The sequence below is a fragment of the Intrasporangium calvum DSM 43043 genome, from assembly GCF_000184685.1.
Taxonomy (GTDB): domain Bacteria; phylum Actinomycetota; class Actinomycetes; order Actinomycetales; family Dermatophilaceae; genus Intrasporangium; species Intrasporangium calvum.
The window spans coordinates 3,365,241-3,422,911 of sequence record NC_014830.1; the positions used below are offsets into that span (position 1 = coordinate 3,365,241).

Genomic DNA, 57,671 nt, shown 5'->3' on the forward strand with positions numbered 1-57,671 from the left:
CGGCTGGTTGGGGCCCCCGCGGGGGGCGGGGGCGGGTGGTCATCGTTCGTCCGTCCGGCGCAGCCACCGCAGGTGCTCGTGCTCTCCGAGCAGCTCGATGCGGCGCCACATGACGCTTCCGGGCACCGCCTGGCTCGAGTGGCACGCGACCGCCTCGAGCTGCCGGGTGCGATCCACGGGGACGACGAGGTCGACCTGGGGTTCCGGGTAGCCGTCGAAGGGCGCGCCGTGCTCCTCGCGCAGCCGGAGCGCGACCTGCTCCGGGACGGTCCAGCCGAGGACCGGCAGGTCGAGCTGGTCGGCGGCGCGGACCGCGGCGGCCGTGGCCCGACCGTGGTCAGGGTGGCCGGTGACGCCGTTGAGGTCGAACCCGACGAGGCCGTCGGCCCGCACCCGCTGCGCGGCGCGGGACACGTGGTCGGCCAGCTGGTCGAGCTCGATGTCGGTGAGCCGCCCGTCGGGGAAGGTGAGCAGCTCGACGTCGTCGAGCCCGAGGACGTCGGCCGCGGCGGCGAGCTCCGCGGCGCGCAGCTCGAGCAGGTCACCGGCCACGCCGTGGAGCGTCGACGCCTCACCCCGCGTCAGGCAGAGGACCGACACCCGGGCCCCGCCCTCCGCGAAGGCGGCGAGCACGGCGCCGAGGGCGAACGACTCGTCGTCGGGATGCGCCACGACGGCGAGCACCGAGCCCCATCTCGGCAGCGCGCTCACCCTCGTCACAGGGCGACAGTATGGCAATCCATGGATAGATGGAATGTGATCCCCCTCGCACCGCTGGGAGGGAGGTGGGGCACCCGAGCGAGCCCAGCGGCATACGGCTGCCGTATGCCGCTCAGCTCGCTCCCGAGGACACCTGACCTCCAGTGGGCGGCGGGCGCCCACTGCAACGTCGATGCAACGTTGCCCGCCCTACGGTGACGCCACCCACCACGACAACGACGTCCAAGGAAGCACACCATGGGAACGATGCAAGCAGCCGTGGTCCACGCGTTCGGCGAGGACCTGTCCATCGACACCGTCACGATCCCGACACCCGGCCCGGGACAAGCCCTCGTGAAGCTGGTCACCAGCGGTGTCTGTCACACCGACCTCCATGCGGCACAGGGTGACTGGCCGGTCAAGCCGAACCCGCCGTTCATCCCCGGCCACGAGGGCGTCGGCGAGGTCGTAGCCCTCGGCGACGGCGTCACCAACCTGCACGTCGGCCAGCTCGTCGGCAACGCCTGGCTGTTCAGCGCGTGCGGCGAGTGCGAGTACTGCAACACCGGCTGGGAGACGCTCTGCGAGAAGCAGCAGAACGGCGGCTACAGCATCGACGGCTCCTTCGGGCAGTACATGCTCGTCGACGCCCGGTACGCCGCGATCATCCCCGAGGGCGCCGACCCCGTCGAGGTCGCACCGGTCCTCTGTGCCGGCGTCACCGTGTACAAGGGCCTCAAGATGACCGAGACGAAGCCCGGCCAGTGGGTCGTCATCTCCGGCATCGGCGGCCTTGGCCACGTCGCGGTCCAGTACGCGCGCGCGATGGGGATGCGCGTCGCGGCCGTCGACATCGCCGACGACAAGCTCGCGCTCGCCAAGCAGCACGGCGCGGAGGTCGTCGTCAACGCCCTCGAGGGCGACCCGGGCGAGGCGATCCTCGCCCAGACCGGCGGCGCGCACGGTGTCCTCGTCACCGCGGTCCACCCCTCGGCGTTCGGCCAGGCCATCCACATGACCCGGCGCGGCGGGACCATCGTCTTCAACGGCCTGCCGGCCGGTGACTTCCCCGCGTCGATCTTCGAGATCGTGCTCAAGGGGCTGACGGTGCGCGGCTCGATCGTCGGCACCCGGCAGGACATGACCGAGGCCCTCGACTTCTACGCCCGCGGCCTGATCCACCCGACCGTCGCGACGCGCGAGCTCGGCGACATCAACGCCGTCTTCGACGAGATGAAGCACGGCAAGATCGACGGTCGGGTCGTCATCCAGTACTGACTGGTCGACTCCTGACCGACCTGACGGCGGACGGGCCGGCCCGGTGGAAAACCGGGTCGGCCTGTCGGCGGTGGTCGGTAACGTGGCGCGTGCGCAGTTGACGCCACCATCGACAGGGGAAGCCGATGTCCATCCGCACACGCCTCACCAGCACCACCACCGTCCTCGCAGCGCTGCTGCTCCTCGGGAGCACCGCAGCCGGGGCGGTCCCGGACCGGCCGACCGGTCCGCAGCGCGAGATCGACGCCTACCTGCGGGGGCACCCGGGCGGCGTCCAGGTCAGCGACAATGCGGTCGCCTACCGCGACGGGGACGTCGTCGTCGTCTTCCCGGACCCGGGCGAGCCGCGCGCACCCGAGGGGCTGGGTGCCAACGTCCGCTCCGTGGCCCTGGCCACCGAGCTCGCGGACGACCTGCAGGCGGCGGCCGCCAGCTATGCGGGCTGCCCCTACGGCGCATCCGACCGGTGGTACTGCTTCTACACCGACTCCGGCTTCGGTGGGCGGCGGCTCCAGTTCCTCAACACGTGCAGCGACTACGCGTCCGACTGGGGGTTCAACAACGCGACCTCGTCGTGGGTCAACACCAACCCGGACAGTCGCATCGTCGCCTGGGACTACCGCGGTGGCACGGCGCTCTGGGTCGAGGACCAGGGGATCTCCTCGGACGGCTGGGTCGGCTCCGGGGACAACGACCGGATGTCCTACTGGTCGCGGAGCAACTGCTAGGCGCCGGCAGCGCGCCTGTGACCGTCAGCGGAAGACGACGTAGGAGATCACCGCCGGCACCTCGACGGCGAGGCGACCGGCCCGCTCGGTGAGGACCTGCTCCGACGCCAGCAGCCGGCCGGTCACCGGGTCGACGATGAGGACGTAGCGCGTCGGCAGACCGGTGAGGTCGGAGTCGACGGCGAACCCCTGGCCCACCCGACCGTCGCGGTCGGTCAACCGGCCGAGGGAGCGCACGTCGTCGGGCTCGCCCAGCAGGCGTAGCAGGGCCGCGCGGGACGCGGGGCCCGGCGTCTGCTCCTTGGCGAGATCCGTGACAGCGACGAAGAGCTCGGCCGTGCCCAGGCGGTCGATCGGGTGGGCGGCAGCGAGCTGGTCCCGGAGGCGGGCCGGGTCCTCGGCCAGCCCCTGGGGGAAGATCCGGGGTGCCCGACCCGCGGCGAAGGTCTCGTCGGACTCCACCTCTCCGGGCGCCGGCAGGTCGGCGGCGTGCAGGTCGCCGGCGACCGGGCGCCCGTAGACGGCGACTCGGTGCCACGAACCGTCGCCGGCGACGTCGAGGCTCACCTCGAGCGGCACGACCGCAGACCGGACCGGCTCCGCGCCGTGGACCCGAGTCGTCAGATCCCACGCCGCGTAGCGGCTCCCGACGCGCCCCCTCGTGGTCGAGCGCTCGGCCGCGGCGGCGAGCCGGTCGAGCTCCCCCGCCACCGCACGGCCGGAGACGCCCGAGGCGAGCTCACCGGCGAGCAGCGGCGGTGTGGTCGCGAAGGCCGGCGACGCGGTGCGCCAGGGCAGCCACGGCAGGCCGATGACGAGGAAGAGCGCGATGACGCTGGCCACCCCGATGACGGCCAGTCGGCGGCCATGCGCGTGGTGGGGCCGGGGCGCCGGCGGAGCCGACTCCCTCGACAGGGTGAGGATCCTCTCGAGGTCCGCTGCTGCCCTCGCCGGGTCCTGCGCCGCGAGCGGGTCCGGGACCGGGTTGAGGTCCCTCAGTGCCTGCTCGATCATGGTCGACCACCCCTTTCCCGACGGGCCCCGGGGAGCGTTCCCCGGCCCGTCGTCGACCGTTCCCTTCCCGGGCCCGAGCCCGGTGCGGTGCCCGAGCCCTGGCTCGGGGCACTGGTCGAACCCCCACGCGAGGCGCCGGCGCGGGCCACAGCTCGCCGAAGACGCTGGCGAGCGCGGTGTAGCCGCACCCCAGCAGCGGCCACACTGCACTCCAGCGCCTCGGCGAGCTGTGCGAGGGGCAAGCCCTCCCACGCCATCAGGAGAAGGAGCTCCTGGTCGGACTCGCTGAGTGTCGTCAGCGCTTCCGCCACCCGTTTGAGCTCAGCGCGGTCGATGGCTCGCGCGGAAGGGTCTGCCTCCCGTGCTGCCAACGCCTCCTCGATGATCTCGAGCGGATCCGGGACGGTGGCCCGGTTCGTCGCCATGACGACGTTCCGGGCCACCCCGAAGAGCCATCCCCCGATGGGACTCGGTATGTCATCGAGGCGCCGCCAGGCCACCGTGAAGACGTCTGCCGTCACGTCGTCTGCCAGACCTCGATCCCGCAGGCGACGAGCCACGTACGCATGGATCGGTGCGTAGTTGCTCTGGTAGATCAGCGCGAACCGTTGCTGGTCCGACGCGTCACCACCCGTCGCCATGTCCATCTGTGTCCGTTCACGCGAAGTCCTTACACCCCTGAGGACAAAAGATTCTGGCGTATGCCGCTGGGCTGGCTTCCCGGGGCCCGCGGGCTCCGAGCCGTCCCCCGCTCCCAGACGCAACACACCCGCTTACCGAGTGGTGGTGCCGCCTGCAACAGGGGCATGCACTCGGTAAGCGGGTGTGTTGCGGGGGATGTGGTGGGCCAGGCCCCCTCCACGAAGCCTGACCCACCAGTCTGTGTCCGCCGCCGCCCCCCGTGGGGCAGTCTCGGCGGAGGGTCGAACCTCAGCCGCGGAAGGCGTCCTTCACGTCCTCGCCGGCGTCCTTCAGCTGCTCGCCGCGCTGCTTCAGGTCTGCTTCGGCCTGGTCGCGCTGGCCCTCAGCCTCGAGACGCTCGTTGTCGGTGAGGTCACCGACGGCCTCCTTGGCCTTGCCGCCCATGTCCTCGGCCATGTTCTTGGCCTTGTCAGTCGCACCCATGGTCCGCTCCTTCTGTTGCGGGAACTCGGTCCCCCACCTCGTACCCACTGGCTCGCACCTGACGCACCTGCTCCGACCAGTGCCAGCTCCTCCGCTGACACGGCCGCGTGAGTGCCAGGCGCCTTTGGCAGACTGGTGCGGTGCCCCTCGAGACCCGGAACCTGAGCCGCTTTGCCTGGTTGTCCATCGCGGCAGCCATCGTGACGATCACGCTCAAGACGGTCGCGTGGCAGATCACCGGGTCGGTGGGTCTCCTGTCCGACGCGGCCGAGTCTGTCGTCAACCTCGTCGCCGCCGTCGCCGTCCTCATCGCCCTGCGGGTGGCGGCGATGCCGGCGGACAAGAACCACCACTTCGGGCACACCAAGGCCGAGTACTTCTCGGCTGCCCTCGAGGGCCTGATGATCTTCGTGGCCGCCATGATCATCCTCGCCACCTCGGTCGAGCGCTTCCTCAACCCGCGCCCGATCGAGAACGTCGGCATCGGCCTCGCCGTCTCCGCCGTCGCCTCGGTGGTCAACGGGGTCGTGGCCTTCATCCTCGTCCGGGCCGGCCGCCGCTACCGGTCACTGACGCTGACCGCGGACGGCAAGCACCTCTACACCGACGTCTGGACATCGGCCGGAGTCATTGTCGGGGTCGTCATCGTCGCGTTCACCGGCATCGAGCGGCTCGACCCCGTCGTCGCCTTCCTCGTCGGGCTCAACATCATCTGGACCGGCTGGAAGCTGCTCCGTGAGTCCACCGAGGGCCTGATGGACGTCGCCCTGAGCAAGGAGGACAACACGTCGATCGCCGACATCCTCGCCGGGTTCGTCACCAAGGAGGTCCACTTCCACGCCCTGCGGACCCGGGTGTCCGGGCACCACCGGTTCGCGGAGGTCCACGTCCTCGTCCCGGGCGGCTGGTCGGTGCAACAGGGTCACGACCTCGTGGAGGAGGTCGAGGCGGCGCTGCACGCGCAGTTCGCGGACCTGGCGATCACCTGCCACCTCGAGCCGTCGGAGGATCCTCGCGCCTACGGCGACTACACGACGGAGTTCCCCGTCCCGACCCACGAGGACCTGCTCCGTCGTGGACACCCGGCTGGGCCGTCCGGTCCATGAGCCCGCGGCACGTCGTCCTGCCGTCGCCGGTCGGCGTTCTCACCGTGGTGGCCGGCGGGGGGGCGATCACCCACCTGCTCATGGACGCCGCGAAGTACCGTCCCGCCGACCCGGAGGTGTTCGGACCGGAAGCATCCCCCGATGAGGCACCGTTCGCGGAGACCGCGAGCCAGCTCGAGGCCTACTTCGCCGGTGAGCTGCGCGAGTTCGACCTGCCGCTGGCCCCGCGCGGGGACGACTTCCACCAGCGCGTCTGGGCGCTGCTGCGGGCGATCCCGTACGGCGAGACCCGGACCTACGGGGACCTGGCCCGGGCCCTCGGCGACCGCAACCTGGCCCAGGCCGTGGGCACCGCCAACGGTCGCAACCCGATCGCCATCGTCGTGCCGTGCCACCGGGTCATCGGCAGTGACGGGTCGCTCGTCGGCTATGCCGGTGGTCTCGACCGCAAACGGTTCCTGCTCGCGCTCGAGGAGCCGCCCGCGGGCGACGTCGGACGGCTCTTCTGACGAGGGTCCGTATGCCGTTGGGCCTGCCGGCGCACGGACGTCACACTGGGTGCCACCTCACAGTCGTCTGATCCGGAGCGTCCACCTGACATGAAGGAACCGTTCGAGCGAGTCGTCAGCGAGCACGGGCCCACGGTGCTGCGGGTCTGCCGGGCTGCGCTCGGCGCGGTGGACGCCGACGACGCCTGGTCCGAGACCTTCCTCGCCGCGCTGCGCGCGTGGCCGGAGCTGCCCGAGGACGCGAACGTCCGCGCGTGGCTCATCACCATCGCGCACCGCAAGGCGATCGACGTCCACCGGGGGACGGCGCGACGACCGGTCCCCGTGGACGCTGTCCCCGAGCCGCGGGGCGCAGGGCCGCAGGGGCCCGAGGAGGCGCTCGCCGACGACGCGCTGTGGCGCTCGCTGGCCGCTCTCCCACCCAAGCAGCGCCAGTGCGTCGCCTACCACCATGTCGCGGGGCTCCCGTACGCGGAGGTCGCCGCCGTGGTCGGGGGCACCGAGGCGGCGGCCCGCCGCGCCGCCGCCGACGGCATCGCGGCCCTGCGCCGGACCTATCTCACCCGTGAGGACGTGATCTCGCATGTCTGACCTCGCCGACCTGCTCGCCACCAACCTGCTCGGCGCCGACCTGACCGGTTCCGACCTGACCGGTTCCGACCTGACCGGTTCCGACCTGACCGGTTCCGACCTGACCGGCTCCAGCGCCGAGGAGGTGCCCGCCCGCCTGCGCGAACGCCTGGTCGCCCGCGCCGGCGCCGAGCACGGCCTCGACGTCCTCTACCGCGTCGTGGACTCACCGCTCGGCCCACTGCTCCTCGCGGCGACCGAGGCCGGCCTCGTCCGGGTCGCCTATGCCGCCCAGGACCATGACGCCGTGCTCTCCGACCTGGCGGACCGGATCGGCTCGCGCATCCTGCGCACCGGCTCCGGACTCGACGAGGTCGCTCGCCAGCTCGACGCCTTCTTCACGGGGGCGCTGGTCTCGGTCGAGGTGCCGCTCGACCTGCGACTCGCCACCGGCTTCCGCCGCCAGGTCCTCGAGCACCTGCGCCACATCCCGGCGGGCCAGACGGAGACGTACGCCGAGGTCGCCCGTGGCGCCGGGAGCCCGCGGGCGGTCCGAGCGGTCGGCACCGCCTGTGCCACGAACCCCGTGCCGATCGTCGTGCCCTGTCACCGGGTCGTCCGGACCGACGGGTCGCTCGGCGGCTACCTCGGCGGCGCAGAGGCCAAGGCCTGGCTCCTGGCGCGCGAGGCCGCAGCCTGACTGCGGCACGAAGTGCACATTCGATGAGAAGTCGCGTCGAGCGTGCCCTCCGTGCCGGCTCCCAGGTCGAGTGTGCACTCCGTGCCGGCTCTCCCCCGGTCGAGTGTGCAACGGTTGGGCCGCCTCGCGGGTCTCATCCGATGTACGACACTTGACTCCAACCACCCATCGCACCCGGGAGCCGTATGAGACGCACGGACGAGGAGGCCTTCCGCTCGTTCGTCATGGAGCGCCAGACCGTGCTGCGGCGACGCGCCTTCCTGCTCTGCGGCAACTGGGCCGACGGCGACGAGCTCGTCCAGGAAGCCCTGGCCCGGGTCTACGTCGCCTGGCCGCGCATCTCACCCGGCGCCGAGACCGCCTACACGCGGCGCACGATGATGAACCTCTACCTCAACGACCAACGCAAACGTCGGCGTGAGGTGCTCACGGACGAGCCCCCCGAGCCGGCCCTGACCGAACACGACCGCGAGCTCGCCCTCACCCTGACCGGCCTGCTCAAGGACCTCCCCGACAAGCAACGCGCCGTCATCGTCCTCCGCTTCTGGGAGGACCTCACCGTCCCTCAGATCGCCGAGTGCACCGGCGTGGCCGAGGGGACCATCAAGAGCCAGATCTCCCGAGGCATCGCCGTCCTCCGGGAGCGGCTCGCCGAACCACCCCTGACCGGAGCAGGAGCTGTCCCATGACGCATCCGGACCAGAGTGAGCAGCAGCTCAGAAGGGCGCTGGGCACCATGAACGACCTCCAACCCCCCACCGACGAGCTCTTCGCCCAGCGCGCCGTGGTCCGGGGCCGCGCCCGCACGCACCGGCGGCGCAGCGCCTTCGTGGGCGCGGCCGCAGCGCTCGCCGTCGTGGCCGGGGGCGGCGGCACCTGGCTGCTCCAGAACGGTTTCCCCTCGACCTCCCTCCCGACCCCGGCGAGCCAGGCAGGGGCCGGCGCCGCGCCGGGCGAGGACGGCGTCGAGCGCGACGCGTCCGGCGGCGGCGTCAGCCCCGAAGCCCCGGGTGTGATGTCGGACCCGAACGGCATGCCGGCCGCGCGGGATGCCAGCGGCTGGTTCATCGGACCGATGACGCCGGAACGGGCGGCCTTCGAGGAGCTCGTCCCGCAGCTGACGACGACGTGGGCCGGCACCTTCTCCGGGGCCTACGCCACCGACCCGGCGAACACCTCCATCGTCGTCGCCGTGACCCGACCCGACCCGACGTTGGAGCAGCTGGTCCGCAGCGCCATGCCCGTCCCCGACGACGTGGAGTTCGTCGAGGCCGAGCACTCCTACGCCGACAAGACAGCCCTCGCCGACCAGATCCGCGCCGACACCGAGGCCCTGCGCGCGGACGGCATCACCGTCGCCACCGTCGCCCAGGACTACCGCGCCGACCGGGTCGTCGTCGCGGCCCACGGATCCGATGTCGCCCAGCGTCTCGCGAGCCGCTACGGCGCCGACTGGGTCACCGTCACCGTCCTGGCCGAGGCCCCGGCCACCACGCTCCCCGACGGGAGCACGGTGCCGACCCTCCAGCGCTGACCGACGCCGACCTCGGAACGCCCCCGCCCGGCCTCCCACCTCACCGGGCGGGGGCACCCGGCGAGCCCAACGGCATACGGCATCTGCACCTACGATCGGGCCATGGAGGCACCCACCCCGCCCGAGGCCCCGATGAGCCCGCAGGACGCCCTGCGCCGCGTCGGGTTCCTCCTCGAGCGGGCGCGCGAGAGCCCCTACCGGGTGGCGGCGTTCCGGCGGGCGGCGGAGGCGATCCGGCTCATCCCCGACGACGAGCTGCGCGAGCGCGCGGGAGCCGGCACCCTCAAGCAGATCAAGGGAATCGGCGACTCGAGCGCCGCGATCATCGGGCAGGCGCTGCGGGGGGTCGTGCCGGCATACCTCGCCACCCTCGAGCAGGAGCACGGCGCGCCGCTCAGCTGGGCGGGCGCGGAGCTCTACGCCGCCGTCGTCGGTGACCTCCACGTCCACTCCGACTGGAGCGACGGCGGCAGCCCCATCGAGGAGATGGTCCTGACGGCGGTCGAGCTCGGCCAGGAGTGGATGGCCCTGACCGACCACTCCCCCCGCCTGACGATCGCCAACGGACTGTCCCGCGAGCGCCTCACCCAGCAGCTCGCGCGGGTCGACGCCATCAACGCATCGCTCGGCGGGTCGTTCCGGCTGCTCAAGGGGATCGAGGTCGACATCAACCTCGACGGCTCCCTGGACCAGGACCCCGACATGCTCGAGCAGCTCGATGTGGTGACCGCGTCCGTGCACTCCAAGCTGCGGCAGCCGGCCTTCGAGATGACGCCGAGAATGCTTGCAGCCGTGCGAAACCCGCGGACCAACGTGCTCGGCCACTGCACCGGTCGGCTCGTCACCGGCGGGCGCGGCAAGCGGCCGGAGTCGCAGTTCGACGCGGAGCGCGTCTTCCGCGCGTGCCTCGAGAACGACGTCGCCGTGGAGATCAACTCCCGGCCCGAGCGTCAGGACCCGCCGGACGAGCTGATCGAGCTGGCACGGGATCTCGGCTGCCTCTTCGCCATCGACTCCGACGCGCACGCACCCGGCCAGCTGGACATGAAGCTTCTCGGCTGCGAGCGCGCGGAACGGCTCCGGATCCCCGCCGAGCGCATCGTCACGACGTGGCCGGTCGAGGACCTTCTCGCGTGGGCGAAGGGGTGACTGCTCGCCCGCCAGCCGATTTGGTGGCGCGCCGAAACTCCCCTATAGTTTCGACGTCCCAAGCGGAAAAGGTCGGGATGCGTCCCCATCGTCTAGCGGCCTAGGACTCCGCCCTTTCACGGCGGCAGCACGGGTTCGAATCCCGTTGGGGATACGTACGACAATTCCATAGCAAGGCCCCGTAGCGCAGTTGGTTAGCGCGCCGCCCTGTCACGGCGGAGGTCGCCGGTTCGAGCCCGGTCGGGGTCGCCCAGAAGGAGGGCGCCGTTCCAGAAGGAGCGGCGCCTTTCGCATGCCCTCGTGCCGTCCAGCCATCGTGGCGTATGCCGCTGAGCTGGCTCCCCCTCGCGCCGGCCGTCCCAGCCCTCCCGTGCGCTGCGGTCCCGCCGGATCGGGGCCCCCGGTCCGGATCTGCCGGGCGAGACAGGCGGTCCCTCAGCGGTAGCCGGCCCGGAGGACGAGCTCGAGCTCGAACCGGGCCTGGGGGTCGTCGAGCTCGCCGCCGAACAGCTCCTTGAGCTGACCGACCCGGTAGCCGACGGTCTGCTGGTGGACGAAGAGCTCCGCGGCGATCGGGGCCCGCTGCCCCTGGTGGCGTAGCCAGGCCAGGAGGGTCTCGGCGAGCCGGGCCCGGACCGCTGGTCGCAGCCCCTCGAGCGGCGCGAGCCGGCGGCGGGCGAGGTCGGCGGTGGCGAGCGGCTCGGCATGCACGACCAGCTCCGCGAGGTGGTCCTCGACCCACACGGGCCGGTCCCCCTCGGCCGTCGGGCCGCCGAGGCCGTGCGCGCCGGCGGAGACGGCGAGGTGCAACGACTCGGCTGCCTGCTGCCAGGGCCGCTCGGGGCCGATGATGGCGTGGCGGCCACGGAGGGCCCGGTTCAGCTCCTTGGTCCGGGCGGCGCGGTTGCCGAACGGCATGAGGACCGCCGCCTCCGTCCCTCGTTCGGCGACGAGCGCCTCGGGGCCGAGGGCGCCCCGGACCCCGTCGAGACGGCTGGAGGGCAGGGTGGCGACGACGAGCGCCTCGGGCAGCACCCAGCCGAGCGCAGTCGCCGCGCGGGTCACCCCGACCTCGGTCTCGCCGCGGAGGATCATCTCGAGCAGCTCGCCGCGGCGCCGCTGGTGCTCGCCGGCGCGTTCGGACTGCTCGAGCGCGTAGCCCTGGGCACTGGCCGCCGAGAGCTCGTCGATGTAGGCGAAGAGGGACTCCCCCAGCGCGAGGATGACGTCGGGGGCGAGCTGGGAGACGTCGACGGTGCGGGAGATGGCCCGGAGCGTCACCCTGGCGCCATATCGGTAGGCGGAGAGGAGCGACTCGAGGCTGCGGCCGGAGCGGACCTCGCCCCGGCCGAGGTTCTCGTACACCCACTTGCCGTCCTCGGACAGGGCCGGGAGGCGGGTGCCGGGCAGGTCGAGGAACCGGTGCAGGGCGATCGTGACACCCTGTCGGACGCCCTGGCCGAACCGTCCCTCCATCGGCATCGCATAGACCGGCACGTCCCGGGGTATCCCCTCGATGATCGCCTCGACGACCTCGGAGACGACAGGCCGGAGAACGTCACTGATTTCGGTCGGTAGAGACAACCAGGGTGGGTCAGAAGTGGCCTGTGGCATGTCCGGCTCCCAGTTTTTGTTGCCACCCGATAGTTTCTGGAACCAAAGAGTACCTCGCACCCCAAGACGTGGACCCCCTGTTCGACGGATAGTGGATCGTATGCCCCCGTTCCGTGCCCTGCGCCGCGCCGCCTCGGTGCTGACGACGCCGCTGGCCCCCGAGGACTTCCTCGGGCTGGTGAACCCGCTCGCGTCGACCCGGCAGCTGCGCGGAGTCGTCACCCGGGTCATCCCCGAGACGAGCGACTCGGCGACGATCCAGTTCCGGCCCGGCAGGGGCTGGAACCCGCACGAGGCCGGGCAGTGGGCCCGGATCGGCGTCGAGATCGACGGGGTCCGCCAGTGGCGCAGCTACTCCCTGTCCGCGCCCGCTGGGGCCGACCCGGCCATCACGGTGACAGCCATCGGCTTCGTCTCGACCGCTCTCGTCCGTGACACCAAGCCCGGCGACGTGCTCTTCCTCGACGTCCCGCAGGGCGACTTCGTCCTCCCCCAGCATCCGCGCCCGCTCCTCATGCTCACCGCAGGCAGCGGTCTCACCCCCGTGATGTCGATGATCCGCACCCTGGTGCCGCGCCGACCCGATGCCGACGTCGTGCTGGTCCACTCGGCCCGGACCCGCGCGGACGCCCTCTTCCACGACGAGCTGCTCGAGCTGTCGGACCAGTTCCCCGGCCTCACCGTCAGGCACTGGTTCACCCGGGAGCAGGACGGCCGCCGGATCGACCTCTCCGACTTCAGCGACCTCGAGTCCCTGTGCCCGGACTGGCGACGCCGCGCGGCCTACGCGTGCGGGCCCGCCGACTTCCTCGACGAGGCCACCGCCCTGTGGGAGTCACACGCCGGCGAGGCCGCAGCCGACCTGACCATCGAACGCTTCGCACCCGCCCTGCTCCCGGGCACCGGCGGGGAGGGCGGGCTCGTGACGTTCGAGAAGTCGGACAAGGAGATCGAGGCCGACGGCGACACGCCGCTCCTCGAGGCGGGCGAGCAGTGCGGCGTCGTCATGCCGAGCGGCTGCCGCATGGGCATCTGCCGCAGCTGCCTGACACCGCTCGTCGCCGGGCGGGTACGGGACCTGCGCACCGGTGAGGTGCACGGCGACGAGGGCGAGCTCATCCAGACGTGCATCAACGCGGCTGCCGGACCTGTCCACCTGGACATCTGAGAAGGGAAACACCCGACATGACCACCACGGTGAACACACCCCCGGACACCGACCGACGCGCCGACGACCTCGGCAGCGCCCCGACACCTGAGGCACAACCGTCGGGCCCGCGCCCACGCATGCCCATCACCGGCTCTCGAGGCGGCCCCACCGTCCGTCCGCCGGCAGCGGCCCACCTGAGCGACGCTGACGTCGAGCGCCTCGGGCAGGAGCTCGACGCCATCCGCGACCGGGTCCTCGCCTCGCGCGGTGCGAAGGACGCTGCCTACATCCGCCGCGTCATCAAGGTCCAGCGCACCCTCGAGCTCGCGGGCCGCGCCACCCTGCTCCTGTCGAAGCGCCGGAGCGCCTTCTTCGCCGGCACGGCCATGCTCTCGGTCGCCAAGATCCTCGAGAACATGGAGATCGGGCACAACGTCCTGCACGGCCAGTGGGACTGGATGCGCGACCCCGACATCCACTCGACGACGTGGGAGTGGGACTTCGTCACGCCGGCGCGCGCCTGGAAGCACACCCACAACGACCTCCACCACACCTGGACCAACGTGCTCGGCAAGGACAAGGACGTGGGCTACTCGACCCTGCGCATGTCCGAGCAGCAGCCGTGGAAGCCCGCCAACCTGCTCAACCCGGTCATCAACCTGTGGCTCGCGCCGTTCTTCGAGTGGGGGATCGCCATCTACGACCTCGAGCTCGAGGCGTGGCAGGACGGCGAGAAGCCGACCGCGGACCTCGTCCGCGACCTCAAGGAGACCGGCCGCAAGGCCCTCAAGCAGTTCGCCAAGGACTACGCCGCGACGCCCGGGGCAGCTGCGTTGTTCGGCTCTGGGAAGCAGGCCTTCTGGGGGACCTTCACCGCCAACGCGGTCCGCAACCTGTGGGCTCACTCCGTGATCTTCTGTGGTCACTTCCCCGACGGTGTCGACGTCTTCACCGAGGAGATGATCGAGGGCGAGACGCGTGGCGACTGGTACATCCGCCAGATGCTCGGCTCCGCCAACATCTCCGGCAGCACGCTGATGCACATCATGACGGGCAACCTCAGCCACCAGATCGAGCACCACTGCTTCCCCGACCTGCCGAGCAACCACTACGCCGAGGTCGCGGTCGAGATGCGCGAGATCTGCGAGCGTTACGGCCTGCCCTACACGACCGGCCCGATGTACCGGCAGGTCGCACAGACCTGGGCCAAGGTCTTCCGCCTCGCCCTCCCCCCGAAGGCGAACCGCCGGCCCAAGCAGGCCGTGAACCAGACCCCGCCGGCGGTCCGCCGGTCCTCTCCCCTGCCCATGGCGGCGCATGGGCTCTGACGCGGTGATGGGCCGCGACCTGCGACGCGCGGCCTTCTTCGACCTGGACCGGACCCTCATCCGGGGCTCGGCGAACTACCCGCTCGCCGTGGCGGCCTTCCGCCGCGGTCACGTGCCGTGGTGGGACCTCGTCAAGGACACCGTCAACGCGATCTCCTTCCACCGCAAGGGGTCGACGGACGCGCAGTCGGCGGCGTTGCGGGAGCGGATCCTCGGCGCGGTGGCCGGCACGCCGCAGGCCGACATCGTGCACCTCACCGACGAGATCGTCCCCCGGATCGTCCGGCGCCTCATCCCGGAGTCGGCGGCCCTGCTCGCCGAGGCGAAGGCCGCCGCGATGGACCGCATCGTCGTGTCCGCCTCGCCGATCGAGCTCGTCGGCCGGATCGCCTCGGCGCTCGGACTCGAGGGCGCCGTGGCGACCCGGAGCGAGCTCGACGACGACGGGCGCTACACCGGGCGGCTGATGGGCGAGTTCTGCTACCACCACGGCAAGGTCATCGAGATCGAGAAGCTCGCCGCCGAGCGCGGGTACGACCTGGCGTCGAGCGCCGCCTACAGCGACTCCATCAGTGACCTGCCGATGCTCGAACGGGTGGGCACCCCCGTGGCTGTCAACCCGGACGGGGAGCTGCGGCGGCTGGCGCTCGCCCGCGGGTGGCGGGTCGTCGAGGTCGGCCGGAAGCGCCACTGAGCCTGCGGAGCGCGAGCGAGCCCAGCGGCATACGGCGGATTCCGTATGCCGCTGGGCTCGTCAGGAGCCCGACGTCCCGTCGGGCGCGGGGCTCAGCTCAGGAAGGACTGCACCCAGTCGAGCACGTAGTCGCGGTCGACGCGCATGACGCCCCCCGTGCCCCCGCAGGTGGAGTTGAGGCCGAAGGACGTGACGCCCGCGACGACGTTGGTGCTGCCGAGGAAGTTCGGGCCACCGGAGTCACCGAAGCAGGTGCCACCGGTGTTGGTGTTGTTCGACAGCAGCAGCGACTGGTCGCCGGTGAAGCCGGTGTTGATCTGGAGCAGGTGCGGGTGGGCGACCATCCGGACCCGGTCGGCCTGGGTCTTCCACGACGGCCCCCACGGTAACCGCGGAGCTGCCCGGGTGGAAGGACTAGCGGATGCCGAGTGAGGAGTAGGTGTCGCGACCGCGCTGCAGCGCGGCGACGTAGCCGGCCCGCTCGTAGGCGGTGACGTCGGTGTCGGCGGGGACGGCCAGCCGGCCCCGCACCTGGTCCAGCGAGGTGAGCTCCTTGCGGACGAGCCAGTCCTCGAGGCCCTGCACGAGGGTCGCGGCGTGCTGGACGCCGTGCCGCAGGAGCGCCGAGGCGGTCATGACGACGTCGGCACCGGCGAGCAGGTAGGCGGCGACGTCCTCGGCGCGCTCCACCCCGGTCGTCGCCGCGAGCGACGCCCGGACCTGTCCGTGGAGGATCGCGATCCACGATCGGGGCAGGCGGGCCTCCTCGGGACGCGAGAGCACGACGCCCGGCTCGACGACCATCCGCTCCGGGTCGACGTCCGGGTGGAGGAAGCGGTTGAAGAGCACGAGGCCGTCGGCGCCGGCCTCGTCGAGCCGGAGCGCCATCTCGCCGAGGGAGCTGAAGTGCGGGCTCAGCTTGACCGCGACGGGGATGCTGACGCTCTCCTTGACCTCGCGGAGGATCTCGACGTGCCGGTCCTCGACGAGCCGCCCCGGGGTGCGCGGGTCACCTGGGACGAAGTAGATGTTCAGCTCGATGGCCGCCGCGCCGGCGTCCTGCATCGACCGCGCGAAGCGGGTCCAGCCGCCCTCGGTGCTGCCGTTGAGGCTGGCGATGAGCGGCACGTCGATACCCGACGCGGCCCGTTCGATGAGCCGGAGGTAGCGGAGCACCGAGCTCGGCTCGGCCGTCGGCCGGGCCGAGCTCGGGAAGTACGACATGGCCTCGCCGAACGCGTGCTCGTGCGCCTCGACGATGGCGAGGTCGCGCAGCTCCTCCCGGTTGACCTCCTCCTCGAAGAGCGAGTAGAGGACGATCGCCCCCACCCCGGAGTCCGCCAGCGCGAGCACCCGGTCGAGCGACACGGAAAGCGGCGACGCCGACGCGACGAGCGGGTTGCGCAGGTCGAGGCCGAGGTAGCGCGTGGTCAGGTCCATCAGTTTCTCCTCGGGTCGGAGGCGAAGCGCGCCGGACCGCGCGTGGCCATCTCCTCGTACGTCGCCCAGCGCTGGTCGACGGCCTCCTGCGCGAGGTGGAGGAGCCGGTCCGCCTCGTCCGGGTCGGAGGTGCGCAGCATCCGGTAGCGCAGCTCCCGGTAGATGTAGTCCTCGAGCGGGATCCGCGGCCGCGGCGAGTCGAGCTGGAACGGGTTGCCGCCCTTGGCCCGGACCGTCGGGTCATAGCGCACCAACGGCCAGTGGCCGCTCGCGACGGCGCGGTACTGCTGGTTGAGCCCGTCCTTCATCTCGATGCCGTGGGCGATGCAGTGGCTGTACGCGATGATGATCGACGGCCCGTCGTAGGCCTCGGCCTCCCGGAAGGCCGTCAACGTCTGCTGCGGGTCAGCACCCATCGCGACCCGGGCGACGTAGACGTTGCCGTACGAGATCGCTTGCAGCGCAAGGTCCTTCTTGCCGACCGCCTTGCCCCCGGCGGCGAACTTCGCCACGGCGCCCACCGGCGTCGCCTTCGACGACTGGCCGCCCGTGTTGGAGTAGACCTCGGTGTCGAGGACGAGGATGTTGACGTCCCGCCCGGTGGACAGGACGTGGTCGAGACCGCCCGAGCCGATGTCGTAGGCCCAGCCGTCACCGCCGACGATCCACACACTGCGGCGCAGCAGGTGGTCGGCGACGCTCCGCAGGTCCGCGACCGCCGGCCCGTCGAGCTGAGCCAGGCGTCGCCCCAGCTCGCCGACCCGCTCCCGCTGGGCCGTCAGCTGCGACTCGCGGATCTGCGGCGCCTCGAGGATCGCGTCGGCCAGCTCCACCCCCACCTCGGTGCGCAGCTGGGCGAGCCGTTCGCGAGCGAGCTTGGCGTGCAGGTCCGCGGCGAGGCGCAGCCCGAGCCCGAACTCCGCGTTGTCCTCGAAGAGCGAGTTGGACCAGGCCGGCCCGCGGCCGGCGGCGTTCTTGCTCCACGGTGTGGTGGGCAGGTTGCCGCCGTAGATCGAGGAGCAGCCCGTCGCGTTGGCCACGGTGGCGCGCTCGCCGAAGAGCTGCGAGAGCAGCTTGAGGTAGGGCGTCTCGCCACAGCCCGAGCAGGCCCCGGAGAACTCGAAGAGCGGCTGGAGGAACTGGGTCCCCCGGACCGTCCCGAAGTCGACCCGGGCGCGGTCGTTGTGCGGCAGGCTCTCGAAGAACGCGATGTTGGCCTGCTCGGCCTCGACGACCGGCTCGAGCGGCTCGAGGTTGATCGCCTTGCGGGCGTCGTCGAGCGGGCTCGTGACCGGGCACGTGTCGACGCAGAGACCGCAGCCGGTGCAGTCCTCGACGTACACCTGGAGGGTGTAGCGCGAACCGGGCAGGCCGGCGGCGTTGAGCGGGGCCGACGGGAAGGCGCCGGGGGCGTCGATGAGGACGTCGGGGTCGTAGTACTTGGACCGGATGACGCTGTGCGGACAGACGAAGGCGCAGTTGCCGCACTGGATGCAGCTGTCCGGGTCCCACTGGGCCACGACGTCGGAGATCCGGCGCTTCTCCCAGGCGGTCGTGCCGCTCGGGTAGGTGCCGTCGAGGGGCATGGCGCTGACCGGCAGCTGGTCCCCGCGGCCCGACATCATCGCGGCCGTCACGGTGCGGACGAACTCGGGCGCGTGCTCCGGGACGACCGGAGGCAGGGCCCGGCCGGCGACATCCGCGACCTCGGGGACCGGGACCTCGTGCAGCGCTGCCACGGCGCTGTCGACCGCGGCCTCGTTGCGGCGCACGATCTCGCTGCCGCGCCGGCCGTAGGTCTTTCGGATCGCCGTCTTGACGGCCGCGATCGCCTCCTCGCGGGGCAGCACCCCGGAGATGGCGAAGAAGCAGGTCTGCAGGACCGTGTTGGTGCGCCCCCGGAGGCCCGCGCCCTCGGCGACGGCGTCGGCGTCGATGGCCCACAGCTGCAGGCCCTTGCTGATGACCGCCTCCTGGACTGGGCGGGACAGGCCCGCCCACACCTGCTCCGGCGACCCGGCGGCGTTGAGGAGGACCCGCGCGCCCGGACGGGCGACGGCGAGGACGTCGACCTGGTCGAGGAGACCGAGGTGGTGGACGCCGACGAAGCCGGCCTGACGGATCAGGTAAGGCGCACGGATCGGATGCGGCCCGAACCGCAGGTGCGAGACGGTCTGCCCGCCGGACTTCTTCGAGTCGTAGACGAAGTACGCCTGGGCGTGCAGGTCCGGGTCGGCGCCGAGGATCTTGATGGTGTTCTTGTTCGCCCCGACCGTTCCGTCGGAGCCGATGCCGTAGAACACCGCTCGCAGCGTCTCGGCCTCCTCGATGTCGAGGTCCTCGTCGTAGGGGAGGCTCGTCCCCGAGACGTCGTCGGTGATGCCGATCGTGAACCTGAGGCGGGGTGCGGGCAACGAGAGCTCGGCGAAGATGCCGGCCACCATGCCCGGGGTGAACTCCTTGGAGGACAGCCCGTACCGGCCGCCGATGACCTGGGGCAGGACGGGGACCCGACCGGCGTGGTGACCCTCGGTGAGGGTGGCGACGACGTCGAGGAAGAGCGGCTCGCCGTTCGAGCCGGGCTCCTTCGTCCGGTCCAGGACGGCGATGCGGCGGACCGTCGGCGGGAGGGCGTTGATCAGCTCCTCCGCCGGGAAGGGGCGGTAGAGCCGCAGCCGCAGCACGCCGACGCGCTCGCCTCGCTGGCGCAGGTGGCGCACCGTCTCCACGACGGTCTGCCCACCGGACCCCATGATGATGATGACCCGCTCTGCCTCGGGGTCGCCGTCGTACTCGACGACGGAGTACTGCCGGCCCGTGTGGGCGGCCAACCGGTCCATCGCGTGCTGCACGATGCCGGGGACGCGCACGTAGAACGGGTTGACCGTCTCACGCGCCTGGAAGTAGACGTCCGGGTTCTGGGCCGTGCCGCGCACGAACGGCCGCTCGGGGCTGAGGGCCCGCAGCCGGTGCGCGCGCACGAGCTCCTCCGGGACGAGGTCGCGCAGCACGTCGTCGTCGAGCCGCTCGATGGTGTTCAGCTCGTGGGACGTGCGGAAGCCGTCGAAGAAGTGGACGAACGGCACGCGGCTCTCGAGCGTCGCGGCCTGTGCGACGAGCGCCAGGTCGTGGGCCTCCTGCACCGAGCCGGACGACAGGAGGGCGAACCCGGTCTGGCGCACGGCCATCACGTCCGAGTGGTCACCGAAGATCGAGAGGGCCTGTGCGGCAAGCGCCCTCGCGGCAACGTGGAAGACGGTCGAGGTCAGCTCGCCGGCGATCTTGTACATGTTGGGGATCATCAGGAGCAGGCCCTGCGACGCGGTGAACGTCGTGCCCAGCGCCCCGCCCTGGAGCGCCCCGTGCATCGCGCCGGCAGCCCCGCCCTCGCTCTGCATCTCGACGACCGTCGGCACGGTCCCCCACACGTTGGTCCGGTGGTGCGAGGCCCACTCGTCGGCCAGCTCGGCCATCGTCGAGGAGGGCGTGATGGGGTAGATGGCGCAGAGCTCGTTGAGCCGGAAGGCGACGTCGACCGCCGCCTCGTTGCCATCCACCGTGACGATCTGCACGGCAACCTTCCGGTCGACTGCTGTGGTGACCACGTCAGCCCCTTCCCACCGCGTCGGTGACCGCGCTGGTGACCGCGGTGGTCGTTCCTGATGTCTGCAGCGCTGTCGGCGCTGGTGTCGCCAGTGGTGTCGGCGCTGGTGTCGGGGCCGGGTCGAACTGGGACTCGGACACCATCTCGATCGCGTGGACCGGGCACTGCCGGTAGCAGGTGCCGCACCCCGTGCACTTGGCGTAGTTGAACTCGTACCGCTTGCCCTTGCCGAGCTTGATGATGGCGTCCTCCGGGCACGACCCGAAACAGCCGTCGCACTCGAAGCAGTTGCCGCACGAGAGGCAGCGCCCGGCCTCGAAACCGGCCTCCTGCTCGGACAGCCCCGCGACGACCTCCTCGAACGCGCTGATGCGCGCCGCCGGGTCGAGCTCGGGCTGCTGTCGGCGGTCGTGGTCGCCGAAGTACCAGAGGTTGAGCCGGTCGGCGTGGATGATGTCGTGCTTCGGCGGCGTCGTGAACTCGGCCGTCCGGAGCCAGGCGTCGATGCTGCGGGCGGCGCGCTTGCCGTGCCCGACGCCGATCGTCACGGTGCGCTGGCTCGGCACGGCGTCCCCGCCGGCGAAGATCCCGGGCGCGCCGGTCATGAGCGTCGCGGGGGTCACCTGGACGACGTCGTCGTCGAACTCGACGCCGGGGATGCTGCGGAGGAAGGCGGTGTCGCTCTCCTGCCCGAGGGCGAGGATGACGGTGTCGGCGGCGAGGGTCTCGTAGACGCCGGTGCCGCGCGGGCGGCCGTGCTCGTCGAGCTCCTGCACCTCGACGGTGAGCTGGTGCTCGCCCATGTCCTTGATGGTGCGCAGCCAGTTGATCCGAATGCCCTCCTCCTCCGCGTCGGCGGCCTCCTCCTCGTGGGCGGGCATCTGCTCGCGGGTGCGGCGGTAGACGATGACGGACTCGTCGGCGCCGAGGCGCCGGGCGACGCGGGCGGCGTCCATCGCGGTGTTGCCGCCGCCGTAGACGGCGACTGTGCCCGTCAGCGGCTGCTGCTCACCGGTCTCCACGCCGCGGAGGAAGCTGACCGCGTCGAGGACCCGACCGGCATCCATGTTGGGGATGTCGACGCGCTTGGACAGGTGGGCCCCGACCGCGACGAAGACGGCCTCGAAGCCGCCGTCGACCCGTTCGGCCTCGAGGTCGGTGACGAGATGGTTCTGCTCGAACGTCACCCCGAGGGCGACGAGGCGCTCGATCTCCGCGTCGAGGACGTGCCGGGGCAGCCGGTAGGCCGGGATGCCGTAGCGCATCATCCCGCCCGGCGCCGGCCCGCTGTCGCGAACGGTGACCTCGTGGCCGAGGCGGGCCAGGTGGTAGGCGGCGGAGAGGCCGCTCGGTCCGGAACCGATGACGAGGACGCGGCGTCCGGTGTGCGTCGTCGGGTGCTCGAACTGCCAGCCGTGCTCGAGGGCAAGGTCGCCGAGGAACCGCTCGACCGCGTGGATCGACACCGCCCCGTCGAGCTCGACCCGGTTGCAGGCGGTCTCGCACGGGTGGTAGCAGACCCGACCGTGGATCGCCGGGAACGGGTTGTCGAGCGTCAGCTGGCGCCACGCGGCCTCGTGGTCGCCTTCCTTGACGTGCGCGAGCCAGGCCTGGATGTTCTCCCCGGCCGGACAGCCGGCGTTGCAGGGCGGTAAGAGGTCCAGATAGAGCGGGCGCTGCGACCGGACGGGGCCGGATCGGAGCCGTCCCAGCCCCAGGGGTGCCAGGGGGGTGAGGTCTCGTTGCTGGTCGGACACGCGCATCTCCAAGGTCCGTTGCCCGGACGGTTCGCGCGCCGGGACGAGGGGTACTACTTGCTGTAGTACTACCGTACTCCCGGCCTCCGCGGCCCGTGCCCCCACCGCCCGTCGCCTTGGTCACGCCCCACCCCGCCACCCCCGCCGGTCAGGTGCGCGCGGGGCGAGCCCAGCGGCATACGGCCTGCGGCTGCTCGGCGAGAAGCGGGCACTGCTGTCCCGAGCCCGACCTCAGGGCGTCACCAGGACGTGTGGAGCGGCCGCCCCTCGGCGTAGCCCGCCGTGCTCTGCAGCCCGACGACCGCCCGCTCGTGGAACTCCTCCAGGGTCCGCGCCCCGGCGTACGTGCACGAGGAGCGCAGCCCGGCGATGATCTCGTCGAGGACGTCCTCCACGCTGGGCCGGGCGGGGTCGACGTACATCCGCGCCGAGCTGATGCCCTCCTCGAAGAGGGCCTTGCGGGCCCGGTCGTAGGCCGAGTCGGCCGCGGTCCGGTTGAGCACCGCCCGCGACGACGCCATCCCGAACGACTCCTTGTAGGACCGACCGTCGTTGTCGGTGTAGAGGTCGCCCGGGGACTCGAGCGTCCCGGCGAACCACGAGCCGATCATGACGTTCGAGGCGCCGGCAGCGAGCGCCAGGGCGACGTCGCGCGGGTGGCGCACCCCACCATCCGCCCAGACGTGCTTGCCGAGCTCCCTTGCCGCGATTGCACATTCGAGCACGGCGGAGAACTGCGGCCGGCCGACGGCGGTGCGCATCCGCGTGGTGCACATCGCGCCCGGACCGACGCCGACCTTGACGATGTCGGCACCGGCCTCGATGAGCTCACGGGTCCCCTCGGCGGAGACGACGTTGCCGGCGACGACGGGGACCGAGGGGTCGAGGGCCCGCACCGCGCGGAGGGCGTCGATCATCTTGTCCTGGTGCCCGTGGGCGGTGTCGATGACGAGGACGTCGGCGCCGGCCTCGAGGATCTGCGCGGCCTTGGCCGCGACGTCGCCGTTGATCCCGATGGCGGCCGCGACGCGGAGCCGGCCCGCGTCGTCGAGTGCCGGCGAGTAGAGGCCGGAGCGCACGGCGCCCTCCTTGGTGAGGATCCCGACGAGCGTGCCGTCGGCGGCGACGACCGGTGCGACGCGACGCCGCTCGGCGGTGAGCCGCTCGAACGCCGCCCGCGCGTCGACGTCTTCGGGCAGCACGACCATCTCGCGGAACATGACGTCCTGCACCTGGGTGAACCGGTCGACGCCGGTCAGGTCCTTCTCGGTGACGATGCCGACGGGGCGGTTCCCCTCGATCACGACGGCAGCGCCGTGGGCCCGCTTGTGGAGCAGGACGAGCGCCTCGCCGGAGGTCATGTGGGGGTCGAGCGTGATCGCCGTGTCGTGGACGAGGTGGCGGCCCTTGACCCACTCGATGACATCACGCACGACGTCCGCCGGGATGTCCTGCGGGATCACCGCGATGCCGCCGCGGCGGGCGACCGTCTCGGCCATCCGCCGACCCGCGATGGCGGTCATGTTCGCGACGACGATCGGGATCGTCGTCCCCGTCCCGTCGACCGTGGCGAGGTCGACGTCGAGGCGGCTGGTCACCGCGGAGCGGCTCGGCACCATGAAGACGTCGTCGTAGGTGAGGTCGAGCTGGGGGCGCAGGCCGTCGAGGAACTTCACCCCGTGAGCGTATGCCGCTGGGCTCGGTCCCGCTGTCCCGTGCCCTCCCGCTCGGGTCCCCCTCCCAAGCGCCGAGTGGCATCTCGCCGGCTTCTTCCTCCTCGACGTCGCCAGCCCCGAGCGGGCCGAAGCGATCTCCAGCAGGTTCAGCGGTCCCGGAGAGACCATCGAGCTGCGCAGCATCGTCGGCTGACGCCTGGTGTCGCGGCACGTCCTGCACACTCGACGGGGCTTGTCTGTGACCTGACCGATCGAAAGAGCAGTTCGTCCCCTTGCCGACGGAGGGCCACCTTGGGGGCGACGGTGGGACGAACTGCTCTTTCGATTGATTTGGGGGGTGCGGCGTTTTGGGTGTGGCGGGCGCCGCACGGGAGCACCATGGGAGGAGGGGGCGAGGCGCGCCTCCACGACCCTTGGGGGACCACATGACTGACAAGGTCTGCTTCGACCGGATCCTGCCGCAGGACCTGATGCGCCCGCACCGGCGCACGCGGGACCTCGAGGGCCGGGACCGCGCGATATCGCCGATCGGCAAGTCGTGGATGAACGGCACGACGCTGCGGGTCCGCTTCCTCGGCGGCACGCCGGACCAGCAGGCGGTCGCGCGGGACCAGGCCGGCTGGTGGGCGCAGGCGTGCAACCTGCACTTCGACTTCGGCAACCACCCGCAGTCGGCCAGCGACCTGCGGATCTCCTTCGACCAGAACGACGGCGCCTGGTCCTACGTCGGCACCGACTGCAAGGGCATCCCGTCGAACCAGCCGACGATGAACCTCGGCTTCCTCGACGGGGGGACGGCCGCGCACGAGTTCGGGCACGCGATCGGACTCGCGCACGAGCACTCGAACCCGGCCGGCGGCATCCAGTGGAACGAGCCCGTCGTCCTCGCCGCGCTGGCCGGGCCGCCGAACTTCTGGGACGAGGCGACGGTGCGGCACAACGTGTTCCGCAAGTACGCGCTCGACCAGATCAAGGGCACGGCGTTCGACCCGGAGTCGATCATGCTCTATGCCTTCCCCGCGTCGTGGACCCTCAACGGGATGGGCACCCACTCCAACGAGGTGCTGTCCGGCCTCGACCGGGAGTTCGTCGCGGGGTCGACGATGTACCCCAAGCCGGGGCCGGTCGTCGGCGACGCGGTGACCTTGCCGCTCGACGGGACGAAGGTCAACGCCGACATCGGCAAGGGCGGCGAGGAGGACCTCTTCACCTTCGTCGTCGAGAGCGACGGCGTCTACGAGGTGCGGACGAGCGGGTCGACCGACGTCTACCTCAAGATCTTCGGTCCGGACCAGGACACCGCGCTCGTCGCCGAGGACGACGACAGCGGCTACGGCCTCAACGCCCGGATCCGACGCGCCCTCGTGCCCGGCCGCTACTGGGCGCAGGTGCGCCACTGGAACGTCGAGTCGGGCACGGGGAAGTACTCGATCAGCGTTCGACCCCGCTGAGTCGCGGGGGCGAAGCCAGCCCCGCTGGGAGGTTGCGTATGCCGCTGGGCCAGCTCAGCGGCATACGGCTCCTTCCGCTGTGGGCTGAGTCCGTTGACGGGGCCATCCTGCAGAGTAATGATGATTACATGATTACCGAGCAAGCAAGTGAGCGCGTGCGTGGATGGTTCACCGGTCGTCTCCCCCAGGAGTGGCAGCAGGCGGCACCCGACATCACCGTCGACCGGGAGGAGATCACGGTCGCCCTGACGATCGACGACGTCGACCTGCCCGACGGCTCGAGCGACGCCGAGCGCGCCGAGGCGAGGGCCGGACGGGCCAAGGCGTTCCGGGAAGACACGCGCGGACGCCGGATCGAGATCGCCCGCGAGGCCGAGCACCGGTTCGACCGCAAGGTGTCGTGGGCGGTGCGGGTCGGCGACCGGACCGAGCTCTTCACGCACGTCGCGGCGCCGGCCATGACCCGGCTGCGGCAGCGGGAGCGGCTGGTCCTCGACACCCTGGTCGACGCGGGGGTGGCGCGGTCGCGGGCCGACGCGCTGGCGTGGTGCGTCCGGCTCGTCGGGCAGCACGAGTCGGACTGGCTGGGCGAGCTGCGCGAGGCGATGACGCACGTCGAGGACGTGCGCCGGAAGGGACCGGCCGCCTGAGGGTGGACGGCGGGTGCGGCGGCTTCGGGCTCAGCCCTGGTGGGGGTCGCCCTCGTGCTGGTCCTGCTGACCCGCCTGGTCGCCAGCGCCCTCGGGTGCCGTCTGGACGGCGGAGATCTCGAACTCCAGGGTGATCCGCTCGGAGACGAGGACGCCACCCTTGTCGAGCGGCATGTTCCACTCGAGGCCGTAGTCGCGACGGTTGATGCGACGCGTGCCCTCGAAGCCCGCCCGGAGTGCACCGAACGCGTCGGTCTGCACGCCGAGCAGCTCGATCGGGATCGTCACCGGCTTGGTGATGTCGCGGATCGTCAGGTGCCCGGAGACGACGTAGGCGCCGTCACCGACCTCCTCGATCTGGGTGCTCTCGAAGGTGATGTCCGGGAACCTCTCCACGTCGAAGAAGTCGGCGCTGCGCAGATGGTTGTCCCGGTCGTTGTTGCGGGTGTCGACGCTCGCCGCCTTGAGGATGACCCGGGCGTTCGACTTGGACATGTCGTCGAGGTCGGCGTGGAAGTAGCCCTGGACGTCATTGAACGAGCCACGAACCGTCGTCACCATGGCGTGCCGCGCCGAGAAGCCGATGCGGGTGTGAGCGGGGTCGAGCTCCCAGTTGCCGCTCAGGGTCGAGTCGTCGGCCATGCGGTCTCCTGTGTGTCGTGTCGTGGTTCGCGTTGAGGATTCGCGTGATGGAGCGTGGGTCAAACGAAGTTGAAGGTTTCATGGCGGAGCCGGTACTGGCAAGTTGGCGCCACGCAGTGGTATCGGTACCCACCCTGACCCGCTCATCCTCGACCTCATCCTCGACCGGCGGGTCGACGTGGCCTGGCCCTGCGGAAATTCTTTCGTGAGGAACCCCCGGTGGGGAGTTTCGGACTCTAGAGTGCGAGCACCCCCAACGAGTTTCCGGAGGCTCTTCCATGCGCTCGAATCGCGCCCTTGCCGTGACGGCTACCGCCGCACTGGCACTATCCCTGGGAATGGCGGCTTCGTCAGCCGCCCAGCCCGAAGCCAACACCCGTCAGTCCGCGCCGGAGGTCGACAGCAGCTATGCGCTCGTCCGGCTGGCGAGCGAGCCGCTCGCCACCAACCCGCGCACCGCGCCCGCCAAGGGCAAGAAGATCGGCTTCGCCAACCAGTCGGTCAAGGCAGAGCGCGACCGCATCAGGGCTGAGCAGGCCGCCTTCAAGGACTGGCTGCGCGTCAACGCCCCCCAGGCGAGGGTCACCAAGCAGTTCGACGTGGCGGTCAACGCCGTCGGCGTCCAGCTGAACGGCACCTCCCTCAGCACGGTTCGCTCGGCGCCCGGCGTCACCTACGCCGAGCTCCAGGGCGTCTTCACCCCGTTGGCTCACGAGGACCCAGATCTCGAGCTGGTCGACGCCTTCGAGGGTTGGACCGCCGTCGGCGGCGCCGCGGAGGCCGGCAAGGGCGTCAAGGTCGCCATCATCGACAGCGGCATCGACGTCACGCACCCCTGCTTCGACGACACCGGCTACCCCGCGGTCACGCCGATCGGCGACGCGAAGTACACGAACAACAAGGTGATCGTCTCGCGCACCTATGGCAACAAGGTGGCCAAGAACGGCTTCGACGGCCGGGACCTCAACGGGCACGGGACCCACGTCGCCGGGACCGTGGCGTGCAACCCGCACACCACTGCCGTCGTCGACAGCACGGTCATTCCGTACGCCCCGTCCGGCGTCGCTCCCGCCGCGACCCTCGGGTCCTACAACGTCTTCCCGGGCACCGCCGGCTCGGCGCGCTCCGAGGACATCCTCGAGGCGATGCAGGACGCCTACGTCGACGGGTTCGACGTCGCGAACATGAGCCTCGGCGGTGCGCGGAACGACGGTGGTGGCGCCTTCCTCCTCGACAACGCCGTCGACAACCTCGACAAGGCCAACATGGTGGTCGCGGTGGCAGCCGGCAACGAAGGTCCCGGCTACTGGACCGTGCACTACCCCGGTGCGGCCCCGCGGGCGCTCACGGCTGGTGCGAGCACCGTCGGGCACGCGCTGGTCAACACGGTCACCGTGGCGGGCACGGACTACGACGTCGTCGTCGGTGACTTCGGGAAGCTGACCGAGGACATCACGGCGCCGCTGGCGGTCGCCAAGGACGCTGCCTCCGGGCACCCCCTCGGGCTCTCCCTCGCCTGCAACGGGTCGCCGCTGCCCGACCTGACGGGCAAGATCGCCGTCATCGGACGCAACGTCTGCACCTTCCAGGAGAAGATCGACAACGTCACGGCCGCCGGGGCGGTGGCCGCCATCGTCGTCAACCGCGAGGACGCCCTCCTCACCATGGCCGGCGACCAGACCGGAGTCGTCTCGGTGATGGTCACCAAGTCCGACGGCGCCCAGATCATGGAGCACGACGGTCAGGACGCGACGATCAACGCCAACATGCTCTACAAGTCGATCCCCGAGGCGACCAACCGGATGGCCTCCTTCTCCAGCCAGGGCCCGACGCACGGTGACCTGCTCATCAAGCCGGACGTCGTCGCTCCCGGCGCCGACGTGCTCAGCGCCCAGCCTGCCTGGGCCTGCGGCACCCCGCCGTGCTGGGCGATCTTCGGCGGCACGTCGATGGCCACGCCACACCTGGCCGGCATCGCCGCCGTCGTCCGCGGCGACCACCCGACCTGGAGCGCCGCCGAGGTCCGCAGCGCCGTCGTCAACACGGCCAAGCAGGGCGTGCTCCGTGACGCCCTCACCAACCTGGTGACGAACGACGCCCTCAAGGTCGGCGCCGGCCTGGCCGACACGGACGCGGCGGTGGCGAGCCAGGTGGCGCTCGACCCGGTCAGCGTGTCCTTCGGGGCGATCGCCAGCGGCTCCGGCCGCAGCGTCTCGAAGTCGGTGGTCCTGACCAACACGAGCTCGACCTCGATCTCGGTCGATGTCGCGATCACCAACAACCCGGCCGCTGGTGTGAGCTACTCGGTGTCCGGCGGTGCTGCGTCGCTGGCGGCTGGTGCGAGCACCACGGTGACGGTGACGGCCACCTCGGCCAAGGGTGCAGCTGACGACTTCTACCAGGCCCAGCTCGACGTCTCGGTCGGCGGCACCGTCATCTCCCACGGCATGCTCTTCACCATCGTGGGCAGCGGCGTCGCGGCACCCGGCCAGCACCAGGTCCCGCCCGGCCTGAGCTGATCGGTGAGGTCGCACTGACGTCAGTTACGGTGGCCGGCTCGCCCTCGGGTGAGCCGGCCACCGTCGCGTTCTTGGGGACCTCTCGCCCCCGCTGAAGCGGGGAGACGGTCGTGTATAGTTGGCGACGCCCGGAGCGATCCGGGTATCTGTTTGCGCAGGCTTCGGCTTGTTGCGCAGACCCGGCCAGGTAGCTCAGTTGGTACGAGCGTCCGACTGAAAATCGGAAGGTCGGCGGTTCGACCCCGCCCCTGGCCACCACCCAAAACCGCAGGTCAACCCCGGTTGACCTGCGGTTTTGTACACCAGTTCGAGTTGAAATTCGACGTCGAAGTGACCGTGGATGACCGCCCGGAGCCCCGCTTGCCCGTATGTGGTTGCACGACTCGTTGCACGATATCTCGACGTCGAGATAGCCTCGCGCGCTGCGGAACGGATCCGTGCCGGAAACCACCTCGGGAGCAAGGGCTGCGCCTAGGAGCGTCGCGAGTGAAGTGCCAGCTTCGCTGAAGCCGCGGACGGAATGGGCCACGGAGTTGCTCATTTCGTCCGCGTCCGTGGTGGCTCATGTTGGCGCGGGTCTCGCAGGTGAGCTCGTATCGCCCCTGCTGAATGGTCTACCCGCAGGTGCCGCCGCGGTTGGCCCAAGCCGGTCCCTCCACAAGGATGTGGACTTAGTTTCGGCGCGTCGCATCCGTCGCGCGCCCAGCCATGTCGCGGCGTCTCGGACCAGCCTCAGCGAACTCGACCACGGCCCACCGAGCCAGCCACGTCCGCAAGGAGGGCGTCTAGCTGGTCGACTCCGGCCCATCCGTTGATCGCGATCTCGCCGTCCTTACCCACTCTGACCTCCAGGCGGTCCGGTAAGACATCCAGCCGAAGGTCCCGATACCGGTCCGTGATGAAGTGGAAGCGCTGATTAGTCGAGCCCACCCAAGGGCGGTGCGGATCCCGACGGTCGGCGAGATACGGCCCGTCAACAAGCAGGTCGGTCGCCGCCAGCAGCCTGTCCGCGCCGTCAGGTGACTTCGGACCTTCAAGGTACTCGCGAACGAATCCTGTAAAGGTCATCACAGACAAGCCCGCTTCACGCACCCCGGTGGCAAACTCCGCGGCGCCCGGCGCCTGGTCGAATGGCTCACCACCGAGGAGCGTCACTCCTTCCACGCCCGCGGAGACGGCATCGGCGACAAGGTCGGCAACGCGCACCTCCTGACCTAGGGACGGCCCCCACAGGTGCGGGTTGAAGCACCCGCTACATCGCACGGAACAGCCCTGCACCCAGACCGCGAACCGCTCGCCGGGCCCCTCGGCCCTCGTGCGGGGTACGACAGCTCCGAGACGAAGGGTCCGGTCAGAAGTCAAGGACGCGGCCACGAGGCTCGTCGGGTCGTGCGCTCGGCGCCTCCGACCTGGCAAACGGACCGAACGTAATGCGGTCGCGAACACGGACCACCTCGTGGGGCTGGAGACCGGCTTTGTTGGCAAGGTCGTCGAGGTCGCGGAATCCGCGGTTGTCCCGACGCGCCTCGATGATGCGGTCAGCGATGCGGGAATCGACGCCAAGGCTGGCCTGCAATTGGGCAGCCGAGGCAGCGTTGACGTCGAGGGTTGCAGGAGTCGGCGCAGCGACGGGAGCTGGAGCCGCGAAGTAGTCAGACTCCTTGATTCCTAGAACCTCTGCCTGCGGCGCCGTAGAAGGAGAGGGAGCGGGTGCCGCCTGCGTGGAGTCTGCGTGCTGGACCGGCTCGTTGTACCAGGCCTTCGCGATCCCCCCGGCGGCGCGCCACCGGAGGTATTCACGATTCAGGTACACGCCGGTGGCGATCATGCCGAACCAGGCGATCATCGTGATTGCCGTTCCGACGTCGGAGAGCTGTTGTGTCGTCGGGTCCTCCGTCAGGACGTTCACGGTGAACACCACGGCCGTGACTCCACAGATCGCCAGCGCAATCGTCCACAAACGGCGAGTTTTCATCCGCGTGGCAAGCAGCACGAATCCAACGAACGAGAACATGCCGAAGCCGAGGATCACCCACAGCAGCCACGCGCTATTCCTACGCCGCCACGTCTTGTCTGCCAGCAAGGGGTTCGGGTTAGTGGTGAAGCTCATCGCGTCCTTCGATCGTCGTCTCGGCCTGGTTCATGATGTATTCGGGGGTGAATGCGCTCGAGACTGTCTCTGCATCGAGAAGGCCCTCAAGCAGCGCGATCGAGTCGAGACACTTCTTGCCCCTCATCCCCAGTGTTTCAGCCCGGATCGTCCCGTCCACCGCTATGCGGACGACGATCCGCTCGTGGCTCATCGACTTGCCCCCACTGACAACGTGAGCGTGATGCTCTCGTCTTCCTCGATGCGCTCGGACTCGATCCGCATACCGGCCGGCTCTGCCCGATCGCGAAGGCGAGCGATGACCGCTTGCTGCACGCGGCGACCATATGCCTGGTCGACCGCCCGGGCGATCGAGGCCGCACGCACCTCGTCGACGTCTCCGGTCATGCGCACGTGCCAGATGCCCGCTTCATCTCGGCGGAACACTGCTTCAACGCCTTGCCAAACTGCGGTGATGGATTCGGATTCGGCCTGGACCCGTGCGCCCGTGTCCCTGAGCGCCTGCTGGAGCAGCCCGGCATCGCGCATTCTGGTTTCTACCTGGACCACCTGACGACCCGTCCCGTCCTGCTCAGCGCGTGCCGCATTCCATGCGCTCACGGCCGCAATCGCCAACGGCACCAGCACGATCTCGATGCTCATCAGAAATCAACCACCCTTCCACCTCGACTCATTGACGCTTCCGGCGAAGGCTCGGCGGAAGGAGCGGGTCGGTCCGCCTCAACCGCGCTCTCATAACCGGACCGGTCCTCCGTAGCCGTTGCCGCCACGGCGCGCTTGCTCGCCCAACCGCGGACCGCCGCGATCTGCTCCGCTTGGGTCACGCTGAGCGGGACCATGTTGTGTACAGCGCGGAGGAGGTCCTCCTGGGTAAGGCCCCGGCGCTCGCTGAATGCATCGAAGAGAGCAGAAACGACAGATTGCTCGATCTCAGCTCCCGCATACCCTTCGGTGACCCCAGCGAGGCGGTCCAGCAACGCGTCGGTGATCGCGATAGCCCCGCCTGCCTTGCTGCTCTTGAGGCGCTTGGTGAGGTGAAGCGACCAGATATCACGGCGCTCCGAGCGAGTCGGCAGGTCCACGAAGAAGATCTCGTCGAACCGACCCTTACGGAGGAACTCGGGCGGAAGACGTGACACGTTGTTCGCCGTCGCGATCACAAATACCGGGCTGGTCTTCTCTTGCATCCAAGTCAGGAAGGTACCGAACACACGACTTGAGGTTCCGCCGTCTCCGCCCTCTCCCGACACGCCGGAGAAGCCCTTTTCCACCTCATCCAGCCAAAGAACGCACGGTGCGGCTGCCTCTGCGGTGCGGATGGCCGCGCGCATGTTCTGCTCGCTGGAGCCGACCAGGCCCGCAAAGATGCGGCCGATGTCGAGGCGCAGAAGTGGCAGTTCCCAGGCGGCGGCAATCGCCTTGGCCGTCAGCGACTTGCCGCATCCGGGGACACCCGTCATGAGGACGCCCTTGGGTGCGGGGATGCCGTACTCGATGGTGGCCTCGTCGAGCCATGAGTTGTTGCGCTTCACCAGCCACCGCTTGAGATTCTGGAGTCCGCCGACGTCATCGAGATCCAGGTTGACATCCACAAACTCGAGGATGCCCCGCTTGCGAACCGTCTGCTTCTTCTCCTCCAACACGACGTACACGTCGTCGTTGGACAGGACCCCGTCATCGACCATGGCGCGGGCGAAGGCGTTGGTCGCCTCGGACAGGGTCAAGCCCCGGGCGGCCTTCGCCAGCCGCTCCTTGCCGACGTTGTCGACCTCGATACGAATGCGACCGCTAGCGGCGTTGGTTGCCACCATGTCCTCGAGCACCCGCCGGATCTCCTCCTCATTCGGTAGGGGAAAGTCGACGAGCGTAATGTCCTTCTCGAGCTCGTCCGGGATCCGGGTAATTGGCGAGACCAAGATGAGTACGCGCGCCACTGCGCCGGACTGGAAGGCGAAGGAGACCTCCCGTAATCGCCGGAGGAATCCGGGGTCGGCGGGCCGGCGGTCGTCACCTAGGTGCGGGTGCAGGTCGAGCATGATGAAGACGCCCGGTGAGTCCCTTTCGAGCAGCCACTCGAGCGCTTGCCGAGGCTCAGACGTATTGCCCTGTGCCTGACCGTCTGGCGCGACAAAACCCTTGGTTCCGCTCCACACGTGGACTGGCCGCACCGTGCGCATCAGGCTCTGATCCGACGCGACCGCTCGGACCTCTGCGAGGACGCGCTCCTCCTCGAACGACTCCACGTAGAGGATGGGAAACCGGGCCCGTAAGAGCAGGGCGAGGTTATTGCGAAACGACTTGGTGGGCTGCTGCACGCTCGACATCCTATGGACACCGAGCCGCTGAGCTGTCGCCCTTGCTCGAGCCGGGTCCGCCCGCTACGGCGGCGACCAGCAACAGGCCTCGTTCCCCTTTCAGGTGAATTCTCCGGCGATAGGCCGACGTCTCGCCTGAGGGCGAGCGTTCAGGGCCGCCAGGCGCGCCCCCCGGCGCGATCGGGGCGTTCGGGCCACCAAGGAAGGGAGCCTGGGCATCGGCAGAGACCCAGACGCGACTTCGGCCCAGATGTTCGGCTCCTGGCCGTGTTGGCTCACGTCGATCGAGGATTCGCTCCGCACCGATCTCATTCAGCCACGCGAGCCAAGGGCCCTGCCCTCGATAGACCAAGTCATCCATCGACATCAGACGCAGACCTCCTCGTAGCAGACCTTCCGAGCATCAGTGATCTCTCGCTCGATCGCAGCGGCGAGCGCTGGGTCGTCGATCTGGACGCCGAGCTCAACGTTGTGGTTCTCCGCGCTCCACGAGAAGTTCGCACTGGTGACGATGACGAACCGATGGTCCACGGACACGAACTTGGCGTGGTTGACCACGTACTTCCCGTCGTGTGTGGTCGTGGCGAACACTCGCGCACGAGCTAGGTGGGCAGCGACCTCGCCGGGGGTTGGCCCGCTGGCCCCCTTCTTGGATGCGTCTCGGTCCATGTACACACAGACGTCGACACCCGTTCTCTCGCAGGCGCGTTCAAGAGCGTGCCAGAGACCCGACGTGGTCTGGAAGTTGAACGTTGAGCAGACCACGGACATTCGGGCGCCGTCCACGAGATCCACGATCGAGGGAGTCAGCGCGCCGAGCTGGGCGACGTGCCCCGGCATCGTCCACAGGGGCTCCACACGGGTCCGTACCTCTCGCGCAGCCGCAACCGCCCACAGTGCCCCAATCAGCCGACCCAAGCCGTCGGTCGCGTCCGCAATGGGCTTCAGCAGCGGCTTGACCTCGGCCTTGCGCGCCGGGGAGAGGCCGGCCAGGGCCGAGGTCAGCGGGTAGTTCTCGCTGAGACGGCGCGCAATATCCGCGGCCTCGGTGCTCGTCAGTGAGCGACCGAGCTCGCGGAAGACCTCCTCGTCAGACGACATGACCGAAGAACCCCAGGCGGCTACCGGGGAGATCTACAAGGAAACGTCGGTCGAGGAACCGGTTGGCCCGCTCGCATGACGTCTCGGAGGCCATCGCGCAGCAGTGGCAGGCGGCCCCGTGCAGAAAGTCTTCCGGATCCTGGGGTGTGCGCTTCGCGCAGACCGGGTCCGACGAGCACCGCGTCGCGCGATACAGCGCGTCACGGACGATCCCCTCGAGCCGTCTAGCTTCGCTGAGCTGCACCAGACCGCCGAGAGTGCCGTCGCTGTCCGAGGCTGTCGTGGCGATGAGCAGCCCGGCCGCTGCCGGACGGGTGTCGGACGCGGGCCACGCGTAGAGACGCTCACTCAGGCTGGCTGCCGAGTACCCGCACTTCATGGCCATCTCCCGGATCAGCACGTGGGCCAGGGTGTGCACGAGCCAGTACCGAGGCGGCTTGAGGCGGGTGTCTGGGTCGACGCTGGCGCCCGTCTCCGAGAAGCGGTTGTTGAAGTTCCGTCGGTGCGCCTCGCGCAGCGCATGCCAAATGGGGGACGCTTCAACCCTGTCCTCCCACGCCTCTACCTGCGATTCGTCGAGCTGGAGGTACACGCCCTCGCCGAGGTCCTCGGTGGCAACCGTCCACAACGGTCGCGGCGCTCGGCTCAGCGGCACCAGGCGGCGCGGCAGGTCCCCGACGCGGTCCATTGCATCGATTCGCGTGAAGCCGACGAGCGCGTTGACCTTGCGCAGTTTCTCAACGGCGAGCACGCGGCTGATCTCTGCCGGCAGGTCCTCGCCACGCTGACGCTTGCTGAGTACGAGGCCGCTCTTCTCGTCAGGATGAGCGGAACCAAGCGGATCGCGTTGGAGGTAGTTCCACTCAGGTACGAGGAGGTCGACCGGGTCCCACCTCTCGAGCTGGTCCTGGTGCTCCTCGACGGTGGGGACGGGCTCGGCGGCCTTCTCGAGGAGGGCTGCGAGTTCCGGGTCGCTCAGTCCTTCCACCTCGTCGACCTTGTCCTTGAGCAAGGCGCGGATGACGTTCGGCTGACTTCCGAACTGCTCGAGGTTCTCCCCGAGAGCGATGCGGATCTTGTCTGCGAGGTCTACGGCCTGCTCGGACGTGGACTCAGGCATGACGATGATCGACTCAGACGCGGCGAACCACAGGTTCGACGCACCGACCAGCATCAGGCGTGTCTGGTTGCCGCAGCCATTGGGCTCGAACGCGTCTAGATGTGGATGGCGGCCACGGCACTTCGGCAGCTTGGCGCGACCTACCTCGCCCTGAGCCTCGTTCATTGGGCGGCGCGCCGCGCACGAGGCGCACACGATGGTCGCGGAGGCGCCCTTGCCCGCTGTGCGGTCGACCATCTTCAGGGCCGGGAACTCGGCTTCCGAGCAGGAGCCACCCTCGTGCACCCATAGGTCGTAGGGGAACTCGTCGAGGTGACCGTCGGGGCAAGCCAGCAGGTAGCGGGCGGGCACGGCGGGTCGACGCACGCCCTTGCGCCCGCTTTGCCCCTTGCGGCCGTAACACTTCTCGTGCTCGAAGACTGCCTCATCCGGCCGGAACGGGTGGGTGTTCCGGTAGCGGAACTTCGGGAGCTGGGCGAGCATGTCGCAGCCGGTGCAGCGCATCCACTGGGGAAAGATTCGCGCCGGCACGCCCAGGTCATCCCCGTCCCTCGACATGGACAGCTTCTTCGGCTGCCAAGGGAAGGGCCGCAGCTGCGCATTGGGCGACCGGAGCATCATCCGCACGACCTCACGGAGCCTCGGCGCATGGATCGTGGGCGGTGCGCCGTCCCGACGTGCCCAGATGCGCTCCCAGTCGTCGAGCCCGGCGGGCATGACTGTGAATTGCGGCAGGTCCATGATGGAGCCGGGACCATAGGTGTAGATCAGGGATGAGGGACGGCCAGAGCCGACCTTCGCGTAGTTGCGCTTCGTCCCTGCTTCTTCCTCCTTCTCGGCGTCGCCCAGCGGGTCGAGGACGTTCTCGGCGCTGTGAAGATACGTCGTCTCGGTCATCTCAGTCGCCCCCCTTCGGCAGGTTCCACTTCGGCGCTCCGGCCGGCTCGGCCACGTAGAGCCGCTCAGGGATCGGGCTGACGAGCAGGTTGATCTCAGGCTGCACCTCTCGCATGGAGTTGGCCACACGGAACGGCGGCATGTCCTTGAGGTCGGGCTGCGACCGCGCGTTCTCCGCACTGATCATCAGCGGTCCGAACTGGGCGGGGTCGTGGACCCGCTCGTACGACAGGTTCTTCGCCTGACCGGCTAGATAGTCCCGCCGCTTGGCCCACTGGTCGACTCGGTTGATGAGCCGCTGCCGCGCCCAATCCTGAGTGGCCTCGTTGGAGGCCCGCAGGACGCGGGCAACCAACGCCTCCACGAGCTCGTCGAGCTTGCCCTTCTCGTCCTTGACCCGGCCAGCGGCCTTCTCGGGCGACAGGACCCCATCCGTCACCCGGGCCACGCTGACGAGCACGCCTTCGAGGCCGCGCTCCATCGAGGTCAGGGAGAACGGCGTGACCGACAGCGCCTCGACCTGCTTGTAGAACGTCTCGTGGTATTGCCGGAAGGACTCGAAGTGGGCCAGGTCGCGGGGTCGGGCCCAGTTCCCGAGCGAGACCACGAGGCCCGGCCGAGCGGGGTCACGGCCGACGCGCGACGAGGCCTGGATGTATTCGGCCGTGTTCTTGGGCTGCCCGACGACCATCATGAGCCCGAGCCGAGTGACGTCCACCCCAACTTGCAGCATCGAGGTCGCGAGCACCGCGTCGAAGGGATTCACCTCCCGCTTCGGCAGGGGCTTGCCCTCGTCGATGAGGGTACGCATGTTCCTCCGCGCCTCAGCGGAGTCAAAGGCCGGATCGAACGTTGCCGCCATCTGGTCCAGGGTGGTCGTGATGTCCGCGCTCGAGACGCGGGCCGTCAGCTCGGCCATGTTGAGGCTGCCGAATTCCGTTCCCGTGCGTCGCGGAAGCTTGGACCAGGGCCGACCCTTCGACAACGCAGTCTGGACGTCGTCGGCCATGTAGCGGGTCATACCCGCGAGCTCGCGCGTCGCGTTGAAGTAGCCGACCATCGTCATGTACGGATCGGCTGCCGCGCCATCGCGGTCCATCATGAGCTGCGCGGCCGACATGAGGACCTCTGCAATACGGATCTCGGCCGTGGTCAGACGCACCCCGGTCGTGCTGATGCCGAGGTATCGACGACCGGGCGCGTCCTCACTGACCTCCTGCTCCTTGGAGAAGAAGGTGCGTCCGACGTCGAGGACCTGCGGCGGGAAGATCGTCACGTCGCGGCCGTACAGCGACCGGATCTGCTCGGCGGCATTCCGCACCGTTGCGGTCGAGGCCACAACCAGGGGACGCACAGGCGCGCCCTGAGCAGTCACCCACGACGCCATGACGTCGATGGCCACCTCGAACAACCCGACCGTGGTGCCGAGCGCGCCGGAGATCAGGTGCAGCTCGTCTTGGATGATGAGGTCGGGGGGCCGCAGACGGCCGACCGAACGCACGTGGGCGGCAGGCAGGCCCCCCTTCGCCGGGTGCTTTTCCTTGACGTCGCACTCGGTGTAGTCAGGGTGGACATATCCGTGCCGCTCACAGCGCCGAGACACAAAACCGAAGAGGCTGGCCGCCTCTCCCTCGCGAGCGAGTCGGGCGAACTTGTCGACGGTCGCGATGACGAAGGCCGGTGTGAGCCGATAGATCTCCTCGTCCGTCGTGAGGACGGGCAGCCCCTCGTCGATGCTGCCGCCCTCGGCGAAGGGGCAGTCCCCGAACTCGTCTCCGCAGTAGACGTGGATGCGACGCGTGCCGTCGTCCCCACGCACGTTGCGAGATCCGATGCGGGTGCCGCACCAGGGGCAGCGCTGGATCTGCAGGACCGTAAGTCGGTACCCCTGGCCGGCGTTCACCTTGGCGAGCTGGACCGCCGCCTCGTGGTAGCGCTTCGGGCTGACGTCGGTCCCGACCCAGAGGCCGATCCGGAACGGTTCAGTACCCCAGGTCGAGGGGTCGTCGCGGCGCGCCATCTCCGCCGCGCAGACGAGAGCGGTCGCGCGCTGGAACTGCTGTGACGTGAGCAGGCGCAGGGTGTAGCGCATGAGTACTGACACGCCGTCCAGCCCGTTGAGCGGGCCAGACGCGGACTCGCGGACACCCTGCCGGCGGCGGATGGCAAAGGTGTATGCCGCGAGGCCGAGGTACGCCTCCGTCTTGCCACCACCCGTGGGGAAGAAGAGGAGCTGGGCCGTCGCGAGATCGGAGGATCGCTTCTGGGCTGTGGGATCGGTCAGGAGCGGGAGCTGCATGAGGATGAAGGCGAGCTGGAAGGTGCGCCAGGAGTGGGCGAGCGGCCCCCTAGCCAGCACGGCCGCATGAGCCTCAACAACAGACAGTCGCGGGTTGCGCGCACGCATCTCCGCAACCTGAGTCTGTACGCGCTGGTCGGCCATGACGCGGTTCATGAAACGGAAGCACCGCAGGGCCTCGTCGTCGCTGAGCAGGTGATCCAGGCCGGCGGCCAGCTGCTTCTGCACCAGTCCGGCGACGGCAACGGCCTCGTCGCCGTCCTCCCTCAGGTGCTCGGGAAGGCCCCCGACCTTCTCCTTCTCCCCAGCGAGCCAGTCTGCGTAGCCAGCGACGATGGGAGACAGCCCTGCCCGAAGCCGCTCAGGCTCCGCGGTCGCGAGCACGGTCATGTCGAGCAGGGCGTCCTCGATCTCCTCCGCGGTTGTCTGCGGGGTTTCGGACTGCGGCAGCCAGGTCGTCCACACGGACCGCGCACGACGAGCAGCGTTCTCGACGTCCCAGTCGACGGAGCACGTGCGGCCGATCGCGAACTCCAGCCGGTTGCGGTACTGGAGATTGAGCATCCGCAGCTCGTCGTCGCGCTCCGCTCGACCATCGATGGGAGGCTCGGTGACGTCTTGGACGGGCAGGAACACCGCTTCCGCGCCGGCAGTGACCTGGAGCTTGGTCTGGTAGAGCCACGCGTTGACGGGGATCTTGGGCGGCGTCTCGCGGTCGTTGCATAGTGCGACCTCGATGATGCACGCACCGCGGTCCCGGTCGTCGTAGCAGTCGACTCGCAGCTTGACGTCGTCCTTGAGCGGGTACTCCTTCGTCTCTCCCTCCGCGAGGTCGGCGAGCAGCACTTCGACCGGGATGTCGATGGGCGTCCGCTGGAACTTCCTGGCCCTCGCGGACTCCTCGCCCTCGACGCGGACTGGCTCGTAGACGCCCCATGACGAGACGACGAAGAAGGCAGGGAGGTCGGCGGGTACCTGGAAGCGCAGGCCCATCGACGCGGGGATCATCAGGCCCCGCTTCTGGGGGGTGTCCTCGGCCTCGTCTTCGTCGGCGGTCGCCGAGCTGTCATCGACCGATGTCATCGGGATACCGCGGCCCTCGTTGGCGTCGACGGCGTCGCCCACGTCGGTGGGTGCTTCTGCAGCGCCTTCCTCGGTCGGATCGTCCGACTTCCCTGTCAGTCGGACTGGCGCGATCCGACCCACAAGGTAGGCTACGTCGGGCGGGCCGTCGAGGAGCTCGTTCGGACCGTGGGCCGGGCCGAGGAGCTCACGCTCGATGATGTTGGTGAGGTTCTCGCGGACGGTCCACGAGCGTCCGTCTGGCTCATGGGCGAGCTCGTATGCCGCTGAGCGGGGCGCCGTCTGCTCGCTGGGCTTCGTCTCTGGTTGGGTCGTCATTCGTCGTCCCCCTCGACGTCGTCTTCACTGTCCTGCGCCGGCGCCGTGTCGCCTTGGAGGGCTGCACGCCGGTGGTTCTCTTCGAGCAGTCGGTCGAGGATCTCGACGCGTGCCGCTGGTGAGACGGTCCAGCGCGTCATCTGCCGGTACGTGTGGAAACCGTGGTCGAGCGGCACGTCGTCCCAGCCGTAGGCTTCCATCACCGCCTTGTCGAGCTCCACGTGGATCTCGCGCATCCGGTCGACGTCCGGATCGACGCCGGTCGCAATGTCCGAATCATTGACGAGGTTGTAGAGTTTCGTAAGACCTAGATCACGCCTGAGCATGACTTCTTCGCGTTCGCCGTCGAGTATCTCCCCCATGGATCGCAGGTTCGCGGAAATACGTGGCCGACTGAAGGTGCCGAATACGTCAGTGGGCGTATACCTGGTTGTGTTGTGACCCAAGCTGGACCCGTTGGCGATGGCCCAAAGCTGGTGGGGTGTCGAGGACAGAATGGCCTGCTCGGCAAAGTCATCCGTCGCAAAGACGACCAAAGCGTGGCTGAACACACAATTCGTAGGGACACGCAAAGGCATCACGCTTACCGAATGAATCGTCATGGCTAGCACTTCACGCTTTTCCGCGATGGCTAATCGAAGCGCTGGCCTAGCGTTCCAGAACTTCCACCATTCATTAACCATGCGTGGGTACTTGATGGCGTCTTTCGTGGCGCGCTCAGGACGCACATGATTAATCACATGCCTCCAAGGACCCGTGTACCGTTCCGCTTGAGCCCGGGACCGCTCGCCGAAGTCAATCACCCAGCGAGAAGGTGCGGCGCTTGCACGGGAATTGAGGTCATCACCGTTGAGATACGGTGACACCACCTCTTGCGCAGCAGAATCATCCTCTATCCATGCTCGAACCTGGTCATAATCGACGATGAAACCCATTCCGAGCACGATACATCCCTGAAAAGCCCTGCCGCGGTTCTCTGAGAGGCGAAGGGGCCTGCCGCTCACTCTGCCCGATGGCTCAAGCAGCGTCGATATCTTCCCAACTACCTGCCCGTCACAGACCCGGGGAACAGCGTCTGAGATTGGGCCGTTGACGCCCCAAACCGCTGCGTACTCCAAATTGGCGCTGGATGCGGGCCAGGTCCGGCTCTGTATCGCACGAACAATAGAGAAACCGCGGAACTCCATTTGATCCAGGCCTACTTCTCGAGTATCTCCTTGAGCCACCGTGCTGGTGGCGATTAGCCCGACACATCCACGAGTAGTCAACAACTCGAACGCCCGCAAGAAGAAGTAGGCGATGAGATCGGCATTTCCAGCAGTACCGGCGATCAGACTTGCCAGCCATTGTCGTACATTCGGGCCAAACGCCGAGGACTGCTTCTTTCCACCAAGGAACGGGGGGTTCCCGATGACCGCGTCGAAGCCGCCTCTGGTCATGACGTCGGGGACCGCGAGGATCCAGTGGAGGGGCTTCCAGCGGTCGTAGTCCGTCTCTACCGTGGGGGTGAGTCCAGCCTCGAGGATCGCGTCGAGCATCATGCGGTCGCGCTTCGATTCCTCCGGGTTGTGGGCGCGGGCGACGGCGATGCGGAGGTTCTCGTAGGCCTCGTCAAGAGCCCTGCCCGGCTTGCCGCCAAGCCGAAGCCCCGCGGCGATGACCCCGTCCGCGATGTCGGTGAGCTGCCGCGTGAGCTCCTGGTACTCGCGCCACTGGCGCCGCTTCGTCGTCGCGGACCGCTGCGGGTCGTCGTCGTTGACTTCGGAGGCAAGGCGTCGGCGCAGGTTCGCAGCCTTCTCGAGCACGCCCTCCACGTTGAGCTCCCGCACGACGTCGCCGCCGAGCACGTCGTCGAAGAGTCGGCTCGTCCCCTTCTTCTCGGGGTCGACGTGGAGGGCCTTGAGCTGACGTGCGTCAGTGAGGCCAAGCAGCGAGTTGCCGTGCAGGATCTTGTCGTCGACGAAGGAGAACGGCAGCCGGGGGTCGAGCGACACGAGCCACAACGACAGCTTGCACATCTCGACCGCCATGGCGTTGATGTCGGCGCCGTACAGGCAGTTGGCCACGACCTGCCGAATCGCGTGAGTCCGCAGCTCGTGCGGCGCCCCGTGGGCGGCGCCGTCGCGATGCCATGCCTCGACGAGCCGATCGGCGAGGTACCGAGCGGCGGCGACGAGGAACGCCCCCGACCCGCAGGCGATGTCCGCGACCTTTAGGTCGAGGATCTCGTCCGAGGAGATTGGCTTCCACGCGTTCCGATCCCCCGTGTCGTGCGGACCGGGGCTGTAGACGAGCGGCTCGAGGGCGTGGAGGACCACCTCCTCAGCCAGGGACCTGGGCGTGTAATGCGCACCGGCCGTCGCCCGCGACGGGGTCTCGACGATGACGACCCCCCCCGGGGGCATGACGACAGGTCGCTCCCGCAGGTCCCGTCGCATGATCCCGATGAACGGGCGAAGCCGCTCACGGGTCTCCTCGTCGTGGCTCACGGCACGCAGGGCCAGCTCGACGTCCTCCGGCACAGACGCAAGCGCCTTGGCCAGGGCTGCCTTCGTTGGCGGCTGGCTCGCGGGCTGGACCACTTTGACGCGAGCGATGAGCGCTTCGGCGAACCTGGCGTCCGTGGTCTGCTGCGCCCGCAAGGTTTCGAGCTCGGCCAGCGTCATCTCGGGCTCGGCGCCGGGCTTACCGATGAGACCCACGGTCTCCTCCGAGACGTCGGCACAGGAGTACCCGAGGAGGCCTTCGTAGATGTAGCCGATCTGCTCGACGTCGATGTCACGGAATGAGATTCGCCGCGCAGGGTCGCCCTTCTTCAGCTGGGCCATCTGCACGGCTCGCAGGACCTCGAGCATGACGCGGTCGCTCACCGTCACCGCGAGAGTTCCCCGGTCGGTGCGGCGCATCAAGAAGGGGAAGCGCCCTGGGTCGAAGAGGGATCCTCCGTAGGACGGCAGGCGCAGGTCCTCGAACGACGCCCCTTGGTATAGCGCCTGGGAGGTCGCGAGAAGGCGGTGCCACGACATGTGCGTGGCGTCGAGTGCCTCCGGTCCTTCCTCGCGGGCCCGACGGTCGAGCGCGTCCATCTCGCCACTGATGCCGTACCCCATGGAGAACAGCCGTCCCTGCGGGAGAAGGCCCCGTTCCTCGGCGAAGAGGAGGAAGACGACGCGCATCATGATCGTCACGGCTGCGTCGTAGACGCGGCCGCGATCTGCGGGGAGAATCTCGCCCTGCCCGTTGCTGCGTGCGTCGAGAGCCGACTCGGAGAGCGACTGCGTCAGGAGCTCGACCGCCCGCCTGACCTGCACGCCGAGCGCCTCGGTGATCTCTTCGGCGGCGGCAACCGACTTGCCGAAGAGCTCGCCGAGCCGGTCCTCGGGCTTCCCGCCGAGCAGCCGCTTCCGCTGGAGGATCTCGGCGAAGGCGTCCCGGGTCTCGGGCTCCTCGATCCATGTCTGGGCATCGACGATCCCCGAGGCCACCATCGTGTCCCGACGAGCGCTGACGACTGCCCACCACCGCCCATCCGTCACCACGCCGATGGGCACACCTGTGTTGCGGAGCAGCTCCTCCATGCGATCGATCGGGCTCGCTGCCCAGCCGTCGTCCAGTGCATCACGGAGGGACTCGACGGGGTCAACGACGAGCGTCAGGGCTCCGACCGTGTCGCTGTGCACGAGGGCACCCGTTGGCATGACCGTCACCGCATGGTTGGGCGACCGCACGCCCTTGGCGGCCTGGACAAGCAGCGCACCGGATAGATCGGTCGTGAGACTGTCCCGCCATCCGATGACATCGCGGAGCACCGTCTCGACCCAGGTCTCTCGAGCAGAGCGGTACGCCGCGAGGGCAGTCTCGCCGCCCTGGCCCCGGTCCCACACCTCCCACGCCTTCTCGAACGTGGGCTTCGCCTCGACGAGGACAGCCTTTGCCTCCGGGGCGAGCTGTGGCATGCCCTGAGGCCAGATGTCCTTGAGAACGGGGACGGACAGGAACGGCCCGTCGACGTCGACGAGAGCGAGCCACCCGCGGTGGGTGTCGTTCGCGGAACGGCGCTGAGCGGCATACGGATGCCTCATGAGATCCTGCCAGCGCGCGCGTCCTCAGGCGTCAGCGCGAAGACGACGGCGGCGGCAGACACGTGCGGCCTGATGTCGGCATACCGCTCACGGATCGACTCCACCTCGCGGCGCTCCTCCTCGTCGAGGCTCGCGAGCCGCTCGTCCATCGCGGCCAGGTCGCGCTTGCGCTGCCTCTGCTGGTCGTCGGTGAACAACAGCTCCTCTTCCTGGGCCCGCATCTCCGCGGCGAGCCGTGCGCGCGAGTCCCGAAGGTTGAGTCGGAACGCCTCGAAGATCTCGTGGGCGCGCTTGACGTCGGCGTCACGGCGGCCTTCGAGGGCGGCCGTGACTGCCGCCTGCCGCGTCTCGGCGCGCTTCGCCATCTCCGTGAGCAGACGCGTCCGCAGGTGCGAGCCCTCGGCGTTCCAGGCGTCTGCGACCTGTCGGCGAAGCCGCTCATCGGCGAGCGTCAGGTGCTCCGCGTCCAGCGCGGCATCCAGCAGCTCCTCGACCTTGCCCATGGCGATGACCTGGCCCCCGATGCGGATACCGGTGAGGAAGACCTCCTCGTGCAGGCGCAGACCGCCCCGGCCCACGAGAACGAGTCGGGACACCGCGGCCACGCTGGAGTGAGGGAGTCCATCGACCACCACCGCGGTCACTCGGTGGATGTCGGAATCGGAGCTGAAGAGCGCCGCCCGCAGCATCCGCGAGGACTTCTGCAACAGTCCGTGCCCGAGATGGACGTGGACGATTTCGGAGCGCCCCTCGGCAGCCCTGTCGTCAAAGGTGATCGGCCTCGGTTCACCAGGCTTCAACCGCGTGTCGAGGCCCCGCAAGGCAGAGTGCCACGACGGGGCGAGCCTCGGCACCTCGAAGACCTGAGCATCCGTGCGCTCGTCACCGACCTCGATGAGGGGAGGCTGATGCGCCAGAGTCAGCGCCGTGTCGACAACGCGCCGGGCATTGGAAGGCGTCAGGTGCATGGCCTCCTTGCGCTGCTCGTACGTCTGCGACAGCTCGGTGAGCTGCCGGTTCAGCTCGGCGCCTCCCGCCAGCGTGCGGTTGATGATGGCCGCGTGGTCGGTCACAACGGCCTTCTTCGCCCGCGGCTTGTTGCCCGTCGGGCTGAAGTGCTCCTGTACCTCGGAGTCGATGACCTGGTTGACCGACCCGAGATCCTGCGCCACCTGACCGATCTTCTCCGCAATGCGGCGCATGAAGTCCATATCCGCGTCGAACGTCGTCGCCTTCGAGATGGGCGCGAAGTGGAAGATCTCCGGCGTGTACTTCTGTCCGTAGCGGTCGATGCGACCGATGCGCTGCTCGAGTCGTGACGGGTTGAACGGGATGTCGAAGTTGACCAGCCGGTGGCAGTGGGTCTGCAGATCGATCCCCTCGCCGGCGGAGTCCGTGGCCACCAGGACACGGACGGGCTCCTGCGCTGGATCGGCCGTGAAGCGTGCGCGGGTCAGCTCACGCGTCTCGGCGTCGGTCGAGCCCTGGATGGTGGCGATCCGGTCGCGGTAGCCGCGCTGCTCGAGGATGTCGACGACCCACTCGAGGGTCGCGGCGTACTCGGTGAAGATGACGACGCGCTCGTTGGTCCACGTCTTGCGATCGGGGCGACACACAGAGTCTAGGAAGGTGATCAGCGCCTCGAGTCGAGAGTCCGGGCGGTGCTCGTAGCCGCTGCCCCATGTGACGAGACGATCGATGTCCTGCGGCTTGGCTGCGACGAGGGGATCCGACCCCTTGCTCTGTCGGAGCGTCACGAACTCCGGCTGATCCGACTGACCTTCTTCCTCGTCCGACTGGTCGCTGCCCAGGACCTCCTGGTAGTAGTCGTCGTCATCGTCGAGGTCAGGCAGGTGACCGGTGGCGGCAGCGGCGGCATACAGCTCCATCGTGCGGGCGAAGGCCCACGGGCTGGAGAGGAAGCGCTTCTTCAGGAGCATCGCGACGATGTCCCCGCCGCGGCGCTTGCCGTTGGCGCGGGCGCTCTCAGCGAGGATCCGGTCGAGATCGGTGAACGCGTCTTGCTCGGACTGGGACGGCGTGAATGGGATCGTCTTGACCTCGCGGGCCTTGAAGTCCTTGTCCTTGATCTCCGTCTTGAGCCGACGCACCGTCACCTCCTTGAGCGCCGTCTCGTCCAGGGTCGCGCCCCGGCTGAAGCGCCGGTCATCGATCATCTCGAGCAGCGCGGTGAAGCTCTCGGAGTGGCCGTTGTGCGGGGTTGCGCTGAGGAACAGGCGGTGCTCGCACTTCTCCGCGAGGGCTCGCGTCGCGATGGTGCGCTGGCTGTCGACGGCGTAGCCGCGCCCTCCGCCGACCGCGCTGGGGCTGGCGGGGGCAACGTGGTGGGCCTCGTCGACGACGAGGGCGTCGAAGGCGAATCGCTTGGCAGTGCTGGTGTCGCGGACCTGCGCGTAGACGTCGCGGAGAAGACGCTGCGCGCGAAGGGTGGGCAGCCACGCCATGCTCACGATCACCCTCGGGAAGAGGGTGAAAGGGTTCGCGTTGAGGCCGTGCGTGCGACGAACCTCGGCCATGAGCTCGCTGTTGACGATGACGAAGTCGAGGCCGAACTTCTCGCGCATCTCGTCCTGCCACTTGATCGACAAGCTGGGCGGGCAGACGATGACGACCGTGCGCGCGCGGTGACGGAGCAACAGCTCTTGGACCACGAGGCCTGCCTCGATCGTCTTGCCGAGGCCAACGTCGTCGGCGAGCAGAAGGTTGGTACGCGGCGCCTGGAGCGCTCGTCGCAGCGGCTCGAGCTGGTAGGCCTCTACGTTGGCGCCACTGCGGAAGGGCGCTTGGTACGACTTGTCGTCGGCGCTGGTGACCGCGCCCCAGCGCACCGCGTCGACGAACGCGGCGAGACTATTCGGGTCGTCGAAGGTCTCGGGCGTGATCGTCTCTGGAAGGCCCTGGTCAGGCGCCACCGTGTGGCCGACCTCGAGCTCCCAGACGACGTCGAGCTCCTCGCCGAGGCGGTCCTCATCGAGGCTCTGGAGGCTCACGACGTGGCTTGTGCCGGCTGTGCCTTCATCCGCGGGGCTCCGCGGCAGGCCCTGTTGGCGGACGGCGCCGACCGCCCAGGTCGAGCCCCGAACCTCGACGACCTGCCCAGGCTCGGGGACCGGTGGGAGGCCATGCTCCGCAGTCTGGCCATCGTTGGTAGTGCCGAGCACGGCTTCTGATACTTGCGTCACTGCAATTTCCCCTGTCCCTGCACGCGAACAACCTAGCCGCCCGCGCCAAGGGCGAGCCGGCGACTCCTACCCTGGCCCGCGGGCGGCCATCAGAACTCCCAGACGTGATCCGGGTCGTCCAAGGCCTTGCGAACCTGACCCAGGTCACCAAGATCAGCTAGCGGGGACGTCTTGGCGATATCCACGACCCCCGAGAGAGCAGCCTGGGCCAGCGTGGCGTCTCCCCGCTCGATGGCCTGGTCGTAGCGGACGAGCAGAGCCTCGACGTTCTGCGCCCGCTCCGCGAAGGCCTGACGGAAGTAGTCCTTCAGGACCCTCTCGGCGGCAGCAATACGGTCCAGCTCGAGGCGCTCATAAGCATCGATCTCACGCCGCTTTACTGTCGCCTCTTCGCGTACAACGAGGTACTCGCGCGTTGCCTCGACGATGTTATTGAGGGCCACGAATGCGTCCAACCCGGACGCAACCTTTCCCAGGCCGCTCGGTCCCGACTTCACGACCTTCCCCTTCAGCGGCTCACTGCTGGCCATTGAGGTACTCCCGGTACTTGAACTTGAGGCCCGCCGATCGGGCATTCAGGTCACCCTCGTCGTCAACGGGCGGTGTGGTTCCCACATCTCGGACCGCCACAGTGAGGCCCATGGCTTTCTGGAAGAGAGGGGCGTGGACGATCCCGTCGAAGTCGACGGCCTCCAGCTCGTCGAGGGACTGCGTTGCCCGATCGACGAGCTCGTCCAGAATCGACTGCAGCTCCTTGACGCGCTCGTCTATGGCATCGAACTTGGAGTGCATCGCCTGCAGGTCCTGCGCGGCGATCTCCGCTTCAGCCACGTATTTCCGGGCCTCGGTAAGGGCCTTCTCGCCTTGAGTGTTCAGTACCAGCCCGCCAACGAGCAGCGCTGGCCCGACCGTCACGAAATTCAGGGCGGTAGCGCCCAGGGCGACCCCCCCTCCCCCGGAAGCGAGCGATCCGCCGCCAAGCCAGGCCAGCGTGGCACTCTGGGCGGCCGCGCCACTCAGCGAGCCAATTGCGGTGCCGGTGCTTGCGACGCCCATCGTCGTCACCAAACCTGTCGCGCCGGCCGCGGCACCTACCCCTGTGGCACCCGCGCCCACAATCCCTGCGAGCAAGGTGAGCGCTTCCTGCCGGAGGCCGTCAGCCGGCCCGAGCTCGTTGACGTGCACGTCGACGCCGTCGACGAGCAGTTTCAGCGTCTCATTGACTTGGCGCTGATTGCGGCGGATGAACTCCGACATGCGGGCGACGACGTCTTGCAGCGCCTCCTCTTGGACCTGGCCGTGCGACCGTAGACGCACATTCGTCTCTTCCGCGCGCTTCTCCGCCGCTTCGCGAGCCTCCTCGTACTTCTCCGTGGCCTCCGCAACGTCGTTGCGAGCCTGATGCATTTTGTACGCTCCCCAGGCACCGGCAGCAGCGCCGGCGGTGCCGGTGACAACACCCGACGCGATGAGCGCGAGCGGAATGAGCGGTAGCACCATCTGACGATCACCCCTATCCAGCGCGGACCGGTGCCCGCGCTACGAAGGTAGCGGGGACGAGGGCTGGGATTGGACAAATGGCCGATATCGGCGCCCTGCTCGCGCGTGTGGGGTAACCCACACGTAGGTGACACGAGGCCGTCAAGCCCCCGCGCCCGAGCGCGCCGTGCCAGCTGCATTTGGGCTGCCACTTGACACCTTCCGTGTCAGGTGAGGAACGGGAGTAGCTATCGATGCGGCGCGATGAGGCTTCCGGCGCGCTCCCCCGACCGGTCCGATCTCCCCTGAAGACCAGGAGAGTCAGTGGGCGGCTGCGGAGGGTTGACCTGCCCTAACAACTCCGCTTGTATCCGTTCATATGGGCTACTTCGGTTGGCTTGATGGCGACGATTCGCAGCGAAGCGCCATGCTCGAAGTGGTCAAGATGTTCGAGGACACATCCACCGTCGACGAGCTCGGCATAGGCAGCGTCCGCGACACCTTCTCCAACGCGTTCTTCCCTGGTACGTCGACTCTTCACACGCGCGTGAAGTACTTCCTCTTCGTCCCGTGGATCGTCAACGACGTCGCCCGTCACAGATGGCCAGTCGAACGCTCCCAAGCAGAGTTGCGGAGTCGCGAGATCAGGTTGATAAGCGCTCTCGTGGCGGGCGGAGAGAGCCGAGGGGTGATCGGACGAGACGCCAGGAGCACGCTCAAGCGCATGCCGAGCGAACTGTACTGGGCCAGCCTCGAGCAGGTTGGGATCCGACGGTGGCGCACCTCGATCAACGGCTATTTCCGCAATGCGATCCAGCACGCGCGAGGCGTCGAGGATCCTGAGCTCGAGGGTATGGGCATGGAACGCCTGGGCATGGCGGCGCTTCCGCCCGCGCCTTCAGATCTGCTCGACACGACGACCTTCGCTCTAAACAACGCAGAGGCCGAGTTTCTCAAGGTGAGAATCGCCGATGCCACCCGTGGCTCGCTCTTTGACTGGCTCGCCGTCAACCACCCGTCGTCCGATGCTGACTGGATCTGGGATCACGAGCGCCGTGACGACTTCCCCGATGAGATGTCAGAGCTGGTCGACGACGCTCGTCGGGTGCACCAGACTGCCACCGGACCGGCGATCCTCTACAACCGCATGATGGCGGAGGTGACCGGTAATGACGAGGTGCGTGATGAGTACGCCGACTACCTGAGGTCGTGGGCAGAAGGCCTGAAAGAGCAGAAGGTCTTCGAAGGGTGGGATCGCTCGCGCTTCTGGAGCCGGATGCTTCAGCTCAACCCACGCATCCGACCCGCAACGCGTCAGTTCCTCGACACGTGGTGGCAGCTGGCGGAGGCCGGTCGTCACGCAAGCGAAGACGCCCGCGAGTTGGTCACTTCGCGCGAGCTGATGCTCAAACGTACGCGAGCTCGTCTTTCCTACCCCGATGCTCGATCCACGTGGAGTGTTGGCGCCGGGACCGGTTGGCTCGACTACCGGTGGAGCATCGCCCGACGTCACCTCAACGATCTGGCCCATGGACTGGAGGGGTGAGGTGCTGAATCCCGATGTGAGACACCTCCTCACCGACGTCCTTCGCCCCCCGACGGGCTGGCGGCTCGATGCAGCCGTTGCGACGACATACACCCTCGACCTCAGCTCATTACTGCTCGCTCCCCTGTCCATGGCGGCTTACGAACAGGCGGAAGCCGGAATCGAGAGCGCTGCGCCGCACCAACTACTGGAGGCCATCCGACGTTACGCCGGTCGAACCACAGTGTTCTGCCAAGCCGGCGGAATTCATGTGCCGACCACCTACCGCAAGCTGACGGTGTTCGCGGAGGAAGCGATTATCGAGGTCGCTCCTCCCCCTTCTCGAGTTTTCCACCCGAAGATTTGGGTGCTCCGATTCACCAACGCCTCCGGGGATCTCACTCATCGGTTGGCCTGCCTCAGCCGCAACCTGACGGGCGACCGTTCCTGGGACACAGTGTTCATGGCCGAGGAGGATGCGACGGCCCCCCATCAAATGGCGGCGGAGCCAGCGGCCGCCTTCCTGAAGGATCTGCTGACGATGAGCGTCCGCCCGGTTGCCGACGCACGCGCCGCACTCATCCGCGACCTCGCCGCGACCCTGAGCGACCGGTCCCTAGGAGTGCCGCCTCCCTTCACCTCCGGCACCCTCTATCCCATGGGAACACCCGGGGGCATGGGTTGGCCGGTACCCGCCAGCACCGACCGCTGCCTGGTCGTATCCCCCTTCCTCGATGCCTCCACCGGGCGCCGAATTGCGGGCGGCAGCACCATCGTCTCCCGCGCGGAGACGTTCAACCGTTTGGGAGCCGCACCGCTCGACGGACATGAGCTGATGGTCCTGCAGCCTTATGCGGATGCACCGCCCGACGTGATCGCTGATGGGCAGGAGGCGGAGGGCTCCGGAGGCACGCTCGAGGTGAAGTCTGGTCTGCACGCGAAGGTGTTCGCCTGGGATGTTGGCGGCACGGGCACTCTGCTCGCGGGCTCCGCAAACGCCACCTCCGCTGCCTTTGGCGGAAACATAGAGTTTGGCGTCTTGCTGAGCGGGCCTGTCGCACACTGCGGAGCGGCCGCGATCCTGAACGACGACGATAAGGAGACTGGTCTCATTCGGCTACTGCAGCCCTACAAGCCGAGTGACGAGCCGGTCCCGGACCCGGCGTTCGACTTGGAGAGAGCCATCGAGGAGTTCCACTCGGCTCTCGCAACCAACGGTCCGGAACTGCACGTGACCGGCGACGCTGATGCCTACAACGTCCAACTCGAGTGGGCATCACCTCCCCCTCAGCTTGGTGAAAGCTGGCTACGCCCGATAACCCTCAAGGCGGCCCATGACCGTCGGCTCGGTGACCACAATGGTTGGCGGGGCCTCGGGCTGTCCGACTTGACCGCGTTTGTGGCCGTCCGAACCCGCCTGGAGCGTCACGGCATCACCGTTGAGCGGTCGAGTGCACTGAGGGCCACACTCGTGGGCGCCCCCGCCGACCGCGCTCGACGAGTGCTGCGCGACCTGCTGAGCAAGATCGAAGACATCCTTCGTTACCTCGCCCTGCTGCTGCAGGACCCCGGCATCGACGACGTTGCCAGCGCGATCCTCTGGGGCACGCACGACGAAGGAGCGAAGCACTCGGCCGACCCCCACCGCTGGGTTGACGACCTGGTTCTCGTGGAGCCGCTGGTACACGCCTTCGGCCGCGATGACGACTCATTGGACCGGGTCAGCAGCCTGCTCGATGATCTTCGCGACGAAGAGGGAAGACTGCCGGACCTCGGACCAGACTTCGACACACTGTGGCGGGTCGTCTCCGCCGCCCGGGAGACACAATGAGCACGTCAGAGCCGCCTCGCCCGGACGTCGACCAAGAGCTCGCTGGACTCAAGGACTTCCAGCGCCGCACCGTCGATTATGTCGACGCCCGCCTCTGGGAGGACGATCCGACCCGACGTTTCCTGGTCGCCGACGAGGTGGGACTCGGCAAGACGCTTGTCGCCCGAGGGGTCATCGCCAAGGCGATCGACCGGCTGTGGGACGACGTCGACCGCATCGACGTCGTGTACATCTGCTCCAACGCCCAGATCGCCCGGCAGAACCTCGCTCGGCTGCGCGTCGGAGAAGACGCTGGCCACGAGTTCGCCGATCGACTCACCCTGCTCGCCCGGAGGATAGACGACCTACGCGGCCGGAAGCTCAACTTCGTGTCCTTCAGCCCGGGCACTTCGTTCAACGTCAGCGACAGCGGCGGCAAGGCGGAAGAGCGCGTCCTGCTCTATTGGATGCTGCGCAGCCAACTGCCCCAGCTGAAATCAGAGTTTTGGCTCAAGTTCTTCCGAGGTGGAACGCGCCTTGGCAACTTCAGGAATCACGTTAAGTGGTACGACCGCAGCAGCATTCCGACGACAATGAGCGAAGCCCTCGTAGCAGAGCTCCAATCGCTCCCCGGGCACAGAGACCATGGCACCCTCCTGGAGGAGTTCTTCGCCTGCGGTGATCAGTTCAAACGCCGCCGAGAAGACTGGTGGCCCGAGCAGGGGCTGAGCAGCTGGCGCTACAACCTGATCGGACGAATGCGTCAGCAGCTGGCGCGCGCGGCCGTCGCCGCCCTCGAACCGGACATCATCATCCTCGATGAGTTCCAGCGATTCACCTCACTGCTTCACGACAACAACCCGGGAGCCGAGCTCGCCCGGGCGCTCTTCGACCACGGCGAAGCCCGCTTGGTCCTGTTGTCCGCGACACCGTTCAAGATGTACACCCTTCCTGACGAGACGGAGGGCGAAGACCACTATCAGAGTTTCCTCCAGACCGTGCAATTCCTCGCTGGATCCGACCGCGCGGACGTCATAAAGGACCAGCTCGGCGACCTCCGCCGCGGCCTCATGACCGGCGACCGGAAGCTAGCCGAAGAGGCCCGAGACTCAGCCCAAGCGGAGCTGCGTAGGGTCATGGTTCGGACCGAGCGGCTGGCATCCACTCCTGATCGCGACGGGATGCTTGGTGAGGCTAAAATGCCGGGTCTGTCACTGGCCGAGCGCGACCTCCACGACTACCGCTTCCTGTCACGCGTCGCGGCGGCGCTTGGGCAGCCGGACATGCTGGAGTACTGGCGGAGCTCTCCCTACGTTTTCGAGCTGATGGACGGCTATGTCGTCAAGAAGGAACTGGAACGCAGCGGGACTCATAGCGCCGAGGTCCGAATCGCGGTGGGGAAAAACCGCCGCCTCCTGTCGAAGCGACAGGTCAACGCCTACAAGGCTCTGGACCCAGCCAATGCGAAGATGCGGGCGATCACCCGAGATGTCCTGGAGCCAGGGGCTTGGCGTCTCGCCTGGGTTCCGCCCTCGCTGCCCTATTACGACCTCTCCGGCCCCTACGCCGCAGAGGCTTCGCGCCACTTCACCAAGCGCCTGATCTTTTCGGCTTGGAATGTGGTCCCAAAGGCGATCTCCTCGGTGCTCAGCTATGAGGCCGAACGAAGGCTTGTCGAGTATGCGGGACTGCAAGACCGGAGATACGACGCGACCCGGCAACGGGGTCTCCTTTCCTTCTCGAAGTCAGAGGGGCGGCTCACCGGAATGCCGGTGCTCATGCTTATGTACCCCTGCGCATCCTTGGCCATGGCCGGCGACCCCCTGTCAGTCGCTCGGGCCGTGCAGGAGGCGCTTCCGCTGAATCGTGAAACCTTGTTCCGAGAGGTGAGGAAAAAGGTTGAGAATCTTCTCTCGCAACTGCCCGCAGGCCCGACCTCTGGACCCGTTGACGACTCTTGGTACTGGGCAGCACCCGTACTTCTCGACCAGGTGTCGCTTGAATTACCGCTGGTGGACAGCGTGGAGTTCTCTTACGGCATCGAGTGGGATGAACACGACTCGAGCACGCGCTTCGACGAGCACCTTTCCCGTGCAGCATCGATCCAACCGGCCGAGTTCGGACGCCGTCCGGAGGACCTCGCGGAGGTCCTCACCAATGTGGCGATCGGGGGCTTGGGCGTGTGCGCCCTGCGTGCGATCAGCAGGGTCACCGGCGGGCCCGAGGTGATGCGCGACTTCACGCTCCGGAACCATGCCACCACCGTTTCCTGGGCCATGCGCAACTTTTTCAACCAGCCAGAGATGATGGCCTTGACTAGAAGGCAGGACGAAGAAGCGCCCTATTGGAAGGATGTGCTCGCGCAGTGTGTCGATGGCGGCCTCACTGCTGTGCTCGATGAGTATGCCCACGTGCTCAACGAGAGCCTCGGGGTGGCACTCAAGCCCGGACCCGAGAAGGCGGCCGCCGTCGCGGCGGAGATGAGCGCCGCGATGAGCGTCCGAGCAAGCGTTAACAAGGTGTCCGATCTCTCGGTTCGCTCCGGTGCGCTGAAGCTGGAGTCCTTCAGCTTGCGCAACCACTTTGCCGTCAGGTTCGGCCGTGGCGTGACCGAGGACCAGAGCATCGCTCGAGAGGGGCAGGTCCGTCAGGCCTTCAACTCACCCTTCTGGCCGTTCGTGCTGTCTTCCACGTCAGTCGGTCAGGAAGGGCTTGATTTCCACCAGTACAGCCACGCCATCGTTCACTGGAACCTGCCCTCAAACCCGGTTGATCTAGAGCAGCGCGAGGGGCGCGTTCACCGCTACAAGGGTCATGCGGTCCGACGCAACATTGCCCTGGCCTACGGCGGCCGAGCCGAGGTCACCCGAGCAGACGACCCGTGGGCGGCGATGTTTGAGCTCGCCGTGGCAGACAGGCCCGCAGACCAGACGATGATCCACCCCTACTGGGTCTTCCCCGTGAAGGACGGCTACCGGATCGAGCGCTACGTCCCAGCCCTGCCGTTGAGCCGTGAGGCGCATGCCTATCGGCGTCTCCTGCGAACTGTGGGCGCGTACCGGCTCGTCATCGGCCAGCCGCGGCAAGAGGATCTCCTGCGATACCTGGGGGGCAACGCGGAAGAGCTCGCGGATCTCTTCATCGACCTCAGCCCCTGAGTCCAGCGCAGACGGGGCTCAGCCGTGGGGTCCGGCTGCCAGCGTTCGACCTTCGCAGAGTCATCACGCCGCAAGCGAGCGCGAGCGCCGCAGCATTGCCAGCGCCGTGGCAGTGGCCCCCACAGCCGCTCCTGACCTTAGCCAGTGACTGCAGTCAGCTACTGCTTCTCGAGAGCTGCACTACCTCAGGCGGGTGACTGTGCGGTCGCGACCGTCGCAGTCGGGCGACCCTTCGTGTGGTTCATGCGGCCTCGAGCGAAGGCGCCGAGGATGCGCTGATGTGTCTGTCGCGGCAGTTCTCGAGTGCCTGGCTCGCCCAGCGGGGTGCCGGGCCGGGCAGGCGCGGTCGACAAGAGTCCGTCGAGCTCTGATCGGCTGAGCATGAGCAGCCCATGCGTCGCCCGAGTGCAAGTGACCGCGAGCCGTCCGAAGGCTGAGTTGAACTCGTCGAGCGCGGAGGCACCGGAGAGCGGGTGGATGGCCACGGTGATGCCGTTGGTCTGGCCCTGCCACGAGTCCACCGTCGACGCGACGATCACGCCTTCCGGCACGTCGTACTTCGTGATTAGCCGCTCGACCATCTCGGTCGCGTCGTCCACGGCCTGGTTCCGGGTGGCAAGAACGGCGATCAGAGGATCTCCGGCAGGCGAGGACGACGAGATCGTCTCTTCGCCAACAGGCATTCCCGTGTCGTCGGGCGTCCTCTTCCACAACCGGAAGCCCGCGCCGAGGAGGTCGTCCAGGAGGCCCTCGACGACCCGGAGCAGAGGGAGGTCGATGTCGGCGGCCTCGGCCTCGTCGAGACCGTCCACCTCCAGCAGGGCGGGAACGCCGGTCGCAACCTGCTCCCAGACCTGCCTCGCCTCGCCCGACAGGGCTTCTCCCAGCTCGATAGAACGGTCACCCGGTCCCGCGACGCAGTTCAGCTCGTCCCAGTCGCTGTAGAAGGCGCGCCACAACGGCAGCTGCGCCGCGGTCGGTCGCCACACCGCGGGGAGATCGATGGACCAGGTGGCGTCGTCGGTGGTGTACGACGTGGGCCACGCCCGGTACGGGTTGTACCCGGGGTCACCGCGCCATGGGTTCTGGCCTGGGTCGATCGGGGGAAGCTGCCCCACGTCACCCACCCCGACCACGACGGGGGCGAAGCGGTCCACCTTGCGATACCGATGCAGCGGCAGCTGCCATGCCTCGTCGACGAAGAGCACGTCGAACGGGTGCTCGCCGTCGCCGCCGGCCCCCAGCTTGTCCTTGATCGGCCACCCCGCGCGCTCGAGCATGTGCGAGGTCATCAGGAAGACCTTCGCGCTTGACGGCAGCGATGCGAACCCGAAGACGACCGTCGCCGACTTCATGAGGGAGTCGGACACCTCGGCTGCGCGTTGGCGCGACACGATGATGCACACCTGGTCGCGCCCTAGCTGCTTTCCGAGGCTCTCAGCCAACGGGTAGACCTGCTTGTTCGCGAACGCTGTCACCGCAACGCGGGCGCATCTCGGGTGCTGTAGAGCGTCCTCGACCATGCGCTTGAGCGCGTAGGACTTGCCCGCGCCGGCAGCCGCGCGTAGGAGGATCCGGGCGTATGCCGCTGTGCCCATTAGCGTTCCAGCGAGCGTAGCGATCGCCTGAGTTGTCGCCTCGACATTGCCAGCAGCGGCTGAGGCGTGGTGCAGCGCAGCCTCGGCTGGCGAGGCGGGCGGCAGGAAGACGAGGCGGGTGTCAGTCGAGGTCATCGATCGTCATGTCCTCGTTGGGCCTGGTCTCCCCAGCCATGGACGTCCCGTCGGTGGGGGTGCCGTCGGCCGGGGTGTCGAACTGGTCAGTGTCGATGACCGGTGGCCAGGCCTGCGGGTTCATCTCCCCCTTCTCGCGCCTCTCGGCGATCCAGTCCGAGGTGTCCGCCTCCGCGGCCTCGTGCGGTCGACAGCAGTACTGGTGGCCGTCTGGGTCATCACTGTAGGAGTGCTCGGTGCAACCGGCCTTGGGGGCGCTGTTCCCGTCGACCCCCGGCCGGGCCACCGCGATCTCATGGCGTGAGGCGAACGGCCCGCCGAGCCAGGTGACGTCAGCGACGACGAGCTCGTCGCCGACCACGAGCGTCGGCGGGAATCGCGGCGACCACTCCAAGGAAGGGTCATCGGCCTGTGAAGCGGTCAGCTCACCGACGGCGAGCTTGCCGAACTTGAACGAGCCGGCCTGGATCTTGAGGGTGCTCGAAGCGCCCTCGATGGCTA

The 57,671-nt window shown here is 68.6% G+C and carries 42 protein-coding genes, 3 tRNA genes and 1 pseudogene (1 of these 46 only partly in view); 21 read left to right on the plus strand and 25 right to left on the minus strand.

The genetic code is table 11. The features are described from left to right. Positions 1–39: 39 nt before the first annotated feature. Complete coding sequence (locus tag INTCA_RS15405; protein ID WP_148236631.1) at positions 40–720, minus strand: PIG-L deacetylase family protein; 681 nt, start codon at positions 718–720, stop codon at positions 40–42. 246 nt (positions 721–966) lie between these two features. Here INTCA_RS15405 and adhP point away from each other — a divergent pair, with 246 nt between their 5' ends. Both adhP and INTCA_RS15415 read left to right on the plus strand, forming a co-directional pair. Then, positions 967–1,977, plus strand: coding sequence for an alcohol dehydrogenase AdhP (gene adhP, locus INTCA_RS15410; RefSeq protein WP_041308879.1), 1,011 nt, complete (start codon positions 967–969; stop codon positions 1,975–1,977). A 125-nt stretch (positions 1,978–2,102) separates the two neighbouring features. Continuing rightward, the gene (locus tag INTCA_RS15415; RefSeq protein WP_013493852.1) at positions 2,103–2,705 is read left to right on the plus strand and encodes a hypothetical protein; all 603 of its coding nucleotides are present in this window, start codon (positions 2,103–2,105) and stop codon (positions 2,703–2,705) included. A gap of 24 nt (positions 2,706–2,729) precedes the next feature. On the opposite strand, the gene INTCA_RS18805 is transcribed toward INTCA_RS15415, so the two are convergent. The 3 genes from INTCA_RS18805 to INTCA_RS15430 form a co-directional block, all read right to left on the minus strand. After that, positions 2,730–3,719, minus strand: a complete 990-nt coding sequence (locus INTCA_RS18805) for a hypothetical protein (RefSeq protein WP_013493853.1) — start codon at positions 3,717–3,719, stop codon at positions 2,730–2,732. Continuing rightward, positions 3,716–4,366, minus strand: a complete 651-nt coding sequence (locus INTCA_RS15425; protein WP_013493854.1) for an RNA polymerase sigma factor — start codon at positions 4,364–4,366, stop codon at positions 3,716–3,718. Before INTCA_RS15425 ends, INTCA_RS18805 begins: the two co-directional genes overlap by 4 nt. Before the next feature lie 283 nt (positions 4,367–4,649). After that, the gene (locus tag INTCA_RS15430) at positions 4,650–4,844 is read right to left on the minus strand and encodes a CsbD family protein (protein WP_013493855.1); all 195 of its coding nucleotides are present in this window, start codon (positions 4,842–4,844) and stop codon (positions 4,650–4,652) included. Positions 4,845–4,984: 140 nt separating this feature from the next. On the opposite strand from INTCA_RS15430, the gene INTCA_RS15435 reads away from it, so the two are divergent. The 9 genes from INTCA_RS15435 to INTCA_RS15475 all read left to right on the plus strand — a co-directional run bounded on the left by INTCA_RS15435 (position 4,985) and on the right by INTCA_RS15475 (position 10,661). Next, positions 4,985–5,950 (plus strand): cation diffusion facilitator family transporter, encoded by a 966-nt coding sequence (locus INTCA_RS15435; protein WP_013493856.1) that lies wholly within the window; start codon positions 4,985–4,987, stop codon positions 5,948–5,950. Beyond that, on the plus strand, positions 5,947–6,459 hold the full coding sequence (locus INTCA_RS15440) for a methylated-DNA--[protein]-cysteine S-methyltransferase (RefSeq protein ID WP_013493857.1): 513 nt from the start codon (positions 5,947–5,949) through the stop codon (positions 6,457–6,459). The genes INTCA_RS15435 and INTCA_RS15440 overlap by 4 nt, the downstream gene beginning before the upstream one ends. Positions 6,460–6,549: 90 nt before the next feature. Beyond that, positions 6,550–7,050: an RNA polymerase sigma factor gene (locus INTCA_RS15445; RefSeq protein WP_013493858.1), complete on the plus strand. Its 501-nt coding sequence runs from the start codon at positions 6,550–6,552 to the stop codon at positions 7,048–7,050. Then, positions 7,043–7,729 carry a methylated-DNA--[protein]-cysteine S-methyltransferase gene (locus INTCA_RS15450; RefSeq protein ID WP_013493859.1) on the plus strand — a complete coding sequence of 229 codons (687 nt, stop codon included), beginning with the start codon at positions 7,043–7,045 and terminating at the stop codon, positions 7,727–7,729. The genes INTCA_RS15445 and INTCA_RS15450 overlap by 8 nt, the downstream gene beginning before the upstream one ends. A gap of 185 nt (positions 7,730–7,914) precedes the next feature. After that, complete coding sequence (locus tag INTCA_RS15455; RefSeq protein ID WP_013493860.1) at positions 7,915–8,418, plus strand: SigE family RNA polymerase sigma factor; 504 nt, start codon at positions 7,915–7,917, stop codon at positions 8,416–8,418. Then, positions 8,415–9,263, plus strand: a complete 849-nt coding sequence (locus INTCA_RS15460) for a hypothetical protein (protein ID WP_013493861.1) — start codon at positions 8,415–8,417, stop codon at positions 9,261–9,263. The genes INTCA_RS15455 and INTCA_RS15460 overlap by 4 nt, the downstream gene beginning before the upstream one ends. Before the next feature lie 102 nt (positions 9,264–9,365). Further along, complete coding sequence (locus tag INTCA_RS15465) at positions 9,366–10,412, plus strand: PHP domain-containing protein (protein ID WP_041307819.1); 1,047 nt, start codon at positions 9,366–9,368, stop codon at positions 10,410–10,412. 81 nt (positions 10,413–10,493) lie between these two features. Then, a tRNA-Glu gene (locus tag INTCA_RS15470) sits at positions 10,494–10,566 on the plus strand. 21 nt (positions 10,567–10,587) lie between these two features. Next, positions 10,588–10,661, plus strand: a tRNA-Asp gene (locus INTCA_RS15475). 186 nt (positions 10,662–10,847) lie between these two features. On the opposite strand, the gene INTCA_RS15480 is transcribed toward INTCA_RS15475, so the two are convergent. Continuing rightward, entirely contained in the window at positions 10,848–11,996 is a 1,149-nt protein-coding gene (locus tag INTCA_RS15480; RefSeq protein WP_244859839.1) for a PucR family transcriptional regulator, read from the minus strand. A 130-nt stretch (positions 11,997–12,126) separates the two neighbouring features. Between INTCA_RS15480 and INTCA_RS15485 the strand changes: the two genes are divergently transcribed. From INTCA_RS15485 to INTCA_RS15495, 3 genes are read left to right on the plus strand one after another with little or no spacing between them, the layout of a single operon-like run. Continuing rightward, positions 12,127–13,194 carry a ferredoxin reductase gene (locus tag INTCA_RS15485; RefSeq protein ID WP_013493864.1) on the plus strand — a complete coding sequence of 356 codons (1,068 nt, stop codon included), beginning with the start codon at positions 12,127–12,129 and terminating at the stop codon, positions 13,192–13,194. A gap of 17 nt (positions 13,195–13,211) precedes the next feature. After that, positions 13,212–14,504 (plus strand): fatty acid desaturase family protein, encoded by a 1,293-nt coding sequence (locus INTCA_RS15490; RefSeq protein ID WP_013493865.1) that lies wholly within the window; start codon positions 13,212–13,214, stop codon positions 14,502–14,504. Beyond that, entirely contained in the window at positions 14,494–15,198 is a 705-nt protein-coding gene (locus INTCA_RS15495; RefSeq protein WP_013493866.1) for an HAD family hydrolase, read from the plus strand. The genes INTCA_RS15490 and INTCA_RS15495 overlap by 11 nt, the downstream gene beginning before the upstream one ends. 92 nt (positions 15,199–15,290) lie before the next feature. On the opposite strand, the pseudogene INTCA_RS15500 reads toward INTCA_RS15495, so the two are convergent. The 5 genes and pseudogenes from INTCA_RS15500 to INTCA_RS15520 form a co-directional block, all read right to left on the minus strand. Beyond that, a pseudogene (locus INTCA_RS15500) lies at positions 15,291–15,599 on the minus strand (trypsin-like serine protease); the annotation flags it as partial. Between the two features lie 13 nt (positions 15,600–15,612). Then, positions 15,613–16,638: a dihydroorotate dehydrogenase-like protein gene (locus INTCA_RS15505; RefSeq protein ID WP_013493867.1), complete on the minus strand. Its 1,026-nt coding sequence runs from the start codon at positions 16,636–16,638 to the stop codon at positions 15,613–15,615. Then, positions 16,638–20,243, minus strand: a complete 3,606-nt coding sequence (nifJ, locus tag INTCA_RS15510) for a pyruvate:ferredoxin (flavodoxin) oxidoreductase (RefSeq protein ID WP_013493868.1) — start codon at positions 20,241–20,243, stop codon at positions 16,638–16,640. The genes INTCA_RS15505 and nifJ overlap by 1 nt, the downstream gene beginning before the upstream one ends. Position 20,244: 1 nt before the next feature. Further along, positions 20,245–22,005 carry an NAD(P)-binding protein gene (locus INTCA_RS15515; RefSeq protein WP_013493869.1) on the minus strand — a complete coding sequence of 587 codons (1,761 nt, stop codon included), beginning with the start codon at positions 22,003–22,005 and terminating at the stop codon, positions 20,245–20,247. A gap of 233 nt (positions 22,006–22,238) precedes the next feature. Next, positions 22,239–23,675, minus strand: a complete 1,437-nt coding sequence (locus INTCA_RS15520) for a GuaB1 family IMP dehydrogenase-related protein (RefSeq protein WP_041307821.1) — start codon at positions 23,673–23,675, stop codon at positions 22,239–22,241. A 425-nt stretch (positions 23,676–24,100) separates the two neighbouring features. On the opposite strand from INTCA_RS15520, the gene INTCA_RS15525 reads away from it, so the two are divergent. Then, a complete protein-coding gene (locus INTCA_RS15525) occupies positions 24,101–25,126 on the plus strand; it encodes a M12 family metallopeptidase (protein ID WP_013493871.1) in 1,026 nt (341 codons plus the stop codon). 128 nt (positions 25,127–25,254) lie between these two features. Next, the gene (locus INTCA_RS15530; RefSeq protein ID WP_041307823.1) at positions 25,255–25,776 is read left to right on the plus strand and encodes a hypothetical protein; all 522 of its coding nucleotides are present in this window, start codon (positions 25,255–25,257) and stop codon (positions 25,774–25,776) included. A 30-nt stretch (positions 25,777–25,806) separates the two neighbouring features. Here INTCA_RS15530 and INTCA_RS15535 read toward each other — a convergent pair whose 3' ends face one another. Further along, complete coding sequence (locus tag INTCA_RS15535) at positions 25,807–26,418, minus strand: YceI family protein (RefSeq protein WP_013493873.1); 612 nt, start codon at positions 26,416–26,418, stop codon at positions 25,807–25,809. A gap of 338 nt (positions 26,419–26,756) precedes the next feature. Here INTCA_RS15535 and INTCA_RS15540 point away from each other — a divergent pair, with 338 nt between their 5' ends. Continuing rightward, a complete protein-coding gene (locus INTCA_RS15540; RefSeq protein WP_041307825.1) occupies positions 26,757–28,937 on the plus strand; it encodes a S8 family serine peptidase in 2,181 nt (726 codons plus the stop codon). 181 nt (positions 28,938–29,118) lie between these two features. Next, positions 29,119–29,195 (plus strand) — tRNA-Phe (locus tag INTCA_RS15545). A gap of 474 nt (positions 29,196–29,669) precedes the next feature. Here INTCA_RS15545 and INTCA_RS15550 read toward each other — a convergent pair. The 12 genes from INTCA_RS15550 to INTCA_RS15605 all read right to left on the minus strand — a co-directional run bounded on the left by INTCA_RS15550 (position 29,670) and on the right by INTCA_RS15605 (position 48,965). Continuing rightward, a complete protein-coding gene (locus INTCA_RS15550) occupies positions 29,670–30,383 on the minus strand; it encodes a 4Fe-4S single cluster domain-containing protein (RefSeq protein WP_342341436.1) in 714 nt (237 codons plus the stop codon). Continuing rightward, complete coding sequence (locus INTCA_RS15555; RefSeq protein WP_013493876.1) at positions 30,289–31,047, minus strand: helix-hairpin-helix domain-containing protein; 759 nt, start codon at positions 31,045–31,047, stop codon at positions 30,289–30,291. Before INTCA_RS15555 ends, INTCA_RS15550 begins: the two co-directional genes overlap by 95 nt. Next, on the minus strand, positions 31,031–31,240 hold the full coding sequence (locus tag INTCA_RS15560) for a DUF2997 domain-containing protein (protein WP_013493877.1): 210 nt from the start codon (positions 31,238–31,240) through the stop codon (positions 31,031–31,033). The genes INTCA_RS15555 and INTCA_RS15560 overlap by 17 nt, the downstream gene beginning before the upstream one ends. Further along, positions 31,237–31,689 (minus strand): hypothetical protein, encoded by a 453-nt coding sequence (locus INTCA_RS15565; protein WP_013493878.1) that lies wholly within the window; start codon positions 31,687–31,689, stop codon positions 31,237–31,239. Before INTCA_RS15565 ends, INTCA_RS15560 begins: the two co-directional genes overlap by 4 nt. Next, a complete protein-coding gene (locus INTCA_RS15570; RefSeq protein ID WP_041307831.1) occupies positions 31,689–33,371 on the minus strand; it encodes an AAA family ATPase in 1,683 nt (560 codons plus the stop codon). Before INTCA_RS15570 ends, INTCA_RS15565 begins: the two co-directional genes overlap by 1 nt. A 357-nt stretch (positions 33,372–33,728) precedes the next feature. Continuing rightward, entirely contained in the window at positions 33,729–34,463 is a 735-nt protein-coding gene (gene drmC / locus INTCA_RS15575) for a DISARM system phospholipase D-like protein DrmC (protein WP_013493880.1), read from the minus strand. Further along, the gene (drmB, locus tag INTCA_RS15580) at positions 34,453–36,480 is read right to left on the minus strand and encodes a DUF1998 domain-containing protein (RefSeq protein ID WP_013493881.1); all 2,028 of its coding nucleotides are present in this window, start codon (positions 36,478–36,480) and stop codon (positions 34,453–34,455) included. Before drmB ends, drmC begins: the two co-directional genes overlap by 11 nt. A 1-nt stretch (position 36,481) precedes the next feature. Then, positions 36,482–40,180, minus strand: coding sequence for a DISARM system helicase DrmA (gene drmA, locus INTCA_RS15585; RefSeq protein WP_013493882.1), 3,699 nt, complete (start codon positions 40,178–40,180; stop codon positions 36,482–36,484). Beyond that, positions 40,177–44,262 carry an Eco57I restriction-modification methylase domain-containing protein gene (locus tag INTCA_RS15590; RefSeq protein WP_013493883.1) on the minus strand — a complete coding sequence of 1,362 codons (4,086 nt, stop codon included), beginning with the start codon at positions 44,260–44,262 and terminating at the stop codon, positions 40,177–40,179. The genes drmA and INTCA_RS15590 overlap by 4 nt, the downstream gene beginning before the upstream one ends. Beyond that, complete coding sequence (gene drmD / locus INTCA_RS15595) at positions 44,259–47,465, minus strand: DISARM system SNF2-like helicase DrmD (RefSeq protein WP_013493884.1); 3,207 nt, start codon at positions 47,463–47,465, stop codon at positions 44,259–44,261. Before drmD ends, INTCA_RS15590 begins: the two co-directional genes overlap by 4 nt. 89 nt (positions 47,466–47,554) lie before the next feature. Next, positions 47,555–47,995 (minus strand): hypothetical protein, encoded by a 441-nt coding sequence (locus INTCA_RS15600; protein WP_013493885.1) that lies wholly within the window; start codon positions 47,993–47,995, stop codon positions 47,555–47,557. Beyond that, the gene (locus INTCA_RS15605) at positions 47,982–48,965 is read right to left on the minus strand and encodes a V-type proton ATPase subunit G (RefSeq protein WP_013493886.1); all 984 of its coding nucleotides are present in this window, start codon (positions 48,963–48,965) and stop codon (positions 47,982–47,984) included. Before INTCA_RS15605 ends, INTCA_RS15600 begins: the two co-directional genes overlap by 14 nt. Positions 48,966–49,323: 358 nt before the next feature. On the opposite strand from INTCA_RS15605, the gene INTCA_RS15610 reads away from it, so the two are divergent. From INTCA_RS15610 to INTCA_RS15620, 3 genes are read left to right on the plus strand one after another with little or no spacing between them, the layout of a single operon-like run. Beyond that, a complete protein-coding gene (locus INTCA_RS15610) occupies positions 49,324–50,490 on the plus strand; it encodes a DUF6361 family protein (RefSeq protein WP_013493887.1) in 1,167 nt (388 codons plus the stop codon). After that, positions 50,474–52,300 carry a phospholipase D family protein gene (locus INTCA_RS15615; protein ID WP_041307833.1) on the plus strand — a complete coding sequence of 609 codons (1,827 nt, stop codon included), beginning with the start codon at positions 50,474–50,476 and terminating at the stop codon, positions 52,298–52,300. The genes INTCA_RS15610 and INTCA_RS15615 overlap by 17 nt, the downstream gene beginning before the upstream one ends. Then, positions 52,297–55,437 (plus strand): C-terminal helicase domain-containing protein, encoded by a 3,141-nt coding sequence (locus tag INTCA_RS15620; protein ID WP_013493889.1) that lies wholly within the window; start codon positions 52,297–52,299, stop codon positions 55,435–55,437. Before INTCA_RS15615 ends, INTCA_RS15620 begins: the two co-directional genes overlap by 4 nt. 185 nt (positions 55,438–55,622) lie before the next feature. Here INTCA_RS15620 and INTCA_RS15625 read toward each other — a convergent pair whose 3' ends face one another. Both INTCA_RS15625 and INTCA_RS15630 read right to left on the minus strand, forming a co-directional pair. Next, positions 55,623–57,170, minus strand: coding sequence for an AAA family ATPase (locus INTCA_RS15625; RefSeq protein WP_013493890.1), 1,548 nt, complete (start codon positions 57,168–57,170; stop codon positions 55,623–55,625). Then, positions 57,157–57,671: the final stretch of a hypothetical protein gene (locus INTCA_RS15630; RefSeq protein WP_218916272.1), read on the minus strand. Its footprint extends 2,131 nt past the window's final position; only the last 515 of its 2,646 coding nucleotides appear in the window; its start codon lies beyond the right edge, outside the window; its stop codon occupies positions 57,157–57,159. Before INTCA_RS15630 ends, INTCA_RS15625 begins: the two co-directional genes overlap by 14 nt.

Coding starts and splice junctions, on each gene's coding strand:
- adhP (WP_041308879.1), top strand. CDS start 967: ATGCAAGCAGCCGTGGTCCACGCGTTCGGCGAGGACCTGTCCATCGAC.
- INTCA_RS15415 (WP_013493852.1), top strand. CDS start 2,103: ATGTCCATCCGCACACGCCTCACCAGCACCACCACCGTCCTCGCAGCG.
- INTCA_RS18805 (WP_013493853.1), bottom strand. CDS start 3,719: ATGATCGAGCAGGCACTGAGGGACCTCAACCCGGTCCCGGACCCGCTC.
- INTCA_RS15425 (WP_013493854.1), bottom strand. CDS start 4,366: ATGGACATGGCGACGGGTGGTGACGCGTCGGACCAGCAACGGTTCGCG.
- INTCA_RS15430 (WP_013493855.1), bottom strand. CDS start 4,844: ATGGGTGCGACTGACAAGGCCAAGAACATGGCCGAGGACATGGGCGGC.
- INTCA_RS15440 (WP_013493857.1), top strand. CDS start 5,947: ATGAGCCCGCGGCACGTCGTCCTGCCGTCGCCGGTCGGCGTTCTCACC.
- INTCA_RS15445 (WP_013493858.1), top strand. CDS start 6,550: ATGAAGGAACCGTTCGAGCGAGTCGTCAGCGAGCACGGGCCCACGGTG.
- INTCA_RS15450 (WP_013493859.1), top strand. CDS start 7,043: ATGTCTGACCTCGCCGACCTGCTCGCCACCAACCTGCTCGGCGCCGAC.
- INTCA_RS15455 (WP_013493860.1), top strand. CDS start 7,915: ATGAGACGCACGGACGAGGAGGCCTTCCGCTCGTTCGTCATGGAGCGC.
- INTCA_RS15460 (WP_013493861.1), top strand. CDS start 8,415: ATGACGCATCCGGACCAGAGTGAGCAGCAGCTCAGAAGGGCGCTGGGC.
- INTCA_RS15465 (WP_041307819.1), top strand. CDS start 9,366: ATGGAGGCACCCACCCCGCCCGAGGCCCCGATGAGCCCGCAGGACGCC.
- INTCA_RS15485 (WP_013493864.1), top strand. CDS start 12,127: ATGCCCCCGTTCCGTGCCCTGCGCCGCGCCGCCTCGGTGCTGACGACG.
- INTCA_RS15490 (WP_013493865.1), top strand. CDS start 13,212: ATGACCACCACGGTGAACACACCCCCGGACACCGACCGACGCGCCGAC.
- INTCA_RS15495 (WP_013493866.1), top strand. CDS start 14,494: ATGGGCTCTGACGCGGTGATGGGCCGCGACCTGCGACGCGCGGCCTTC.
- INTCA_RS15505 (WP_013493867.1), bottom strand. CDS start 16,638: ATGGACCTGACCACGCGCTACCTCGGCCTCGACCTGCGCAACCCGCTC.
- INTCA_RS15515 (WP_013493869.1), bottom strand. CDS start 22,005: ATGCGCGTGTCCGACCAGCAACGAGACCTCACCCCCCTGGCACCCCTG.
- INTCA_RS15525 (WP_013493871.1), top strand. CDS start 24,101: ATGACTGACAAGGTCTGCTTCGACCGGATCCTGCCGCAGGACCTGATG.
- INTCA_RS15530 (WP_041307823.1), top strand. CDS start 25,255: ATGATTACCGAGCAAGCAAGTGAGCGCGTGCGTGGATGGTTCACCGGT.
- INTCA_RS15535 (WP_013493873.1), bottom strand. CDS start 26,418: ATGGCCGACGACTCGACCCTGAGCGGCAACTGGGAGCTCGACCCCGCT.
- INTCA_RS15540 (WP_041307825.1), top strand. CDS start 26,757: ATGGCGGCTTCGTCAGCCGCCCAGCCCGAAGCCAACACCCGTCAGTCC.
- INTCA_RS15555 (WP_013493876.1), bottom strand. CDS start 31,047: ATGAGCTTCACCACTAACCCGAACCCCTTGCTGGCAGACAAGACGTGG.
- INTCA_RS15560 (WP_013493877.1), bottom strand. CDS start 31,240: ATGAGCCACGAGCGGATCGTCGTCCGCATAGCGGTGGACGGGACGATC.
- INTCA_RS15565 (WP_013493878.1), bottom strand. CDS start 31,689: ATGAGCATCGAGATCGTGCTGGTGCCGTTGGCGATTGCGGCCGTGAGC.
- INTCA_RS15570 (WP_041307831.1), bottom strand. CDS start 33,371: ATGTCGAGCGTGCAGCAGCCCACCAAGTCGTTTCGCAATAACCTCGCC.
- drmC (WP_013493880.1), bottom strand. CDS start 34,463: ATGTCGTCTGACGAGGAGGTCTTCCGCGAGCTCGGTCGCTCACTGACG.
- drmB (WP_013493881.1), bottom strand. CDS start 36,480: ATGACCGAGACGACGTATCTTCACAGCGCCGAGAACGTCCTCGACCCG.
- drmA (WP_013493882.1), bottom strand. CDS start 40,180: ATGACGACCCAACCAGAGACGAAGCCCAGCGAGCAGACGGCGCCCCGC.
- INTCA_RS15590 (WP_013493883.1), bottom strand. CDS start 44,262: ATGAGGCATCCGTATGCCGCTCAGCGCCGTTCCGCGAACGACACCCAC.
- INTCA_RS15600 (WP_013493885.1), bottom strand. CDS start 47,995: ATGGCCAGCAGTGAGCCGCTGAAGGGGAAGGTCGTGAAGTCGGGACCG.
- INTCA_RS15605 (WP_013493886.1), bottom strand. CDS start 48,965: ATGGTGCTACCGCTCATTCCGCTCGCGCTCATCGCGTCGGGTGTTGTC.
- INTCA_RS15610 (WP_013493887.1), top strand. CDS start 49,324: ATGGGCTACTTCGGTTGGCTTGATGGCGACGATTCGCAGCGAAGCGCC.
- INTCA_RS15615 (WP_041307833.1), top strand. CDS start 50,474: ATGGACTGGAGGGGTGAGGTGCTGAATCCCGATGTGAGACACCTCCTC.
- INTCA_RS15620 (WP_013493889.1), top strand. CDS start 52,297: ATGAGCACGTCAGAGCCGCCTCGCCCGGACGTCGACCAAGAGCTCGCT.
- INTCA_RS15625 (WP_013493890.1), bottom strand. CDS start 57,170: ATGACCTCGACTGACACCCGCCTCGTCTTCCTGCCGCCCGCCTCGCCA.